49 protein-coding genes and 4 pseudogenes (2 of these 53 only partly in view) are annotated in these 57457 nt (G+C 71.2%); 20 read left to right on the top strand and 33 right to left on the bottom strand.

Features of this window, described 5'->3' with window-relative positions:
- Both ACQEWB_RS47390 and ACQEWB_RS47385 read left to right on the top strand, forming a co-directional pair.
- Window positions 1-777 carry the 3' portion of an APC family permease gene (locus ACQEWB_RS47390; protein WP_432842757.1) on the top strand. The gene continues 696 nt to the left of window position 1, outside the view, so the window shows 777 of its 1473 coding nt (coding positions 697-1473); its start codon lies off the left edge, out of view; the stop codon is at window positions 775-777.
- Between the two features lie 11 nt (window positions 778-788).
- Window positions 789-1748, top strand: a complete 960-nt coding sequence (locus ACQEWB_RS47385; protein ID WP_432842755.1) for a hypothetical protein — start codon at window positions 789-791, stop codon at window positions 1746-1748.
- 19 nt (window positions 1749-1767) lie between these two features.
- Here the strand turns inward: ACQEWB_RS47385 and prcB are convergent, their stop codons facing one another.
- From prcB to ACQEWB_RS47370, 3 genes are all read right to left on the bottom strand, one after another.
- Window positions 1768-2622 carry a proteasome subunit beta gene (prcB, locus tag ACQEWB_RS47380; protein WP_432842753.1) on the bottom strand — a complete coding sequence of 285 codons (855 nt, stop codon included), beginning with the start codon at window positions 2620-2622 and terminating at the stop codon, window positions 1768-1770.
- Between the two features lie 74 nt (window positions 2623-2696).
- Window positions 2697-3635 carry a lysylphosphatidylglycerol synthase domain-containing protein gene (locus ACQEWB_RS47375; RefSeq protein WP_432842751.1) on the bottom strand — a complete coding sequence of 313 codons (939 nt, stop codon included), beginning with the start codon at window positions 3633-3635 and terminating at the stop codon, window positions 2697-2699.
- Window positions 3636-3855: 220 nt separating this feature from the next.
- Window positions 3856-4251, bottom strand: coding sequence for a YybH family protein (locus ACQEWB_RS47370; protein WP_432842749.1), 396 nt, complete (start codon window positions 4249-4251; stop codon window positions 3856-3858).
- 96 nt (window positions 4252-4347) lie between these two features.
- Here ACQEWB_RS47370 and ACQEWB_RS47365 point away from each other — a divergent pair, with 96 nt between their 5' ends.
- Window positions 4348-5025: a nucleoside/nucleotide kinase family protein gene (locus ACQEWB_RS47365; protein WP_432842747.1), complete on the top strand. Its 678-nt coding sequence runs from the start codon at window positions 4348-4350 to the stop codon at window positions 5023-5025.
- Here the strand turns inward: ACQEWB_RS47365 and ACQEWB_RS47360 are convergent.
- The 6 genes from ACQEWB_RS47360 to ACQEWB_RS47335 form a co-directional block, all read right to left on the bottom strand.
- Window positions 5022-6845 (bottom strand): hypothetical protein, encoded by a 1824-nt coding sequence (locus ACQEWB_RS47360; protein WP_432842745.1) that lies wholly within the window; start codon window positions 6843-6845, stop codon window positions 5022-5024. The genes ACQEWB_RS47365 and ACQEWB_RS47360 overlap by 4 nt on opposite strands.
- Before the next feature lie 20 nt (window positions 6846-6865).
- Window positions 6866-8584 carry a hypothetical protein gene (locus ACQEWB_RS47355; RefSeq protein ID WP_432842743.1) on the bottom strand — a complete coding sequence of 573 codons (1719 nt, stop codon included), beginning with the start codon at window positions 8582-8584 and terminating at the stop codon, window positions 6866-6868.
- A gap of 2 nt (window positions 8585-8586) precedes the next feature.
- On the bottom strand, window positions 8587-9489 hold the full coding sequence (locus ACQEWB_RS47350; protein ID WP_432842741.1) for a carbohydrate ABC transporter permease: 903 nt from the start codon (window positions 9487-9489) through the stop codon (window positions 8587-8589).
- The gene (locus tag ACQEWB_RS47345; protein ID WP_432842739.1) at window positions 9486-10397 is read right to left on the bottom strand and encodes a carbohydrate ABC transporter permease; all 912 of its coding nucleotides are present in this window, start codon (window positions 10395-10397) and stop codon (window positions 9486-9488) included. The genes ACQEWB_RS47350 and ACQEWB_RS47345 overlap by 4 nt, the downstream gene beginning before the upstream one ends.
- Window positions 10398-10520: 123 nt before the next feature.
- Window positions 10521-11843: an ABC transporter substrate-binding protein gene (locus ACQEWB_RS47340; protein ID WP_432842737.1), complete on the bottom strand. Its 1323-nt coding sequence runs from the start codon at window positions 11841-11843 to the stop codon at window positions 10521-10523.
- A gap of 275 nt (window positions 11844-12118) precedes the next feature.
- Window positions 12119-13249, bottom strand: a complete 1131-nt coding sequence (locus tag ACQEWB_RS47335; RefSeq protein WP_432842735.1) for an ROK family protein — start codon at window positions 13247-13249, stop codon at window positions 12119-12121.
- A gap of 309 nt (window positions 13250-13558) precedes the next feature.
- On the opposite strand from ACQEWB_RS47335, the gene ACQEWB_RS47330 reads away from it, so the two are divergent.
- The 7 genes and pseudogenes from ACQEWB_RS47330 to ACQEWB_RS47300 form a co-directional block, all read left to right on the top strand.
- Window positions 13559-14458, top strand: coding sequence for a BadF/BadG/BcrA/BcrD ATPase family protein (locus tag ACQEWB_RS47330; RefSeq protein WP_432842733.1), 900 nt, complete (start codon window positions 13559-13561; stop codon window positions 14456-14458).
- 198 nt (window positions 14459-14656) lie between these two features.
- Window positions 14657-16585, top strand: a complete 1929-nt coding sequence (locus tag ACQEWB_RS47325) for a phosphatase PAP2 family protein (RefSeq protein WP_432842731.1) — start codon at window positions 14657-14659, stop codon at window positions 16583-16585.
- Between the two features lie 36 nt (window positions 16586-16621).
- Window positions 16622-18391 carry a phospholipid carrier-dependent glycosyltransferase gene (locus ACQEWB_RS47320; RefSeq protein ID WP_432842729.1) on the top strand — a complete coding sequence of 590 codons (1770 nt, stop codon included), beginning with the start codon at window positions 16622-16624 and terminating at the stop codon, window positions 18389-18391.
- A gap of 124 nt (window positions 18392-18515) precedes the next feature.
- A complete protein-coding gene (locus ACQEWB_RS47315) occupies window positions 18516-19439 on the top strand; it encodes a MurR/RpiR family transcriptional regulator (RefSeq protein ID WP_432842727.1) in 924 nt (307 codons plus the stop codon).
- Window positions 19440-19736: 297 nt separating this feature from the next.
- A complete protein-coding gene (locus ACQEWB_RS47310; RefSeq protein ID WP_432842725.1) occupies window positions 19737-20111 on the top strand; it encodes a hypothetical protein in 375 nt (124 codons plus the stop codon).
- Window positions 20112-20135: 24 nt separating this feature from the next.
- Window positions 20136-20453 (top strand): annotated as a pseudogene (locus tag ACQEWB_RS47305) (ANTAR domain-containing protein); the annotation flags it as partial.
- Window positions 20454-20546: 93 nt separating this feature from the next.
- Window positions 20547-21260 (top strand): annotated as a pseudogene (locus tag ACQEWB_RS47300) (PP2C family protein-serine/threonine phosphatase); the annotation flags it as partial.
- A gap of 25 nt (window positions 21261-21285) precedes the next feature.
- Here ACQEWB_RS47300 and ACQEWB_RS47295 read toward each other — a convergent pair.
- Both ACQEWB_RS47295 and ACQEWB_RS47290 read right to left on the bottom strand, forming a co-directional pair.
- Window positions 21286-21444 carry a hypothetical protein gene (locus ACQEWB_RS47295; RefSeq protein ID WP_432842723.1) on the bottom strand — a complete coding sequence of 53 codons (159 nt, stop codon included), beginning with the start codon at window positions 21442-21444 and terminating at the stop codon, window positions 21286-21288.
- 80 nt (window positions 21445-21524) lie between these two features.
- Window positions 21525-22184 (bottom strand): peptidoglycan-binding domain-containing protein, encoded by a 660-nt coding sequence (locus tag ACQEWB_RS47290; RefSeq protein ID WP_432842721.1) that lies wholly within the window; start codon window positions 22182-22184, stop codon window positions 21525-21527.
- Between the two features lie 167 nt (window positions 22185-22351).
- On the opposite strand from ACQEWB_RS47290, the gene ACQEWB_RS47285 reads away from it, so the two are divergent.
- Together ACQEWB_RS47285 and ACQEWB_RS47280 are read left to right on the top strand one after the other, a co-directional pair.
- Window positions 22352-24799, top strand: coding sequence for a polysaccharide lyase 8 family protein (locus ACQEWB_RS47285; RefSeq protein ID WP_432842719.1), 2448 nt, complete (start codon window positions 22352-22354; stop codon window positions 24797-24799).
- A 108-nt stretch (window positions 24800-24907) separates the two neighbouring features.
- Window positions 24908-25480 (top strand): MarR family winged helix-turn-helix transcriptional regulator, encoded by a 573-nt coding sequence (locus tag ACQEWB_RS47280; RefSeq protein ID WP_432842717.1) that lies wholly within the window; start codon window positions 24908-24910, stop codon window positions 25478-25480.
- A gap of 3 nt (window positions 25481-25483) precedes the next feature.
- On the opposite strand, the gene ACQEWB_RS47275 is transcribed toward ACQEWB_RS47280, so the two are convergent.
- The 10 genes and pseudogenes from ACQEWB_RS47275 to ACQEWB_RS47230 all read right to left on the bottom strand — a co-directional run bounded on the left by ACQEWB_RS47275 (window position 25484) and on the right by ACQEWB_RS47230 (window position 35482).
- Complete coding sequence (locus tag ACQEWB_RS47275; RefSeq protein WP_432842715.1) at window positions 25484-26179, bottom strand: gamma-glutamyl-gamma-aminobutyrate hydrolase family protein; 696 nt, start codon at window positions 26177-26179, stop codon at window positions 25484-25486.
- Window positions 26176-27666 carry an aldehyde dehydrogenase gene (locus tag ACQEWB_RS47270; protein ID WP_432842713.1) on the bottom strand — a complete coding sequence of 497 codons (1491 nt, stop codon included), beginning with the start codon at window positions 27664-27666 and terminating at the stop codon, window positions 26176-26178. Before ACQEWB_RS47270 ends, ACQEWB_RS47275 begins: the two co-directional genes overlap by 4 nt.
- A gap of 68 nt (window positions 27667-27734) precedes the next feature.
- Window positions 27735-29186 carry an APC family permease gene (locus ACQEWB_RS47265; RefSeq protein WP_432842711.1) on the bottom strand — a complete coding sequence of 484 codons (1452 nt, stop codon included), beginning with the start codon at window positions 29184-29186 and terminating at the stop codon, window positions 27735-27737.
- Between the two features lie 176 nt (window positions 29187-29362).
- Window positions 29363-29962 (bottom strand): TetR/AcrR family transcriptional regulator, encoded by a 600-nt coding sequence (locus tag ACQEWB_RS47260; RefSeq protein WP_432842709.1) that lies wholly within the window; start codon window positions 29960-29962, stop codon window positions 29363-29365.
- 28 nt (window positions 29963-29990) lie between these two features.
- Window positions 29991-30836 carry a fumarylacetoacetate hydrolase family protein gene (locus tag ACQEWB_RS47255; protein WP_432842707.1) on the bottom strand — a complete coding sequence of 282 codons (846 nt, stop codon included), beginning with the start codon at window positions 30834-30836 and terminating at the stop codon, window positions 29991-29993.
- 1 nt (window position 30837) lies between these two features.
- Complete coding sequence (locus tag ACQEWB_RS47250) at window positions 30838-31782, bottom strand: 3,4-dihydroxyphenylacetate 2,3-dioxygenase (RefSeq protein WP_432842705.1); 945 nt, start codon at window positions 31780-31782, stop codon at window positions 30838-30840.
- Window positions 31775-33108 (bottom strand): annotated as a pseudogene (locus ACQEWB_RS47245) (aldehyde dehydrogenase). The gene ACQEWB_RS47250 and the pseudogene ACQEWB_RS47245 overlap by 8 nt, the downstream one beginning before the upstream one ends.
- Window positions 33109-33268: 160 nt before the next feature.
- Complete coding sequence (locus ACQEWB_RS47240; protein WP_432842703.1) at window positions 33269-34075, bottom strand: acetoacetate decarboxylase family protein; 807 nt, start codon at window positions 34073-34075, stop codon at window positions 33269-33271.
- An 11-nt stretch (window positions 34076-34086) separates the two neighbouring features.
- Window positions 34087-35283, bottom strand: a complete 1197-nt coding sequence (locus ACQEWB_RS47235) for an NAD(P)/FAD-dependent oxidoreductase (RefSeq protein ID WP_432844375.1) — start codon at window positions 35281-35283, stop codon at window positions 34087-34089.
- A gap of 13 nt (window positions 35284-35296) precedes the next feature.
- Window positions 35297-35482 (bottom strand): ferredoxin, encoded by a 186-nt coding sequence (locus ACQEWB_RS47230; protein WP_432842701.1) that lies wholly within the window; start codon window positions 35480-35482, stop codon window positions 35297-35299.
- Between the two features lie 238 nt (window positions 35483-35720).
- Here ACQEWB_RS47230 and ACQEWB_RS47225 point away from each other — a divergent pair, with 238 nt between their 5' ends.
- Window positions 35721-37070 (top strand): glutamine synthetase family protein, encoded by a 1350-nt coding sequence (locus ACQEWB_RS47225; RefSeq protein WP_432842699.1) that lies wholly within the window; start codon window positions 35721-35723, stop codon window positions 37068-37070.
- A 49-nt stretch (window positions 37071-37119) separates the two neighbouring features.
- Entirely contained in the window at window positions 37120-38367 is a 1248-nt protein-coding gene (locus ACQEWB_RS47220) for a cytochrome P450 (protein WP_432844373.1), read from the top strand.
- Window positions 38368-38377: 10 nt separating this feature from the next.
- Here ACQEWB_RS47220 and ACQEWB_RS47215 read toward each other — a convergent pair.
- The 6 genes and pseudogenes from ACQEWB_RS47215 to ACQEWB_RS47190 all read right to left on the bottom strand — a co-directional run.
- A pseudogene (locus ACQEWB_RS47215) lies at window positions 38378-39235 on the bottom strand (alkaline phosphatase family protein); the annotation flags it as partial.
- 93 nt (window positions 39236-39328) lie between these two features.
- Window positions 39329-40384: a hydroxyacid dehydrogenase gene (locus ACQEWB_RS47210; RefSeq protein ID WP_432842697.1), complete on the bottom strand. Its 1056-nt coding sequence runs from the start codon at window positions 40382-40384 to the stop codon at window positions 39329-39331.
- Between the two features lie 2 nt (window positions 40385-40386).
- Window positions 40387-41157: a carbohydrate ABC transporter permease gene (locus ACQEWB_RS47205; RefSeq protein WP_432844371.1), complete on the bottom strand. Its 771-nt coding sequence runs from the start codon at window positions 41155-41157 to the stop codon at window positions 40387-40389.
- Window positions 41158-41219: 62 nt separating this feature from the next.
- A complete protein-coding gene (locus tag ACQEWB_RS47200; protein ID WP_432842695.1) occupies window positions 41220-42191 on the bottom strand; it encodes a carbohydrate ABC transporter permease in 972 nt (323 codons plus the stop codon).
- Window positions 42192-42285: 94 nt separating this feature from the next.
- On the bottom strand, window positions 42286-43593 hold the full coding sequence (locus ACQEWB_RS47195; RefSeq protein ID WP_432842693.1) for an ABC transporter substrate-binding protein: 1308 nt from the start codon (window positions 43591-43593) through the stop codon (window positions 42286-42288).
- Between the two features lie 117 nt (window positions 43594-43710).
- Window positions 43711-44814: a LacI family DNA-binding transcriptional regulator gene (locus ACQEWB_RS47190; RefSeq protein WP_432842691.1), complete on the bottom strand. Its 1104-nt coding sequence runs from the start codon at window positions 44812-44814 to the stop codon at window positions 43711-43713.
- 207 nt (window positions 44815-45021) lie between these two features.
- Here ACQEWB_RS47190 and ACQEWB_RS47185 point away from each other — a divergent pair, with 207 nt between their 5' ends.
- Window positions 45022-45690, top strand: coding sequence for a TetR family transcriptional regulator (locus ACQEWB_RS47185; RefSeq protein ID WP_432844369.1), 669 nt, complete (start codon window positions 45022-45024; stop codon window positions 45688-45690).
- Between the two features lie 138 nt (window positions 45691-45828).
- Window positions 45829-46242: a Zn-ribbon domain-containing OB-fold protein gene (locus ACQEWB_RS47180; protein ID WP_432842689.1), complete on the top strand. Its 414-nt coding sequence runs from the start codon at window positions 45829-45831 to the stop codon at window positions 46240-46242.
- Here the strand turns inward: ACQEWB_RS47180 and ACQEWB_RS47175 are convergent.
- Window positions 46224-47630: a Gfo/Idh/MocA family protein gene (locus ACQEWB_RS47175; RefSeq protein ID WP_432842687.1), complete on the bottom strand. Its 1407-nt coding sequence runs from the start codon at window positions 47628-47630 to the stop codon at window positions 46224-46226. The genes ACQEWB_RS47180 and ACQEWB_RS47175 overlap by 19 nt on opposite strands.
- Before the next feature lie 215 nt (window positions 47631-47845).
- On the opposite strand from ACQEWB_RS47175, the gene ACQEWB_RS47170 reads away from it, so the two are divergent.
- Window positions 47846-50629: an alpha/beta hydrolase family protein gene (locus tag ACQEWB_RS47170; protein ID WP_432842685.1), complete on the top strand. Its 2784-nt coding sequence runs from the start codon at window positions 47846-47848 to the stop codon at window positions 50627-50629.
- 64 nt (window positions 50630-50693) lie between these two features.
- Here the strand turns inward: ACQEWB_RS47170 and ACQEWB_RS47165 are convergent, their stop codons facing one another.
- The 3 genes from ACQEWB_RS47165 to ACQEWB_RS47155 are packed head-to-tail and all read right to left on the bottom strand — an operon-like array spanning window position 50694 to window position 53084.
- Window positions 50694-51080 carry a PPOX class F420-dependent oxidoreductase gene (locus ACQEWB_RS47165; RefSeq protein ID WP_432842683.1) on the bottom strand — a complete coding sequence of 129 codons (387 nt, stop codon included), beginning with the start codon at window positions 51078-51080 and terminating at the stop codon, window positions 50694-50696.
- A gap of 9 nt (window positions 51081-51089) precedes the next feature.
- Window positions 51090-51848, bottom strand: a complete 759-nt coding sequence (locus tag ACQEWB_RS47160) for a type 1 glutamine amidotransferase domain-containing protein (RefSeq protein ID WP_432842681.1) — start codon at window positions 51846-51848, stop codon at window positions 51090-51092.
- A 51-nt stretch (window positions 51849-51899) separates the two neighbouring features.
- Complete coding sequence (locus tag ACQEWB_RS47155; RefSeq protein ID WP_432842679.1) at window positions 51900-53084, bottom strand: MalY/PatB family protein; 1185 nt, start codon at window positions 53082-53084, stop codon at window positions 51900-51902.
- Between ACQEWB_RS47155 and ACQEWB_RS47150 the strand changes: the two genes are divergently transcribed.
- The 3 genes from ACQEWB_RS47150 (at window position 53083) to ACQEWB_RS47140 (ending at window position 56529) form a co-directional block, all read left to right on the top strand.
- Window positions 53083-54120, top strand: coding sequence for a hypothetical protein (locus ACQEWB_RS47150; protein WP_432842677.1), 1038 nt, complete (start codon window positions 53083-53085; stop codon window positions 54118-54120). The genes ACQEWB_RS47155 and ACQEWB_RS47150 overlap by 2 nt on opposite strands.
- 54 nt (window positions 54121-54174) lie before the next feature.
- Window positions 54175-55005: an SAM-dependent methyltransferase gene (locus ACQEWB_RS47145; RefSeq protein ID WP_432842675.1), complete on the top strand. Its 831-nt coding sequence runs from the start codon at window positions 54175-54177 to the stop codon at window positions 55003-55005.
- 141 nt (window positions 55006-55146) lie between these two features.
- Entirely contained in the window at window positions 55147-56529 is a 1383-nt protein-coding gene (locus ACQEWB_RS47140) for a S1 family peptidase (protein ID WP_432842673.1), read from the top strand.
- Window positions 56530-56778: 249 nt separating this feature from the next.
- Here the strand turns inward: ACQEWB_RS47140 and ACQEWB_RS47135 are convergent, their stop codons facing one another.
- Both ACQEWB_RS47135 and ACQEWB_RS47130 read right to left on the bottom strand, forming a co-directional pair.
- Window positions 56779-56964 (bottom strand): hypothetical protein, encoded by a 186-nt coding sequence (locus tag ACQEWB_RS47135; protein ID WP_242767312.1) that lies wholly within the window; start codon window positions 56962-56964, stop codon window positions 56779-56781.
- A gap of 143 nt (window positions 56965-57107) precedes the next feature.
- Window positions 57108-57457, bottom strand: partial view of an ROK family protein gene (locus ACQEWB_RS47130; RefSeq protein ID WP_432842671.1) — the 3' portion only. Its footprint extends 811 nt past the window's final position; 350 of the gene's 1161 nt are visible here — the last part of the coding sequence; its start codon lies beyond the right edge, outside the window — the gene reads right to left on this strand; the stop codon is at window positions 57108-57110.

Here is a 57457-nt window from a genome sequence, read left to right as displayed (position 1 = left end):
ACGACGGGCCTGGCGGGGCTCATCGGGGTGGGCATCGTCTTCCTGCTGTTCGAGGTGTTCACCATCGCGGTGAACGTGATCCTCTCCTCGAAGCAGATCGACGACAACGACGCCAACGTGCTGGGCGTGCTGGGCGAGGAGGTCTGGCCGGGAGTCGGCGGCAAGCTGCTCATCGTCGCGGTGATGCTGTCGACCATCGCCACCCTGGAGACCACGCTCATCCAGGTGACCCGGTCCCTGTTCGCGATGGGCCGCGACCGCACGATGCCGTCCGCGCTGGGCCGGGTGCACCGCACCTGGAACACGCCGTGGGTCGCGATCGCCGTGGTCGGCGGGGTGGCGCTGGCGATGTTCATCGCCTCCAACGCCCTGGGTTCGGTGGGCGACATCCTCTCCGACGCGATCTCTGCGATCGGCCTCCAGATCGCCGTGTACTACGGCCTCGCCGGGCTCGCGGTGGTCGTCGCGTACCGCAAGATGCTGCTGAAGTCGCCGGGCAACCTGCTGCTCGGCGGGGTGTGGCCGCTCTTCGGTGCCGTGTTCATGTTCTGGATCTTCTTCGAGTCGCTGGGCGAGCTGGACACCGCGGCGATCGCGATCGGCATCGGCGGGCTCGCCGTGGGCCTGGTCCCGATGCTCTGGTACTGGCGGCAGGGCAGCGACTACTACCGGCCCGCCCGGCTCGACGCCACCCGCACCGTCGAGGCCGAGTACGTCTTCGACGACCACCCGGCGCCCGACTCCCGTGCCCACGAAGGTCTCTCCACCGACTTCTGAGGGAGGCCCCGATGGCGCGAGACCGCTTCGCCCCCGACTTCGACCCCGACTGCGGGGACCGGACCCTCACCGACGCCTCGCACGACATCGTCATCGGCCGTTGGCAGGGTCTTCGGGACCTGCTGCGGGCCACCGGCCCCGAGTGGCTCGCCCGCGGCCACCGGGTCCGGATGCTCGCGCAGGCCTGCGCGAGCAGTTCGACGGCGGAGACCTGGCTGGCCGCCGAACCCCGCAGCGCCGACGCGATGGTGCTGCGGGCGGCGACCGAGACGGCCCGGGCGTTCAACGTGGCCATCGCCGCGGGCCGGGGCGCGCCGATCGACCAGCACCGCATCGACGCCGCGGTGACGGCCTGTCTTCAGGCGGCGGACGCGTACCTGGACGACCCGACGCCGTGGATCTCACTGATCTCGGTGGCCCGGCTGTACCCGCAGGGGGTGCGCAGGCAGGAACTGGCGCGCTGGTGGGACGAGTTGCACCAGCGCGACCCGTACAGCGTGGAGGGCCACCTACAGGTCCTGCACTCCTACTCGGCGCGCTGGCACGGCACGCACGGCCTGATGTACGACTTCGCGCGGGACGCGGCCGGTGTGGCACCGCAGGGCTGCGCGCTGCCGGTCCTGGTGCAGTACGCGCGGGTCGAGGAGTACCGGTACGCCCTGGACGCGGCGAAGGGCGCCCAGACCACCGTGGGGCTCGGGCAGCACTGGAACAACGACGGCGCGGTCAGCGACGTGCGCCGGACCTGGGAGCGCTGGATCACGGGCCGCCCGGAGAGCGCCGTCGCCCCGGGCGAGCTGCGGGACCTCAACTACCTCGCGCACGCGGCCTGCAACGCGGGCGCCAAGGACATCTCCACCGCCCTGATGCGGATGCTGGGCCCGCGGGCCACCCGGACTCCCTGGTCGTACACGGGGGATCCGGGGCAGCAGTTCATCAAGTGGCGCAAGGATCTGCGGCTGCGCGGCTGAACGGCCGACGGGCCCGGTGTCACGGGGTGGCGCCGGGACCGTCCGGGCGGCTGCGGCGCTGCTCGACCATCTCGCGGCTGAGTTCCTCCGTCTCCGCTTCGGGCAGCCGCTCGAAGCCGTCCTCGGTGATCACCGAGACGATCGGGAAGATACGGCGGTTGATGTCGGGCCCGCCGGTCGCGGAGTCGTCGTCCGCCGCGTCCCACAGCGCCTGGAGCGCGGCCAGGGCCGCCTCGCGCCGGTCCATGCCCGGGTGGAAGAGCTTCTTCAACGCGCCCCGGGCGTACGGAGATCCGGATCCGTCCGCGTGGAAGTCCGACTTCTCGTACAGCCCGCCGGCCACGTCGAAGCTGAAAATGCGCCCCCTGCGGCCTTCCTCCGCGGCGGGGTCGTAGCCCGCGAGCAGGGGTACGACGGCGAGGCCCTGCATGGCCTGGCCCAGGTTCTGCCGGATCATGCCGGCCAGGCGGTTGGCCTTCGCGCGGAGGGTCATCGGGATGCCCTCGATCTTCTCGAAGTGCGCGAGTTCGACCTGGTACAGCTTCACCATGTCCAGGGCGAGTCCGACGGTGCCGGCGAAGGCCACGGCGGTGTAGTCGTCCGCGGGGTGCACCTTCTCCAGGTCGCGTTGGGCGATGAGGTTGCCCATGGTGGCGCGGCGGTCGCCGGCGATCATCACGCCGTCGCGGTAGGCGAGGGCGAGCACCGTGGTGCCGTGCGGGAACCGGTCGGGTTCGGCCCGGACACCGTCGGGGAACGGGCGGCGGGTGGGCAGCAGTTCGGGGCGGTGCGCCGCCAGGAACTCGGTGAAGGACGCGGTGCCGGGAGTGAAGAACTCCTCCCCCACCTGGCCTTCGCTGTCGCTCGACGCCATGCCGATCCCCCTCCTCCACGAGCCGGTACTCGGACTCCTACCTGAACCGGGGGGACGGGAAACGCCCGAACCGCTCACAGCGCCTTGCGCCGGACGAGCACGCCGAGCACCAGCAGGCCCGGGAGCAGCGGCAGCCACACCGTCAGGAGCCGGTAGCCGAGGACCACGGAGGCGGCCGCGGCGGCCGGCGCTCCGGCCACGGTGAGCGCGAGGGCCAGGGCGGCGTCGAGGGAGCCGAGCCCGCCGGGGGTGGGCAGCAGGGCGGCCGCGCTGCTGGCGGCGAGGTAGAGCAGGGTCACCCGTGCCGGGGCCAGCGGCAGGGCGACGGCACGGGTGACGGCGATCAGCACCAGCGAGTGGAGCACGACGAAGGCCAGCGACCCACCCCACAGGGCGACTGCCCGGCCCCGGCGCACATGGACGGCCCTGATGTCGGCGAGCACGGCCACGAGGGCACGGCGGCACCGGGGCCACAGGACCAGGCCCGCCGCCGGCAGGGCGACCGCGGCGGCCGCGGCCACGACTCCCCCGGACAGCCGCGGCAGCCGTAGAAAACCGGGACAGGCCGCGGTGAGTACGGCGATCAGGGCCGCGCGGACCACGACACCGGCCGTGGCCTTGACCGCGAGGGCGGTGGCCGAGCGGGCGGGCGTGAGTCCGCACCGCATCAGGAAGCGGAGGTTGACGGCGCCCGCGCCGAGGCCGGCGGGCAGCATGTGGTTGGCGGCAGTGGCGGCGAACTGGGCGGCCAGCAGCCGCCCGGAGGGCAGCCGCCGGGTCACCGCGCCCTGCTGGGCGAGGGCCGCGCAGACCCAGGTCCCGCCCGCGGCCGCCGCGGCCAGCAGCAGCCACCCGTGGTCGGCGACGGCCAGCCGGACGGCGCCGGTGTGCAGCAGGGGCCAGTGCCGACGGGCGAGGTAGGCGGCGGCCAGCAGGACGGCGAGGGCCAGCGCGGCCTGGCAGTAGGCGCCGCGTCGGCGACCGGTCGCGAGGGCGACCTGGTCGGACGTCATACGGGGGTGCCCTCTCTCGGTACGAGGGTGCCCTCTCGCGCCGCCGGGGCGGGAGCGGCGTACACGACGTCGGCCATCGTCCACCTCTTGTCGACCGCACGGCCGGCTGACGGCGCGAGCCCTGGAGAACCATCACAAGCAGGGTCAAACTAACCCGGCTCGGTCGGGTGTGCCCTGCGGAGTTCGGCCAGGTGCCTGACGGCGGCGCGCACGCGGCTGGTCAGTCGTGCGGGAACGAATGGTGCTCGTGCGCGATCAGCCAGCGGTCCCGCTCCTTGCGCAGGCCGAAGGTCAGGCGCAGCCGGAGGGTGGGGCGTTCGGCCAGTTCCTCGGGGGTGCCGCAGCGCAGCAGCGCCTGCGCGTAGGCGACGTCGGTGCCGGCGGTGACGTCGAGGGTCTCGATGTCGAAACAGGCTCCCTGGGCCTGCCAATCGAAGAACGGCGGCCAGGTCGCGCGGTAGGCGGCGAGGCCGCGGATGCCCTCGTGCGGCGGCGGCACGTCGAACATCACGACGTCCTCGGTGTGGTCCGCGACGACACCGTCGAGGTCGCCCCGGTGGACGGCCTCGGCCCACCGTGTGATCAGTGCGCGGATCCGCGCTGCGTCGTCGGACACGGCACCGCTCCCTTCGCGTACGGAACTGCCGGTACGGAGACGACTCCCCGCCCGGCCGGAATTCATCGCCGCCGGCCGGGTGACACACTCTCCTCTGTGCCGCTGACATTCGCCGACCTCCTCGCCCGTGCCCGCACCCTCACCCGCGGCGGGCCGCGCGCGATCCTCGGTGTCGCGGGCAGCCCCGGCGCCGGAAAGACGACCCTTGCGGAGCACCTGGTGCGGGAGCTGAACGGCACCGGCGAGCCCTGGGTCGCGCATGTCCCCATGGACGGCTTCCACCTCGCCGACGTACAGCTGGAACGGCTCGGGCTCCGTGACCGCAAGGGCGCGCCGGAGACCTTCGACGCGGCCGGGTACGCGGCGCTGCTGGGCAGGCTGCGCGAGGACTCCCAGGACGTGGTGTACGCGCCCGGCTTCGAGCGGGTGCTGGAGCAGCCGATCGCCGGCGCGGTCGCCGTGGAGCCGACGGCCCGCCTCGTGGTGACCGAGGGCAACTACCTGCTGTTGGAGACGGAGCCGTGGCCCCGCGTCCGCCGCGAGCTCGACGAGGTGTGGTTCTGCGAGCTGGACGAGCAGGAACGGCTGCGCCGTCTGATCGCCCGGCACGAGGAGTTCGGCAAGGGGCACGAGGAGGCGGTGGCCTGGGTGATGCGCAGCGACCAGCCGAACGCCGAGCTGGTCGCCGCGAGCCGGGACAGGGCCGACCTCGTCGTGCCGATCGCGTCTGTGTCCTGGCCGTACGGGCCGTACGAACCGTCCGGGACGCCCTAGGCGCGCAGGGTCAGCCCCGGCTCCCCGTGCTCGTCCGCCGCGCCGAGCACCGCGGTGAAGGCAGCCGACCGTACGGTCAGCCCCTCCTCGCCGCGGGTGACCTCGACCGCGAACGGCTCCGCCGAGCCGTATTGCACGGCGAACACATGCAGGTCGTCCGGCGCGTCCGCGATCGGGCCCGCCTCCAGGGCCGTCGAGCCGACCAGGTGACGCCAGCCCTCGTCGGGGTTGCCGTAGCCGCGCGGGTCGGCGGCGAGCGCGAACGCGGCCTGTTCCTGGAGGAGTTCGGAGCGCGCGTCGAAGTACTCCGGGCCCTCCTCCTGCGGGTGGGTCAGCCGCAGCTCGCCCGCCGACGCCACCGCTCCCTCGGCCGTACGACGGACCCGGTCGCCGTCGTCGGCCGCGTACGGGAGACCGGCGAGGAGGTACGGGTCTCCGGGGAGACGTTCGACGGCGACCGTCGTCCAGAGGGTCGTGCCGTCGGTGACGTAGAGGGACCGCACGTGCCGCAGGACGTGGTCTCGGCCGACGACGGGCTTGGTGACCAGCTTCGCCGTCAGGCCGTCGGTGCGCAGGTCCCGTACCCGCACCTCGCCCATGGGACGGCAGTACACGAAGCCGTCGACCACCGGGCCGAAGCCGTGCTGGCGGTCGACGGCGGCGGGCAGGTAGTAGGTGCCGTCGGCCTCGATGACCGCGGGGGTCATACGGCTGTCGAAGGCCACCGAGACCGTTCCGGCGCGCAGTTGGTGCCGCGCGGATTCCTTCGACGGCTCGCGGTGCCATTGCGTCGCGTCCTGGATCTGCCAGACCAGCATCCAGGCGAAGTGGCCGTCGACCCCGCCGTCCGCCTTGGCCGCGTGCCGGGCCCAGCGGCTGTCGCCCCGGTAGCGGCCCAGGTCGGAGCCGATCCGGGCGCCGAAGTAACGCAGGCCGAGGACCGACTCGAAGGCGGAGTGCTGCTCGCTGTAGCGCGGTCCGCCGTTGTCGAAGCCGCCGTTGGTCAGGCGAGCGTCGATGTAGCGGGCGAGCGCGTCGCCGTCCTCGGCGAAGACCGCCTCGCCGCTGACGCGGTGGGCCTGGGCGAGGAAGGAGAGGGAGATCGGGCTGTAGTTGTTGTCGTAGGCGCCGCCGTGCTCAGGCGGGAGCAGCGCACCACGGTCACTCACTCGGTGGGCGCGGATCTCCTCGTGGTAGAGACTGAGCGCGCGCTCGCGGACAGCCTTCCCTTCGTCTCCGGGCAGTTGGCGGGCCAGCATCAGACCGCCGACCACACAGCCGAGCGCCTGGTTGCCCGCCTCCTGCGGGTTGAAGAAGGTCGCCTCGGTGAGCCAGCGCCAGTAACCGAGCGCCAACTCGCCCAGTTCATAACGGAGTTCGTCGTGGATGACCCGGTCACCCACTTCGACGACATTGACCAGTTGGAGCAGTGCCCACACCGTGCTCGGCCAGTCACCGATCGGATGCGCTCCCGGCTCCAGGACGTAACGGGCGTACGGGAGGCCGGAGTTATGCACCCTGAGGTTCGGGTAGCCGGGGTTATCCTCCGTGAACACCCGCTCACGGAGGTGGAAGCGCAGGCTGCGCAGGACCGCTTCCGGAAGGCGCGGGTCCTGGGTGCGCTGATTGGCCAGTGCCAGCAGGGACGTGATCCCCAGCGAGGTGTCGCCGATGTCGTCGACGCAGTCGGGGTGTTCGAGGTTGCCCTCCGGCGTGAGCCGGGCCAGGGCCTGCTCCACGACGTCCGCGAGGACGGCGTCGTACGCCTCGGGGGTGTCGGGCAGGTCGTGGAGCGGGCCGCGCTGGTGGATGAGGTGCACGTGGAATCAGCCCTTCGGGGTCATACGGCGGGTGCGGACCGGCGGGCGCGCAGCGCGACGGTCAGTGTGTGCGGGCCCTGGCCACCGATGTATACGCGGTTTCCGGTCGTCGCGTCGGTGCCGCCCACCACGGTGTGGTCCTGTCCCGGGTCGTAGCGCAGTACGTCGGTCCGGTCCGGGCCGGCGAGCGGCTCACCCGCCTCGACATGGGCCTCGACCCGGATCTCGTCGTCGCCGACCCGGTAGGTCATCGGCCCGGTCGTCAGGCACCAGCGGCCGTCGCCGAGCGGTACGGCGCCCTGCGGCTCGGCGCCCGGCCGGAAGGTCAGTTCGAGAGCCCAGGGCACCGGCGGGCCGCTGATGGCGATCCGCAGGTCGGCTCCGTCCTCCCGCAGGTCGGCCTCGACTCGGGTCGTGTGGGAGACCTCGTCCTGAGGGCGGTCCGGGAAGGCCATCGCCGCGGAGAAGCGACCCTCGTCCACCAGGCGGTAGGCGCCGTCGTCGCGCCTGTGGTCCTTCGGCAGCGGCTGGTAGTAGGCGGTCGTGAGGGTTTGGGTGAGCCGGTACCGGTGGTCGGCGAGCTGTTCCATGTCGGCGGCGCGGAACGGGCCCAGGTCGAAGAACACCCGCGAGAGGCGGACCGCGTCGAGGACGGCGTCCCCGGCGAACAGGCGCAGGAAGGTGGGGTTGCAGGCGAGGCCCGAGCGGATGCGCCGGTGCTCGGGCACGTCGGAGCCGCCGTACACCACGGTGTGCGCGGTGGCCGAGGCGTGTGCGGCGAGGCGTGCGGTGGGGAGGTACCGGTCGCGCGGGACCTTCTCCGCCTCCGGGGCCGGCAGGACGCGGCTCAGGTCCGGGGTGAGGAGGGTCTGGGCGAGCAGGTCGGGGTCTTCGATGCCGTCGGCGGCCGCCAGGCGGGCCACGCGGGCGAAGTCGCCGCGGCCGGTGCGGATCGAAAGCAGCCGGTAGTGCGGCAGGTAGGGCCACAGCGCGAACGAGAGCTTCTGGTCCTGGCGGCGCGAGTGGACGGTCTCCACCGTGCCGTCCGGCCTGATCAGGTCCAGCGTCGCGGCGAGGTTGCGTTCGACGGCGTCCAGCAGGTCGGTACGCCCGAGCACCTCGGCCAGCAACAGCAGCGACGGGTTGGTCACGATGGACGCGTAGACGGCGCTGCGTTCCGAGTACAGGCCGTCCGTGTCGATGTCGACGCCCTCGGCGAGCCACTCCTCCACGCGGTCGAGGAGCCGACCGTCGGGGAAGGACCGGTGCAGCCGGGCGAGGGCCGCGCTCAGCTCCCAGCGGTGGTTCGGGGTGTGCACCCCACCGGTCAGGAGCCTGGGCGAGGCGGCACCGGCGATCTCGGCGAGGGCCGCCGTGACGTCGTGCAGTTCCGGCCCCGCGCCCACGGCGAGGACGTGCGCGTCGCACACGTCGTTGACGGTGAACGCGGAGTCCGGCGGGGACTGCACGTTGTCGCCACCGGTGAAGAGGCCGGTGCCGGTCTGTACCGATCGCAGGGCGCGCAGGTGGGTCATGGCGGCGGCGACGGCCCGCTCGCTGCCGTGCAGGGCCGACTCCGGGGACCGGTACGCCGCGACCAGCGTCTTCACCCGTCGCGCCAGACCACGGTGCGGCACACCGGCGGGTTCACCGTCGGGGTCGGCCGCCAGCGGGACGGCCGACCGGTCGGCGGCGTGCGCCGCCGCGCGGACGAACTCGTGGTCGAGCGCGGAGGGCAAGGTCAGTCCTTCAGTCCGGCGTTGATGTCGGCGCCCATCACATAGCGCTGGAAGACCAGGAAGATCAGGATCAGCGGGATCATGGAGATGACCGAAGCGCCCAGCAGGACCGACCAGTTGATGTTCTGCGCGCCGACGATGCTCTGGATGCCGATCTGCACGGTGAACTTGTTCGGGTCGTTCAGCATCAGCAGCGGCCAGATGTAGTCGTTCCACCGCCACTGGAAGGACAGGATCGCGAGCGTCAGCATGATGGGCCGGGAGAGCGGCACCATGATCCGCAGGAAGATCGACAGCTCCTTGGCGCCGTCGATGCGTGCGGCTTCCACGAGTTCGTCGGGCACCGTCAGGAAGAACTGGCGGAACATGAAGCAGCCGGTCGCGGTGAGCACGGCCGGGAGGATGATGCCGGCGAACGAGTTGTAGAGGCCGAGGTTGCGGACCACCAGGAACTCGGGGGCGAGCATGACCTCGGACGGCAGCATGGTGGTGGCCAGGATGCAGAGGAAGAAGACCTTGAGCCACTTGTTGTCGTACTTCGCCAGCGCGTACCCGGTGCAGCAGCTGACGCCCACCGTGAGGATCGTCGTGATCACGCACACGATGGTGGTGTTGATGAAGTACTGGGAGAAGTTGGCGCTGTCCCACGCGGCCTTGAAACCCGACAGGGTGGGGTTGTGCGGAACCAGCGTCAGCGGATAGGAGAACAGGTCGCTGGCCGGCTTGAAGGAGCTGAGGACGAACCACAGCACCGGAAACCCGTACAGGCAGGCCATGATCCACAGCAGAGTCGTCGCGGACACCGCCTGCCGGAGCCCACCGCGGGCCGCCGTGCCGGGCCGCTTCTTGGAGACGGCCCGTCGGGGGCCTTTGTCGACCGGGCGCGAGATGTCTGTGGTTGTCATCGGTTCTCCACCCGCCGGTTGACGATCAGCTGGACGATCGCGACGGCCATCAGGATGAGCATGAGCACGAACGACGCGGCGCTCGCGTAGCCGATCTGGCCCCGTTTGAAGCCGGTGTCGTAGATGTACTGGACCATCAGGTTGTTCGACGTTCCGGGTCCGCCGTTGTTGAGGGCGACGAACACCGGGTACTCCTTCATCGCGTTGATCGTGTTGAGCAGGATCACGATGAACGAGGTGGGCGCGATGCTCGGCAGCGTGATGCTGAAGAACTGGCGCCAGGGACCGGCGCCGTCGAGCGAGGCGGCCTCGTAGTACGACACCGGCACGTTCTTGATCGCCGCGATGAACAGCAGCATCGAGAAGCCCGTCCAGGCCCAGGACGCCGCCATGACCACCACGATCAGCGACAGGTCCGCGTTGGACTGCCAGGGGACGGCGCTGCCGCCGAACTTCTCGATGACGTAGTTGACCAGCCCGAAGTTCTCGCCGAACATCCACCGCCACAGGACACCCACGACGATGGGCGACAACAGCCACGGGATGAAGAAGATGACGCGGGCGACCGACCCGCCCTTGGCGTGCTTGCTGACCACCAGGTTGGCCGCGATCAGCGAGACCGCGAAGTTCAGCGGTACGAACAGCACGGCGTACAGCAGCGTCCGGGACAGCGCGTCGTAGAAGGTCGAGTCCCCGAACAGGTTGTGGTAGTTGTCCAGTCCGATGAACTGGAACGCTCCCACGCCGGTGTAGTTCGTGAAGGAGTAGACGAGCCCGATCACCGCCGGCCAGACGAAGAAGAGCGCGAAGAGCACGACGTTGGCCGCGATGAGGACGAGCGGCGCAAGGGTGTACTTACTGCGTCTCCTGGGCGGCCTCACGGACACGTCCGCGGCGCTTTTTGTCATCTTCCTGACTTCCGTGCTGGTGGATGGATTGCTGTGGGCTCGTGCCGTGAGCCCGGCATCACGCCGGTGCCCAGGGCCGGGCGGCGGGGTCGAGACTCCGCCGCCCGGCCCGGTGGCCCGGGATCAGCCGCCGACCTGCTGGTTGTAGCCGGCCACGATGTTCTCCAGGGCCTTGTCGGCCGACTGCTGACCGTTGATCGCCTTGCCGAGCTCCGTCTTGGTCGGGTCCTCGGTGAGGCTCTTGCCCTTCAGCACCCAGTTGGTCTGCGCGCCGTTGAAGTAGCCGGAGATCGGCGCGTAGAGCGGGATCTCCTCGTTGTACAGCTTGAACGCCGCCTGCGCCGCCTCCGACTTGAAGGGGTACGTCGGGTTCAGACCGCTCTCGACCGGCAGGAAGCCGGACGCCTCGCACAGCGTCTTGTAGTGGGCCGGCTCGTACAGCCAGGACAGGAACTTCTTCGCGGCGGTGGCCCCGTCGCTGTTGTTGTTGAAGCCCACCGTCATGCCGCCGCTGTTGACGTCACTCGCCTGCACGGGCTGGGCGGGGGTCGGCACGCTCGCCCAGTCGAACTTCTTGATGCTGTCCGCGAAGGAGGCGACCTGCCACACGCCGGACCAGTAGGCGACCACGTCACCGCTCTGGAACATCGCGGACGGGTCGGCGCCGCTGGTCCACACCGACTTCGGCATGGTCTTGTCGTCGTTCCATCCGACGAAGGTGTTCACGGCCTTCCTGGTCGCCGCGTCCACCGAGAACTTGCCGGAGGAGTCCGCGTGGACGTACTTGCCGCCCATCTCGTACACCATGGCGCGCAGCCGCGACGGCGACTGGTCGAACGTCAGGGAGTACTTGGCGCCGGTCTTCTGGCGCACCTTGTTCGCCGCCGCGATGAACTCGTCCCAGGTCCAGGTCTTCGACGGCGAGGACGGGACGGAGACGCCGGCCTTCTCGAACAGCGACTTGTTGATGAACAGGCCGGACGCGGTGACGTCCGAGGGGATGGACAGCACCTTCCCGGACGAGTCCTTGGCGAGGAAGTTGGCGTTGATCTTGTTCGTCTTGTTGTTGGCGATGGAGCTGAGGTCGATCAGCTTGCTCGACCAGATCGGGTCCAGCGCCGGCACGGCCGCCACGTCGGGCAGGGAGTTCGCCTGCGCGGCGTTGTGCAGCTTCGTGGTGTAGCCGTCGTAGGGGATGTTGACGAGCTTGACCTTGACGCCGGTTTCCTTCTTGTACTGCGCCACCATCTTCTTCCAGCCCGCGTCCTGCCCCGGAACCGTGGAGATCCAGAACGTCAGCGACTTGGACGTACCGCCGGAGCTGCCGCCCGACCCGCAGGCGGAGAGCAGCACGGCACCTGCCGAAACCGCGGCAGCGAGGGGAACCAGGCGGCGCATACCGCCGCGGCCGAGTCGGCGGGAGCGCCGCACACCCACAGTGGTCATCTTCGATCCCATTTCGTGATAGGGGACGGAGCACGGCGCCGATCGAGGCGGCACGGGTGCAGTTTGCAGGAAAATTTGCTTTCCGAGGGCGCGGCCTCGCCCGGCCGCGTCATCCTGGCGGACGAGGGTCCCCGGCCGCTGTGGCCGTCTCCGCACGGGCACGCCCTCGTGCGGTTGCCGTACTTCGAGTACGGGCGGGACGCTCGCCCCAAGCCGGCGTCCCGGCCGACTTAGAAAGCGCTTGTCCGGACATTGGCAGACCGAGTCCGAAACCGTCAATCCTTAGTCCGCGCGCCCTCGGTCACGGTTTGGACTCCTCTGGCGACCGCCAGGCGGGCGGCGCCCACGACGGTGCCGAGATCACCGACCTGGCTGCTGACCACCTCCGTGGGCCAGCTGAGCCGCTCCAGCTCGGCCCGCACACCGGGCAGGAGCTGCGGATACGCGCCCGTACTGCCGCCCAGCACGAGCAGCCCCGGGTCCAGTACGGCGGTCACCGCGGCGGCCAGCCGGCCCACGTCCACGGCGTGCCGGTCGACGACCGCGCGGGCCGTGGCGCTGTCCTGTGCGGCGAGCGTGAAGAGCTGTTCGGCGGTGCGGGGGCAGGAACCGTCGGAATCCGGCCAGGCCTCGGCGGCCCGGCGCAGCAGCGAGCGGGCGCCGATGTACTCCTCCAGGGCCTCGTGGCGGGGCTCCAGGTCGTCGTCCCAGGGATAGGGCAGCCGGGCGAGCTCTCCGGCCGCGCCGTTGGCTCCGGCCAGCACATGACCTCCTACGACGATGCCGAGACCGATACCGACGCCGATCCGCAGATAGCCGAAGGTGTGGCGGCCGCGGGCCGCGCCCTCGTGCAGTTCGGCGAGGGCGGCGCAGTTGACGTTGTTCTCCAGGTGGACGGGGACTCCGGGCGGCAGGGCGACGGCCACCGCGTCGAAGACGGGGCCCGCCTTGGCGGTCGCCGGGCGCACGGTGCCCTCCTCGGCCCGTGCGGTGACGTCACCGACGGCCACGACGATGGTGCGCAGCGGGGCGTCGGCGGGCAGCGAGAAGAGCGCGTCGCGGACCACCTCGGCGGCGTCCTCCCGGGGGCCGGTGGCCTCGGCGAGCAGGGTGCCGTCCAGGGCGCAGCCACGGACCCGGGTGAGGGCCGGTCCGAGGTCGACGGCGAGCACGGCACCCGCGGCCGGGCCGAGGCGGTATACGGCGGCGCTGCGGCCCGTGCCGCTGGAGGCGGTGCCGGAGTGCGCGGCGAGGTGGACGCCCTCCAGTTCGGCGACGGCGGAGGAGACCGTCGGTTTGGACAGCCGCGCGAGGCTCGCGAGCTGCGGCCGGGTCGCGGTGCCGGCCTGGGCCAGCACCGCGAACACGGCGCTCGCGCTCTCGGTCAGACGGGGGGCTCTTGCCACGTCGTGTTCCACAGTTCCCCCAGGTGACGGGCCGCTCCCCCGGGCCGGTCGGCCCGACTGGAAGCGGCGGTGGGTTGCCCTGGCGCCATGCGTACCCGACCCGGAACCGAGGCCCGGAAAGCCGAGTGCGCGACGCCTATTGACACGCACTGTACTTCGTTAGTTAACTTCCTAACGAACGTCACGGTACTCGCCTGCCGTGGTCCGTCAGAAGCCCGTCCCGGGGCTTCCCTACTTCATCAACTGCCCTGCCTCCAGGCACGGTTCGCCCACCGTCGCAGCACACAGCGCACCGACGAAAGAGGTTCCGTGCAGGACACCGCAACCCTGGTGGTCGGCATCGACGTGGGCGGCACGAAGACCCAGCTCCGCGCGTTCGCGGGCGACACTCTCGTGGCCGATCACGTCCGTTCCAGCAGCGGCTGGCGGCCGCACGACCCCGTGGCCGCCGCCGGCTGGCTGGCCGCGCTGGCCGTCGACGCCCTGCCCGCGGGCATCCGCCCGTCGGCCGTGGCCGTGGGCGGACACGCCTGTGAGACCCCGCGCCAGTGCGCGCAGATCCGTACCGCCCTGCAACTGCACTTCGACGCGCCCGCGCTGGTCGTGGGCGACGCCGAACTGCTGGCCCCCGCCGCCGGATTGGACAAGGGGGTCGGTCTGGTGGCCGGCACCGGTTCGGTCGCGGTGGGCCGGCTCGCCGACGGGACTTCCGTCCAGGTGGGCGGCTGGGGCGCGGTCCTCGGCGACGAGGGCGGCGCGGCCGGTCTCGTGCGCGAGGCCGCGCGGGCCGTATGGGCCGCCCACGACCGCGGTGAGCGGCCGGACGAACTCGCCCTGGGGCTCATCGCCTCGTTCGACGTCTCCGAAGTGCCCGCGCTCGGGGCCGCGTTGGAGAGCGCCACGGACGTGTCCGCCGAGTGGGGCCGGCACGCGCCGGTCGTCTTCTCGGCCGCCGAGGCGGGCTCCGCGCTCGCCCTGGGCGTGATCGCCGACGCCGGACGGTCCCTGGCCGCGCTCGTGGCACGGCTCGCCGCGCGCGAAGTCGCCGTGGACGACGTGGTGGTGGCGGGCGGCACGATCCTCGCCCAGTCCGCGCTGTACGACGCGTTCGTGTCCTCGCTCGCCGAAACCGTGCCCGGCGCCCGCCCGCAACCGCTGCGCGTGCCGCCGGTCGAAGGCGCGGTGGCTCTGGCGCGTTCGATCCTGTGAACCCGTCGGGCCGCGTTCACGCAGCCGACACGTCCCGGTCGCCGGTCCCTCCCCGACGGGTCAGGACACGGCCGTAGATCTTCGCTCAAAGCTTCACGGGACGCACCGGAATCTCACATCTCACGCGTCCCATCCAGCACCTCCGATCGCACGATCTCCCCCGGCCGTACGGCCGAAGAACTCAAGAGAGGCACACGCATGCCGTCACCCGCCGGGCACCGCTCCTCCTCGTCGGCCGGCCGCACCGCCGTCGGCCGACGGGGTTTCCTCAAGACCTCCCTGGGCGCCTCCGCCGGGGTGATGGCGGCGCCCACCTTCGTCTCCTGGCTGGCCGCCGCCGACGCCAAGGCCGCCACGAGCCCCGCCGCGTTCGTCGACGACTACAAGACGAACGTCCTGACGAACCTCACGCCCGAGACCAACGCGGTCGTCCGGATCCTCGGCGGCTTCGCCCTGATCTGGAAGACGGGCGGTGCCTGGAACACCGGCACGCCGCTGATGCCGGAGATACTGCGCGCCAACATGAGCTACTGCGCCCGGATCACCGGGGCGCGCACGGACGCGCAGGCGAAGGAAGCGTTCATCTACGACCGCCAGCACCAGAGTTACGCGATGATCGCGGCCCTGGGGCCGCTGGCCGACCTGTACAAGTCGGGCGCCAAGGCGGTCACTTCGATCACCAGCGCTCCCGACTCCACGCCGGCGACCACGATCAGCGACGCGGTGCCCGCGGACGCCCCGGCCGGTTCCGCGCTGGGCGCCGGTTCGCACGACTCGGCGCTCGGCAAGGTGGCCGAGCTGGTCGACACGGTGCGCGGCCCCTACGCCTCGGGCAACCCGGGCAAGTACGCCTTCCAGTACCCGCGTCCGTGGCGGATGAACGAGGACAGCGTGGTCATCGACACGGGTGCGAAGGACGCCCTCGGCTTCCCGGTGTACGACTCGAAGGTGATCGTCGCGCCCCAGCTGCTGCGCCAGCGCGGCACCTCCCCCACGGACGACGGCGGCTTCCCCAGCGGCCACACCAACGCCTTCCACCTGGCCTGCCTGGCGTACGCGTACGCGGTGCCCGAGCGCTTCCAGGAGCTGGTGACGCGGGCCTTCGAGCTGAGCCACACCCGGATCATGGCGGGCATGCACAACACGGTCGACGTCCTCGGCGGCCGCATCATGGCCACCGCCCTCGCCGCCGCCACGCTGGCCGACACCGCGAACGCCGACCTCAAGGCGGCCGCCCGCGCCCAGGCCCTGGCCTACTTCACACAGCAGACCGGCACGACCGCCGACACCCTGTTCGCCTACGCCCACCAGGCCACCGGCGACGCCTACGCGGACCGGGACACCAACGCCCGCGCGGTCGAGCCCAAGCTGACGTACGTGCTGACCCGCCGCGGCCGCAGCGAGTCGCTGACCGTGCCCAAGGGCGCGGAGGTGCTCCTCGAGACGCGGCTGCCGTACCTGGACGCGGAGCAGCGCCGCGAGGTGCTGCGCACGACCGCGCTGCCTTCGGGGTACGTGCTGCTCGACGGCTTCGAGCAGTGGGGGCGGCTCAACCTGTTCGCCGCGGCGGACGGTTACGGCGCCTTCGACTGCGATGTCACGGTGACGCTGGACGCGGCGGCGGGCGGCTTCGGCGCGGCCGACAGCTGGCGCAACGACATCGACGGCGACGGCGGGCTGACCAAGAAGGGCACCGGCACGCTCACCCTGGCCGGGCACAACAAGTACACCGGCGGCACCGTGGTCGCGGGCGGCGTCCTGGCCACCACTTCCTCGCACGCGCTGGGCCACGGCGACGTGCGCGTGAAGGGCGGCACGCTGCGGCTGGGCACCCCGGTCCAGGTGCACGGCCAGTACTCCCAGGAGAACTCCACGCTGGACGTGACGCTCCGGTCGGGCCACGAGCCCGCCCTGGAGGTCACCCGGCGCGCCCTGCTGGGCGGCGGCAGCGTGCTGTCGCTGCGGCTCGACGCCGACAAGCCGCCGACGGCGGGCAGCACGGTGCGCGTCCTCGCCGCCGCGCAGCTGCGCGGCCAGTTCGACCGGGTGGAGCTGAACTCGGACCGCCTGCGGGCCGTACCCGTCTACACGACGGAAGGTCTGTCGGTACGACTCCTGAAGCGGTGACGCCCCCGGCGGCGGGACTGATGCGACAGTAGGCGCATGCGGCGCCTCGACGATCACTCCCGCCGCCCCGCGGCCGGTGACACCGCGGGGCGGAAGATGGCGCACGAACAGCACTCGGTCCTCGATCCCGAGACCACCGACGACCACCCGGCCCGCGACGGCGCGGAACACCCTCCGCCGTCGACGACACCCGCCCGGCCGTCCCCCCGCCCCGCGCGGCGCTGGCTGGTGCCGCTCCTCGTGGTGCTGCTGCTCGGCCAGATGGCCGCCGCCATGGTCACCTCCGCCGTGCAGGAGACACCGACGATCGACGAGCCGATCTACGTCGCCACGGCCGCCGACTACCTCCACGAGCACCGCGTCCGCCTCAACCCCGAGCACCCGCCGCTCGGCAAGCTGGTGATCGCCGTCGGGGTGGCGATCGCTCACCCGCACGTCGACACGGCGTACCGGGGCGACCAGAGCGAGTTCGGCCGGCATCTGCTGTACGAGTCGGGCAACGACCCCTGGCGGCTGATGTTCTGGGCCCGCCTCCCGATGATCGTGCTGACGCTCCTGTTCGGGCTCGTGGTCTTCGCCTTCGCTCGTGAACTGGCGGGCGCCGCCGCCGGGTTGGTGGCCCTGGCCCTGTACGCCTTCTCCCCCGACGTCATCGCGCAGGGCTCGCTGGCCGCCCTCGACGTGCCCGCGGCCGGGTTCGTGCTGACGTCGGCCTGGCTGCTGTGGCGGGCACGCCGACGGCCGAGGCTGTACGTCCCGCTCGCCGGGGCGGCGCTGGGGGCGGCGCTGGCCACCAAGATGAGCGTGCTGCCGGTGATTCCGGTGCTGTTGGGGCTGGCCGCCTGGTCGGTGTGGCGGGCGGGCCCCGCCGACCGGCGCAGGGCGCTGCTGCGGGCGGCCTCGGCGGCGGCCGTCGTCGCGGTGGTGGCCGTGGCCGTCGTATGGGCGTCGTATCTCGTGGTCGATCCGCGGCTGCGCTGGTCGCCGGAGCAGCAAGTACCCGCCGTGCACGGGATCAAGGGGCTGCTCGTGCGGTTGCTGCCTTTCCCGGAGTCCTACCGGGACGGGATGCGCATCCAGTTCGGCCTGGAGAACTACCCGTGGCAGGGCTTCCTGTTCGGGCATCTCTACACGGGGTCCCGCTGGTACTACCTGCCGGCCGCGCTGCTCGTGAAGACCCCGCTCGGCATGCTCGCGCTCTGGGCCGCCGGGGCCGTGGTGGTGGTGGCGGTACGGCGGCTGCGGCCCGCGGCGCCGTACGTGCTGCTCGCGCCCGGCGTGCTGCTGGCCTCGGCGATGACCGGGTCGCGGGACTTCGGGACGCGGTACGCCGTCTTCGTGCCGATGTTCCTGGCGGTGGCCGCCGGTTGCGCGCTCACCGTGCGGTGGCGGTGGGCGCCGCTCGTCACGGGGGCGCTGGTGGCGTTCGTCGCGGTGAGTTCGGTGCGGACGTTTCCCTACTATCTGCCGTACTCCAACGAGGCGTTCGGCGGTCCGGCCAAGACGCATCTGCGGCTGCACGACTCCAACGTGGACTGGGGCCAGGACCTGGGCCGGCTCGCGGACCGGCTGCGCGAGCGGTACCGGGGCGAGCGGATCTGGCTGGTCTACAAGGGCAGTGGTGTGCCGGCGTACTACGGCATCCACGCGGCCGACCCGCGCAAGGTGCCGCCGGGGCAGGTGCGGGGAGTCCTGGTCGTGTCGGACTCGTCGGTGGCCAAGGCGCAGGGGCGGCTGGCCGCGCTGATCGACAGCAGTCGTCCGATCGACGAGGTCGGGCACTCGATCACCATCTACCGGCGCTGACACAAGCCCGTGACGGGCAACCTGAGGATCCGTCGGGCGGGCCCCCGATGCCCCCGTACAAGCCCTGGTCACGACGGTGTGTGAGCTATGTTGAAGCACTGTGGGAGACAAAGGAGGCGCACCGGTGCCATCGCCGCAGCAGGCACGCGCACAGGCATCCGCCATCACATCGGGCAAGACCGCACCGGAAGTCGAGGCCGCCCCGGCCTCCCAGCTCAGAACCCTCTTCGACCGGCCCCGGCTCTCCCCGGGCCAGCGGCGCATCGCGCAGTACCTGATCGAACACATCACCGAGGCGGCGTTCCTGTCGATCACCGACCTCGCCGAGCGGGTGGGCGTGAGCCAGCCCTCGGTGACGCGGTTCGCCGCGGCGGTCGGCTTCAGCGGCTATCCCGCGCTGCGCGAGAAGCTCCAGTCGATCGCCCTCGGTACGTTGGCCGGGGGTCCGGGCGCAACCGAGGAGAACGGCAGCAACGAGCTCCAGGCGGCGGTCGACGCGGAGATCGAGAACCTGGAGAACCTACGGCGCGACTTCGCCGACCCGGACCAGCTGATCGACATCGGCCGCAAGCTGTCGGCGTCCACGCCGCTCACCGTCCTCGGGCTGCGCATCTCGGTCTCGCTCGCCGAGTACTTCGCCTACGCCGCGCGCCGTATCCACCCGGACGTGCGGCTGGTGACGCGAGGGGGCAGTGTCGCCTACGACGCGCTGTTGCAGTCACGTGAGGCGGGTGGGACGTGGGTGCTGGCGTTCTCGATGCCCCGGCACGCCCAGGAGACGCTCACGGCCGTACGGGTCGCGCGCAGCGCAGGGCTGAAGGTCGCCCTGGTCACCGACCTGGCGCTCGGCCCGGTGGCCGACGAGGCGGACGTCGTCTTCGCCACCGGCACCGGGTCCCGCCTGGTCTTCGACTCCTACGCGGCCCCGGGTGTGATCGCCGCCGCGCTGCTGCAGGCGATGACCGACGCCGATCCGGAGCGCACCCAGGCCCGGCTCGAGGACTACGAGCAGATCTCCGACCAGCACCAGTTCTTCCTGCGCGACTGACCGCCCCGTACCAGGGGGCGCCACCACCCCTTCCAGCTGCCGGTAATTACAAAGGGACCTTTCACAACATTTCGCGCATGAATGTTTTCATACGCCTTGCAAACCGGACGGTATATATAAATACTGCTCACGCGTCACCCGGACACCCGAAGCCGCCGTCTCCTACCCGCGTCGGCGCCGGGGGTGTCCGGTGGGGCCTCGCCTCGTGCGAGCGCCCTTGGCGGTCCCGGTCATCCCCTAGACCGGGACCGCCCGCCCTCGTCGACCACCCCCCACGACGCCGCACACCCGGAAGCGATGAGCATGCAACTGACGACCACGCGTCTGAGCCCGGACTGGCCGTGCCAGGTCAAGGCACCCGGCAGCTACGACTGGGAGCGCTCGGCGGCCAAGTGGCTGCGCGAGCTGGTGCCGGCCCGCTACGCGAGCTATCCGGTGCTGCTCCGCCATCCCGTGCTGCTCGCCCGCCATGCGCACATCCAGGTCCAGCAGGAGATCCGGGTCGCCCGCACCGCCCTGCAGACCGCGCGTGCCGACCTCCCCGCGCTCGGTCTGCCGGAGTCGGTCATCGAACACACCATCAAGCTGTACGCGGCGGAGGTGCTCCAGCTCCAGCACATCGCGCGCAGCGTGCGCGCCGTCAGCCAGGCGCTGGTCGAGTCCGGGCGCTGAGCACGCGAGCCGCAGCGGTCCCAGGTGGTCCCCGGCAGCGGCGGCTGTCCTCCTACGGGTGAAACCCGATCAGGCAAGGCCACGATCGAGGCAGTGCTCCTGTGCAATGCTCGACGCGTGACCAGCGAACCCGCCACACCGGCGGAATCCCGGACCGCGTCGGGCACCCTCGGACCGGCGAAGGTCGTCGCCGGGCAGCGCGCCGAGACGGAGCAGCTCCGGGCCCTGGCCTCTGCGTCGGCCGTCCTGGAGCGGGCCAAGGGTGCGGTGATGGCGCAGACCGGCTGCTCGGCGGACGTCGCGGCCGAGGTACTGCGGCAGCGCGCCGAGGCCGGGCGGCACACCCTGCTCGAGGAGTGCCGGAGCACTCTGCGCAGCCTGGCACCGCCGGCCGGCCCGGTCTCCGATCCGGAGCCCGCCGTCTCCCACGAGTCGCTGGCCGGCATGCTCCAGCACGCCCTGCTCCCGCTGCCCACCCGGCCGGTGCTCCTGGCCGGGCTGCGTGTCGAAGTCGCCTATCTGCCCGAGCAGTCGGGGGTCCACGTCGGCGGTGACTGGTTCAGCGCCATCGAACTGCCGGACGGGGAGGCCCTGTTCGTGGTCGGCGACGTCGCCGGTCACGGCATCAGCGCGGTGGCCACGATGGCGCAGCTGCGGTTCACCGCCAAGGGCATGGTCATCACGGGCTCCTCGCTGACCGGCGCTCTCGCCCGCCTCAACACGCTGTTGCTGCACTCCGGCGATCCGCACGGCACCGCGACCATGGTCCTCGCCCGGTACGACCCGGCCGGGCGCCGGCTGGTGTGGGCGCAGGCCGGTCATCCGCCGCCGCTGCTGCTGCGCGGCGGGCAGGTGCGCCCGCTCGACCGGCCGGGCGGGATGCTGCTCGGCGCGAGCGACGCACCGGTCTTCGAGGAGGCCGAGTGCCGTCTCGAACCCGGGGACCGCGTGATCCTGTACACCGACGGCCTGGTCGAGCGGCCCGGGGAGGGCCTGGACCGGGGGCTCAAGCGGCTCTCCGAGGCGCTCCTCGCCCATGCGACCGACGAGCCGGACACCCTGGCACCCCTGCTCGCCGAGATGCTGGAGGGTGAGCGGCGCGACGACGTGTGCGTCCTCGACATCAGGGTGTCGGCGGATCCGGAGTAACGGCACCGGGGTCGTGCGAGGATCGCTATTCGTCGCCGCGGTGCCGCCAGTACCAGCAGACGCCCGCGACGAGAGCCAGCAGGAAGACGGCGGGCAGGATCAGGCCCGGGATGCGGGAGCCGTTCATGAGCGGGGCCTTCGGGTCGAGCGGGCGGAACGCCGTGTACGTCGGCCCTGAGCCCATGGTGGCGTGCGAAGTCCCGGTCCGCGCCGTGACTTTTCCCATCCGTTGCCGGGCGTTCGAGCACCGGCGCCCGGCGGGGGTCAGCCCGTGCCGGTCCGGGACTCCAGTGCGACCCGGGTGTCGTTGCCGTAGACGCCGGTCTCGTCGCCCCTGATGCCGTACCAGAGCTGGAAGCGGGCCACGGCCTCCTTGAGCGTGGTGTCGTAGGTGCCGTTCGTGGAGCCGTCCTTGTAGACGTCGGGGATACGCAGGAGGCGTTGCTGGAGGTCGGTCACCGCGGCTCCGCTGTCGCCCTCGCGGAGGGTGCCGGCGCCGTCGGGGTCGGCCGGTCCGGTCGCCGTCGCGGTGGGGGTGGATTCGGCGGAGGCGGTCGGGCTGGGGGCCGGGGTGGCGGCCTCGCCGTCCCGGCCGGGCAGCAGCAGGGCGCAGCCGAAGCCGACGAGCGCGGCCGCGCCGACGCCGATCGTGACAGCGGCCCGGCGCAGTCCGGGACCGAACCCGAACCGGCCGCCGCGGGGCCGGGTTCTCCGGTCGTCGGTCCGTACCGGCGGGAGTTCCTCCGTCTCGCCCTCGTCCCAGGAGTGCGGGTCCGGGACGGCGACGGTTTCCAGGTCGCCCCTGCCCTGTTCCATCTCCTTGAACAGCTCCGCGAGGGCGTCGGTGCGGCGCGGCCGCAGTACGCGGATGGGCTCCAGCGGCGGGCGGTCCTGCGGTGACCCGGATCCGGGCGGTGTGGGCACAGTGCTCTCCTTCCGGTCCCGTGACGGGACTCTCCGCCTTCCCCGAGGAGAGATACGCGGCGGCGACCCCGGAGGTTCAGCGGTTCCCACCCCGACAAACGATCAATACGTTCAATTCAGTAGCATGTATTGAGCGTTTGAACGTTGCCGTGCTAGAAACCGCCGACATGACGACTCGTTGGTCACGTCGCGGCTTTCTCGCCGCAAGCACCGGCACCGCTGTCGCGCTTGGGCTCCCGCCCCGGTCGAGCGCCGCTCCGTCCGCCGCCGCTCAAGAGGCGGCAGCGGCGGACGAGTTCACCACCCTGCGGGCGAAGTGGCGCACGCTCGTCCTGGGCGAGGGGTTCAGTCCCACCGCGGAGCCGTTCAAGAGCCGGCTCGCCGAACTGGGTACCACGGCGGCTCAGTTGGAGTCCTCGATGGCGCCGGCGACGGGATCGCTCTGGCCCGACCTGGTGTACGCGGACCCCGATCCGGACACCGACCAGGAGTCCTACGGCTACTCGGGCAACCTTCAGACCAGCTACACCCGGCTCGGCACGCTCGCGCAGGCGTACTGCCAGCAGGGTACGGGACTGACCGGCGACACCGGCCTGCGGGACGCCGTCCTCACCGGGCTCGACCATCTCCACTCCGAGGTCTACAACGCCACCCAGGCCCGCTACGGCAACTGGTACAGCTGGCAGATCGGCGCCCCGCAGCAGCTCCTCGACGTCTGCGTGCTGATGTACGACGCGCTGTCGGCGACACAGATCGCGAACTACCTCGCCGCAGTGGACCACTTCGTGCCCGACTCGGCCGTCTCCACCTACTCCGGGACCAGCACCGGCGCCAACCGGGTCGACCTCTGCCGGGTGCTGGCCCTGCGCGGGGTGGTCGGCGCGAGTTCCGCGAAGATCGCGCTGGCACGGGACGCCCTCTCCCCCGTCTTCCCGTACGTCACCGGCGGCGACGGGCTCTACACCGACGGCTCCTTCATCCAGCACACCACCGTGCCGTACACGGGCTCGTACGGTTCGGTGATGCTGGGCGGGCTCGGGCTGCTGTTCGCGCTGCTGACCGGCTCGACCTGGGAGGTGACCGACACCAACCGGCAGATCGTGTTCGACGCGGTGGAGAACGCGTGGGCGCCCTTCCTCTACAACGGGCTGGTGATGGACGGCGTGGCGGGCCGCGCGATCAGCCGGGGCCTGTCCGCGTCCGACACGAAACAGATCCAGCAGGACGATCACCTGCGTGGTCATCCGATCCTCGCGGCGATCGTTCTGCTCGGTCAGGGCGCGAGCACGACGGAGAACGCTCGCTGGCGCGGGCTGGTGAAGGGCTGGATACAGCGCGACTACTACAGCCCGCCGCTGAGCGACCCGTCGATCAGCCTCACCGGCCTGGCCCGTCTGAAGTCGGTCGTGGACGACACCTCGGTCTCCGCGATCGCCGAGCCGACCGGGCACCGCCTGTTCACCAACATGTCCCGGGCCACCCACCGCAGACCCGGCTGGGCCGCCTCGGTCAGCATGGCCGACCGGCGGATCACCTACTACGAGACCGGCAACGGCGAGAACCTGCACGGCTGGCACACCGGCTCCGGAATGCTCTACTGGTGGGGCGACACCTACGCCAACGGCCAGTACAGCGACGCCTTCTGGCCCACCGTCGACCCGTACCGGCTGCCCGGCAGCACTGCCTCGCGCAAGGTGCTCGCGGACGCGGCGGGCGGCGACTGGGGCGCCTCGCTGCCGGACGTGAACTGGGTGGGCGGGGCCACGGACGGCACCCGGGCCGCGATCGGCCAGTACCTGAAGGGACTTCAGTCCACCCTGATGGCGAAGAAGTCGTGGTTCTGTCTGGACGACTCGATCGTCTGCCTCGGCGCGGGCATCAAGTGCACCGACGGCACGGCCGTGGAGTCCACGATCGAGAACCGCAACCTCGGCCCCACCGGAAGCCACTCCTTCACGGTCGACGGCACCGCCTACTCCGCCACCTATCCCTGGTCGCAGACCTTCACCGGCGCCGCCTGGGCGCACATCGGCGGCATGGGCGGCTACGTCTTCCCGGGCGGTGCCACGTTCAACGCGCTCAGGGACTCGCGTACGGGCACCTGGAGCGCCATCAACACGGGCGGCTCCACGACGGCCGTCACCCGCAAGTACCTGACCATGTACGTCGATCACGGCACCGATCCGACCGCCGGCACCTACTCCTACCTGCTGATGCCCGGCGCCACCGCGGCACAGACCCAGGCGCGGGCCGCCGCCACGGGCTGGCTGAGCGTGCTCGCCAACACCGACAACCAGCAGGGCGTCGCCGTGCCCTCGCTCGGCTTCACCGGCGTCAACTTCTGGTTCGGCGGAACGGTCGGAACGCTCACGGCGAGCAATCCGTGCTGCGTGCTGATCACCGAGAGGAGCGACGGGACCGCCGTGATCTGTGTGAGCGATCCGATGCGGATGCAGACGAGCCTGACGCTCACCTGGAACCGGGCGGTGTCCGCGGTGACGTCCAAGCCGTCCACCGTGACCTCGGCGACGACCGGTTCGGCGCTGACGCTCACCTTCGGCGACCTGAGCGGCACGGCGGGCGTCACCCAGAAGACCACCGTCGAGCTGGGCTGAGGCGGCGCACGGCAGCACCTCGACGAAGGGTCCGTACAATTTGAGGTCGAACGACCGCGTCGCCTTCGGAACGGGTGCGGTCCTGTCGGAACGACCGAAGGAGCCGCTGTGCCCGGCCATCGATCCATCACCGAAGCCGAGAAGCTCGCCGCGGCGAAGCTGGGCGGCTTCCCGCTCCGCCGGGACCAGATGGCGGCCGTCGCGAACATCTACCGGGCGGCCTCCGCGGTCCGGCAGCACCTGGAGAACTCCGTGCTGCGCGGTTCGGACCTGACCTGGACGGCGTTCGTGGTGCTGTGGGTGGTGTGGGTGTGGGGCGAGTCGGAGACCCGGCACGTCGCCGAGGAGGCGGGGATCTCCAAGGGCACGCTCACCGGCGTGGCCCGCACCCTGGAGTCACGGGGTCTGCTGCGCCGGGCGGGCCATCCGACGGACGGACGGCTGGTGCTGCTGAGCCTCACCGAGAAGGGCGAGGAACTGATGCAGCGCGTGTTCCCGGCCTTCAACGAGGAGGAGTCCTTCGTCACCGAGCGCCTCAGCGACGCCGAGTGCCGCAGCCTCGCGGAGGGGCTGCGGGAGGTCGTGCTCCAGGTCGAGGAGCACGGCGAGGAGCGCCGCCGCACGCTGCTGGGCGGCGCGGAGCCCGCCCCGCGGCGCAGCGGACGCCGGCCGAAGGCCTGAGCGTCAGCCGCGGGCCGCACGCACCAGGGCGTCGAACAGGCCCTGCTGGGCCGGGTCTTCGTGTGCGGTGTCCTCGGGGTGCCACTGTACGGCGGTGAACCAGCCGCGGGCGGTGGGGAGTTCGAGTCCCTCGACGGTGCCGTCGGCCGCGCCGGCGGTGACCGCGAGCCCCTCGCCCCGGCGGCCGACGCGCTGGTGGTGGTAGCAGGACGCGTCGGTCTTCTCCGCCCCGGCGGCAAGGGCAACGGTCGATCCCGGCTCCAGGGTGACCGGGTGCACGACGTGCCGGTGGTCGCGGCCGGGGCCGCCCATGTCCTGGTCCAGGGTGCCCCCGAGGGCGACGTTGACGACCTGGAGGCCTCGGCAGATCGCCAGCAGCGGGATACCCGACTCCAGGGCCTGACGGGCGACTTCGAGGTCGAAGGCGTCCTGGACTTCGTCGACGTCGTAGACGCTGTCGTGGGTGTCGTCGACGCTGTAGCGGTGCGGGGCGAGGTCGCCGCCGCCGGGAAGCAGGACGCCGTCGAAGCGGGCGAGACGTTCGGCCACGCCGCCGGGAGCGGGGTGGATGCTCGCCGGTTCGCCGCCCGCCCGCCACACCGCCTCGATCAGCGCGCGGGCGTTGACCTCTGCGGCGTACCGCAGTGCGGAGGTGGTGGCGGAGAAGCGGGCCGGGATCGCGATGAGGGGCCGGGTCACAGCTGGATCCAGGTGGTCTTGAGCTCGGTGTACTTCTCGATGGCGTGTACGGACTTGTCGCGCCCGTTGCCCGACTGCTTCACCCCGCCGAAGGGGACGGTCAGGTCGCCCTCCTCGTAGCAGTTGACCCAGACCGTGCCGGCCTTCAGTTGCCGCGCGACCCGGTGCGCGGTGCTCAGGTCGGAGGTCCACAGGCCGGCGGCGAGGCCGTACTCGGTGGCGTTGGCGAGCCGTACCGCCTCGTCGAGGTCGTCGAAGGGGAGCACGGACAGGACGGGGCCGAAGATCTCCTCGCGGGCCAGCCGCATCGCCGGGTCGACGCGGTCGAAGACGGTGGGTTCGAGATACGACCCTCCCGTGTCCGCGCGGATGCGGTCGCCGCCGGTACGCAGCCGGGCGCCCTCGGTGCGGCCGGTGCCGATGTGGTCGAGGACGCGGGCGAGGTGGCTCTCGCCGACCAGGGCGCCCATCTCGGTGGCCGGGTCGAGGGGGTCGCCGACGCGCAGTTCGCGGGCCCGGCGGACGACGGCCTCGGTGACCTGCTCGGCGATCGAGGAGTGGACGAGGAGACGGGAGGGTGCGGTGCACATCTCGCCCTGGTTGAAGAAGATGCCCCAGGCGGCGGTGGCTGCGGCCTTCTCCAGGTCGGGGGCGTCCGGGAGGACGATGTTGGGCGACTTGCCGCCGAGTTCGAGCCAGACGCGCTTGAGGTTGGAGTCGGCCGCGTAGTGCAGGAAGTGGCGGCCGACGGCGGTGGAGCCGGTGAAGGCGAGCACGTCTACGTCGGGGTGGAGGCCCAGGGCCCGCCCTGCCACGGGCCCGTTGCCGCCCACGACGTTGAGCACGCCTGGCGGGAGTCCGGCCTGGGTGGCCAGGCGGGCGAGCAGGAGCGCGGAGAGCGGGGAGTTCTCAGACGGTTTCAGTACGACCGTGCAGCCGGCGGCCAGCGCCGGGGCGACCTTCCAACCGGCCAGCGTCAGCGGGAAGTTCCACGGCACGACCGCGCCGACGACGCCGGCGGGTTCGCGGGTGACGAGGGCGAGGGCGTCGGGGGCGGTGTGCGGGGACTCGTCGGTGAGCTTGTCGGCGAGCTGGCCGTACCAGCGGAAGGTACTGATGGCGGCGCGCAGTTCGATGTCGTGGGCGTCGGTGATGGGTTTGCCCATCTCCAGGCTCACGGTGAGGGCCAGCAACTCCCGTTGTTCTTCGAGGAGTTCGGCGAGGCGGACGAGGACGCGGCCGCGTTCGGCGGGCGCCAGCCGGGGCCACGGCCCGGTGTCGAAGGCGCGGCGGGCGGCCGCCACGGCGGCGTCGATCTCGGCCGGGCCGGCGTCGGCGACCTGGGCGATCACCTGGCCGTCCCGGGGCGAGACGACCGCGAAGGTGCCGCCGCCACCCGGCTCGTCGGTTCCGTCGATGTGGTGGGCGCCGTTGACCTCCAGCGCCTTGGCCCGGCGGAGCCACTCGTCGTGGGTGACGGCAGGCATGGGTTTCCTCCAGTAGGGGTGAAGTGACCGACGACGCGGGTCCGTGGCCGGTTCGGCGTCGCGGGGCGCTACGCGGCCGCGTCCTTGCGCGTCAGGCGCGCTGCCACCAGGCCCACGAGCATGACCGCCGGCACCGAGGCCACGAGCCAGGCTGCCGTACTGCTCTCGCCGCCGATGAGGGTGGTGAAGTTGGCGAGGATGAGCCAGATGGCACCGGCGATGCCGATCGCGCCGAGGGCGGGGGCGATCAGGGTGTTCCAGGGCCGGGTGTCGAGGCGCTCGCGGCGGAAGAAGACGGTCACGGAGACCGAGGTCAGGAAGTAGAGCAGCATGATCCCGAGTACCGCGACGCCGCTGAACCAGGAGAACAGGGTCAGCACCGGGTCCTTGCCGGCGATCGCGAACGGCACCACGAGCAGCACGGCGATGGCGGTCTGCACGGCGCCGGCCACCGAGGGACAGTGCCGGCGGTTGATGGAGGACAGCTTGCGGGGCAGCAGACCGTCGCGGCTCAGCGAGAAGAGATAGCGGTTCGCGGAGTTGTGGAAGGCAAGGATGCCGGCGAAGAGGGAGGTGGCGAGGAGGATCGGCAGGACGTCGTTGACCCAGGCGCCGAACTGGTCGGCGATCGGCGCGAAGACGAACGTCGTCGAGTCGGTCGTCAGCGCCTTGCCGGCCGCCTCCTGGGCCTTCGAGGCGCCGTAGGCGGAGACCAGCATCCAGGAGGTGAAGGCGAAGAAGCCGGTGACGACGGCGACGGCCAGGTAGGTGGCCCGGGGCACCGTTTTCCGGGGCTCGCGCGCCTCCTCGCCGTAGATCGCGGTGGCCTCGAAGCCGATCATCGACGCGACGGCGAACATGAGCGCCACGCCCGGCGCGCCCTTCAGGGCCGCGCCCGGGGAGAAGGACTGGGTGAAGCCCAGGCCCTCCGGTCCGCCGCCCTTGAAGAGGGTGACGAGGGCGAAGGCGCTCAGGATGCTGAACTCGGCCAGTACGAAGACCGCGAGCACCTTGGCGCCCATCTCGATGCCCGAGGCGCCGAGGATCTGGACGATCGCCATGGTGACCAGGACACAGACCCACCAGGGCACGTCATGGCCGGTGTAGTGGTTCAGGAGACCGCTCACGGTCGCCCCGTACAGACCGTACATCGCAGCCTGGACCGCGCAGTACGCGAAGAGCGCGACCCCGGCACTGCCGGTGCCGACATGCCGGCCCAGGCCCTTGCCGATGTAGGTGTAGAAGGCACCGGCGTTCACCACGTGCCGGCCCATGGCCACGAAGCCGACGGAGAACAGCAGGGTGATCAGGCCGGCGGCCACATAGGCGGCCGGGGCACCGGGACCGTTGCCGGCCCCTACGGAGATGGGAAGTGCGCCGGCGATGCCGGTGAGCGGGGCCTGTGCGGACAGGACGAAGAAGAGGATGCCCAGGACGCCGAGGGCGTTGGGTTTGAGCGTGCCTGCGGTGGGTGCGTCGTCCTGCACGGTGTGCGCCGTGGCGACCGTACGACTGTCCACTCGGATCACCTGCCAGAGAGAGGGGAGAGGGATCGTTTCAGGCCAAACGAGTTGCCTAATCGTGGGGCGGAACTATCCGTTTGGCAAGGGGGTGCGGCGGAGAATCCGGATCCGACGCGGACTTCTTACGGGGCCGTGATCAGGGACGTCCGCAGCGGGCGTGGGGAAGGGCGCTCTCAGCGCCCGTCGCGCTCCCGGGCGAGCAGGCGCAGCACGCCGCGCAGCTCTTCGAGGGCGTCCTCGATGATCTCCCGCTCGCCGAAGACGAGCTGGTGCAGGACGAGGCCCTCCAGGGTGGCGAACACCATCCGGGAGAGGCCCTCGTCAACCGGGCCGGGCAGCATCTGGGTGAGTTCGCGCCGGGTGGCCTCGAAGTACTCCTCGTACAGGGCCCGCAGGTGGGTGAGGAGCTCGGGCCGGCGGCGCGCCTCGATGAGGAGTTCGTACTGGAAGGACTGGAGGTCCGGTCCGGACTCGACCATCTCGGTCAGCCCGACGGAGAAGTCCTCGGTCTTTCCGGTGCCGGGTTCCAGCGCGCTGTTGCTGAGCGAGGTGCGGATGGCGTGGGTGAGCGCCTCCTCGATCAGCGCGTCCCTCGAACCGAAGTGGTGCACGACGAGCCCGTGGGTGACGCCCGCCTCCTCGGCGACCGCACGGTAGGTGAGCCTGCGCAGGCCGCCCCGCGCCACGACGCGGACCGCGGCGCCCAGCAGGGCCTCGCGGCCCGCGCCGTAGTTCACACGCTTGCGGGGGCGGCGCTCGGCGGGCTCGGTCATGAAAGCGACCCTACCTGCGGCGACGCCCTCAGCGACGCGGCGGCCGGATGCCACGGAACTCCCAGTCGCCGCCGAGGGCGGTGGAGAGCACTTCCTCCGACTCGGTGGGCTGTGCGCCGACGTCGGAGCGGACGGGGGTGGGGCCGGTGACGACGTGGTTGGTGAGCCGGCCCAGGCCCTCCACCTCGACCTCGACGACGTCGCCGGGCTGCACGGGGCGGGAGTTGGCGGGCGTACCCGACAGCAGCACGTCACCCGGGTAGAGGGTGATGGTGCGGGCGATGTCGGCGACGAGGTAGTGCATGTCCCACTTCATCTCGTCGGTCGAACCGTCCTGGACGACCTCGCCGTTGACGTAGGTGCGCAGCCGCTTGCCGTGGAAGTCCCAGTCGGTGACCAGCCCGGGCCCGAGCGGGCACAGCGTGTCGGAGCCCTTCACCCGGAGCATGGAACCGGCGTCGGTGTCCCGGAAGTCGTGCAGCCCGTAGTCGTTGGCGACGGTGTATCCGGCGATGTACTCCCCCGCCTGTTCGGGTGAGATGTTCCGCGCGGTCTTCCCGATGACGATGGCGACCTCGCCCTCGTAGTTGAGCCACTTGCAGCCCTCGGGCCGGACGATCGCGCCCTGGTGGGAGTTGAGGGAGGAGGTCGGCTTGTGGAAGTAGGTGGGGGTGTCCGGCAGTTCGATCCGGAACTCGTCGACGCGGCTGCGGTGGTTGAGGTGGACGGCGATCACCTTGGACGGGACGACCGGGGGCAGGTGCTGCGCCTCCTCGATCTTGACGCGGCGGCCGTCGCCGGCGACGAGTTCGTCCCCGTCGACGGTGACCTGGACGGCGGCGCCGTCGAGGAGGATGCGGCGGTATTCGGGCATGTCAGCCTTCCTGGAAGCGGCGGTGCGGGTGGTGGGGTACGGCGGTCACGGACGCTTCCGCGCCGGTCCAACCGTCGGCCGGGCGGTCGAACCAGAGGTGGACCTGGCCGGTGCCGACGGAGTTCTCGTACTCGCCGTACTGGCGGGCCTTGGCGGTGCAGGCCTGTTCGCCGAGGGCACCGGCCATCATCAGGTAGTGGAAGAACTTCGCCTCGGGCTTGAACTTCCAGAACTCGTCCATGGTGTCGAGGACCTTGTCGTGCCGGCCCTCCTTGAACCAGCCGATGCGCTCGTAGTCCGCCTCGCGGGCCTGCGGGGTGCGGATATGCACGGGGTCGCTGGCCTCGTGGTCCCGGATCTCGCGCAGCGGCCAGAAGGTGTGCGACAGCGCGCCGGACGCGATGAGCAGCACCCGCCGCCCCGGCGTGGCGGCGATGCCGTCGGCCAGCGCCCGCCCGAGCCGCAGATGGTCCTCCATGTCCCCGGTCTGGCACACCCCGATGGTCAGCCACCGCTTGTCGGGCAGCCCCTCCCCCAGGAACTTCCAGAGGTTGATGGTGGCGTAGTAGATGGGGAGGTAGTCGTCCTCGATCGCGGTGATCCAGGTGCCGTGCTTGTCCGCGAACCTCTCGACGTTGCGGGCGAGTTCGGGGTCGCCCGGGAAGTCGTACGGCATCCGGCACATCCCCCGCGGCAGTTCCTCGGAGGTGAACAGCCCGGCCCTGCGCTGCTGCGCGGTGACCACGAACTCGACGGTGGTCGCCCAGTGCGAGTCGAGGACGACGACGGTGTCATAGTCGTCCCGCTCGAAGACGTCCCGGCGGAGTTCGTGGAGACCGGTGACGAGGGTGATCTCCTTGCCCTCGTTGAGCTCCAGCCGGTCGGCCTCGGGCAGCACGATGGTGGGGACGTGGGCGAGCAGGCCCGCCCCGACGATCTCACCCATGGTTCCTCCAGCCGCTCGGTGCGGTGACGGTGTTCTTCAGGTCGCAGTAGAAGTCGAAGCTCCAGGTCCCGCCCTCGCGCCCGACACCGGACAGCCGCGAGCCGCCGAAGGGGGCCTGCAGATCGCGTACGAAGAAGCAGTTGACCCACACCGTGCCCGCCACCAACTGCGCGGTGACGCGTTCGGCTCGCTCGCGGTCGCCGGTGGCGACGGTGGCGGCCAGTCCGAACCGGGTGTCGTTGGCGAGGTGGACGGCCTCCTCCTCGGTGGCGAAGGTCTGGAGCGTGAGGACCGGACCGAAGACCTCCTCCTGCACGATCTCCGAGTCCTGGGCCACGTCCGTGAGCAGGGTCGGCGCGTAGTACTGGCCGTCCCCCGGTGGCCGCCGATGACCGCACGGGCCCCGGCCGCGATCGCCCGCTGTACGAACCCGTCGATCTTCTCCAGCTGGCGGGGATGGATGTTGGGCCCGATGTCGGTGCCCTCGTGCCGGGGATCGCCCTGCTTCAGGGCCCCGGCCTTCTCCACGAACCGCCGGGTGAACTCCTCGACCACCGACTCCTCGACGAGGAACCGGGTGGCCGCGAGGCAGACCTGCCCGGCGTTGTCGTACTGCTCCACCGCGAGATCCACGGCGAGGTCCAGGTCGGCGTCGGCGAACACCAACAGCGGTGACTTCCCGCCGAGTTCGAGGCTGAGCGGCGTGAGGTTCGGCGCGGCGGAAGCGGCGATCCGGGTGGCCGTCGGCACCGACCCGGTGAAGCTGATCCGGCGCACGTCCGGGTTCGAGGTGAGGGCATCGCCGATCTCGGAGCCGTAGCCCTGGACGACGTTCAACACCCCGGCCGGCAGCCCGGCCTCCGCCGCGATGTCGGCGAGCAGCGAGGCGGTCAGCGGCGTCCACTCGGCCGGTTTCAGCACCACGGTGTTGCCGGCCGCTAGGGCGGGGGCGACCTTCCAGGTGGACAGCATCAGAGGCGCGTTCCACGGCGTGATCAGCACACTGGGTCCGGCCGGATCCCAGCTGACATGGTTGCCGTGCCCACGAGTCTCGAAGTCCTCGTGCTCCAGCTTGAGCAACCAGTCGGCGAAGAACCGGAAGTTGTGCGCGACCCGGGGCATGACACCGCGACGGTGCGACCGCAGCAGCGCCCCGTTGTCGGTGGTCTCGACGATCGCGAGTTCTTCGATCCGCTTCTCGACGCCGTCGGCGATCGCGTGCAGGAGGCGGGCGCGCTCGGCACGGGAGGTGGCCGCCCAGGCGGGAAAGGCGGCCTTCGCGGCGGCGACGGCCGCCCCGGCCTCGGCGGCGGTGCCGCGGGAGATCTCGCCGAGGACGCTCCCGTCGATCGGCGAGACGTCGGTGAAGGTGCCGGCGGAGGCGACACGTTCGCCGCCGATCCAGTGCCGGGTGTCGACGGCGACCCCGGCCACGGTGAGGGTGTGCTCGGTCATGTCCGCTCTCCAGGTCCTGTGTGTACGGGGGTCACTCGGCGGCCGAGGTGTTGGACTCCAGCAGCCGGCCGCCGTCCCACACCACCCCGACCTGCCGGTAGTACGCGGCGATCGGCTCGCGGATCTCCAGCCGGGCCAGCTCCTCGGTGGGCGCCTCGAACAGCTCCAACTCGGCGTCACCGACCCAGGGTTGACCGCCCTCGAACGAGGCCGCGCCCGACTCGATCAGCTCGTCCAGCGCGAGCCCCTTGCCCTTCTCGATCGAGGGCAGCCAGCGATGGTGGGCCATGGGGTGGCCGTTGACGAACCCGTTCGTCCCCGAGGGCTCCCGCAACGTCACCACGGTCTGGGCGAGCCGCCGGTCGGCGGCGGCGAGGGTGGCGCCGAAGCGCGCTCCGGCCTCGATCCGCGGAGCGGGCCCATAGGGATGCGGCCGCGTCTGATGAATCGACCCGAGCTTCTTCGGATACCCCTGGTGCAGTCCGCGCGCGATCGCGAAGTCCTTGTCGACCCAGATGTACACGCACCGGGTGTAGGTCTGGCCGCGGTACTTGCAGCGGACGACCGCGAAGGCCTCCTTGTACTGGGCGAGCACCGGATCGAGCAGCTCGTCGCCGGAGGCGGAGCAGGACTGCCAGTCGGCCCAGATCAGCGCGACCGCGCCCGGGTCCTCGTCGGCCAACTCCAGTGGCTCGGGCAGCAGTTCCCGCACCCGCGAGGGATCCGTACGGTACTCGACGGTGAGCAGATCACCCGAGTACCGCCACGGCGGCGAGGGAATCAGCGACGACGCACCGGTCGCCGTCTTCGGATGGAAGTAACCACGAACACCGGACATGACGATCTTCCTTACACAGTGAGAGCAGGCTGCTTGAGCAACTGGGCGCGATAGCGGGCCGCACCCATCGCGGCCGACTGGCCGCCGAGCGCCACGACACCGACGAGTCGGCCGCCGGCGTGGTACCCGACCAGGACGTCACCTTCCGCTTCCCCGTCGAGGACCCGGACGTCACCGAGCCCCAGCACGGGCGCCCCGAAGGACTGCAACCGGAAGTCGTGCTGGTCGCTCCAGAAGGTGGGCAACGGGGCGAAGGGCGCCAACTCTCCCTCGCTCCCCGCCAGATGGGCGACCAGAACCTTCGCCGCATGCTTCGCACTGTCCGTCGGAATGGACCAGTGCTCGACCCGCCGCGGCACACCGTCGTAGCGGGCGTTCGGGAAACGCGCGACGTCCCCGACCGCGACGACCTCGGGCCGCCCGCCCACCCGCAGCTGCCCGTCGGTCAGCACACCGTCCGCGAGATCGAGCCCGTTCCCGTCCAGCCACTCGACGTTGGCGATGGACCCCACGGACTCGACGACGACATCCGCCTCCACCGTGCGACCGTCCGCGAGCACCACCCCCGTCACCCGGTCCTCACCGGCGAAGCCCGCGACCCCGGTGCCGAGCGCGAAGCGCACCCCGCGTTCCTCGTGCCGCCCCAGCAGCAGTCCGGCCAGCAGTTCGCCCAGCGGCCCCACCATGGGCAGCGGCAGCGGATCGACCACGGTCACCTCGGCCGCGCCGAGCCCCACCGCGGTCGCGGCGACCTCGCAGCCGATGAAGCCCGCGCCGACCACGACCACCCGGACACCGGGCCTGCTCAGCTCGTCCCTGAGCCCCTGTGCGTCGGCGATGGTGCGGACCGTGTGGCGCCCGGCGACCGGCCCGGGGCAGCGCAGCCGGCGGGGCCGCATCCCGGTGGCGACGACCAGTCCGTCGTACGAGACCGTCGTACCGTCGTCGAGTTCCACGGTCCGCTCGTCGAGCCGGGCGGCGACGATCCGGGTGCCCAGGCGCCATTCCACGTCGGCGGTCGACGCCTTCGGGGTGAAGGCCAGTGATTCGAAGCCGGCGCGGCCCGCGAGGACCTCCTTGGACAGCGGGGGTCGGTTGTAGGGCATGTGCGGTTCGTCGCCGACGACCGTGATCGTCCCGGTCCAGCCGGCCGCGCGCAGTTGTTCGGCGGCGCGCAGGCCGCCCATCGAGGCGCCGGCGACGAGGATGCTGCCGCTCACGTCAGTCCTCGATCCGGATCGCCTGGAGCGGACACACGTCCGCGGCCTCCTCGACTTCGTCGCGCAGCGCGTCGTCCGGGTCGGGGACGTAGGCGAGGTGCCCGTCGTCGAGCCGGAAGACGTCGGGGGCCGCGAAGACGCACTGGCCGTGGTCCTGGCACTTGTTCATGTCGACGACGACCTTCATGGCCGGTCCTCCTGAGGGGGAAAGAGGGCCCGCCCGCCGGACGGGCGGGCCCCTGCCAAAGGGGTGCGGATTTCCGCACCCCCAACTCGTTTGGCTTCAAACAAGGTAGGCAGACCGCCACCCCTGGTCAATACCTATCCGCCTGGATAAATTCTTTGCCCGGACCCCTTGCGGCCGGCCCCACCCGTTCCTACCGTTTGGCATCAAACAACTTCGGACGTCCCCCGAGGAGACAACGGTGAGCGCTCAAGACACTCCGGACCTCCGCCGCCATCTGGAGCGGCTCGCCGCCGACGGCATCGACGTGGTCCGGGTGACCTATCCCGACCTGATCGGCACCGACCGGGCGCGCGACGTGCTCGTCGAGGAGCTGCCCAGGGCCCTGGAGCACGGCCTCGCGTTCTGCCGCGCCGTCTACCACACCAGCCCGCAGGGCGATGTGGTGCCGGTCAGCGGCGGCCTGGACGCCGGTCTGCCCGACATCGCCGTACGACCTGATCTCGACACGCTCGCGCCGCTGCCCTGGGAGCCGGGCGTGGCCTCCTGTCTCGGTGACGTGCAGGATCCCGCCACCGGTCGGCCGGCGCCCGAGTCGCCGCGCGATCTGCTGCGCTCGGTGCTCGCGCGCTGCGCGGAGCACGGGTTGCGGCCGGTCGTCGGGCCCGAACTGGAGTACTACCTGTGCGAGGCGGACCCGGCGGGCGGCTGGCGTCGGTACTCGCGGGACGCCGGTGTCGTCTACACCGCCGGGCTTCGCGCCGACCCCGACAACCACCTGCTGCGCACGCTGCGCCAGGTCCGGGACCTGGAACTGGGCGTGATCAGCGGGAACCACGAGTTCGACGGCGGACAGTTCGAGATCAACCTGCTGCACTCGGAGGCGATGTCCGCCGCCGACCGCGCCTTCCGTTTCAAGGCGGCGATCAAGGAGCTGGCGCGCCGGGAGGGGCGGCTCGCCACCTTCATGGCCAAGCCGTTCAACGACTCGGGCGGCTCCGGCTTCCACCTCCACCTCTCCTGCGAGGACGAGGAAGGGCGCAACATCTTCGACGACCCTTCGGGCGGTTACGGCCTGTCGGCCACCGCCCGTCATGCGGTGGCCGGAATCCTCGCCCACGCGCCCGCGCTCGCCGCCCTCGCCAACCCGACCGTGAACTCGTACAAACGCTTCGGCCCCGACACCCTCGCCCCCTGGCTGATCGACTGGGGGCTCGACAACCGCAGCGCCATGGTCCGCATCCCGCCGGAGCGCGGGTCCGGGGCGCGGCTGGAGCTGCGGCTGGGTGACGCGAGCGCCAATCCTTATCTGCTGATCGCGGGCACGGTCGCCGCCGCGCTGCTCGGTGTGCTGACGGGCGACGAGCCGCCGGCCCCGCTGGAGGGGTACGGCTACGACACGGCCCGTTCGGCGCTGCTGCCGACCACTCTCACCGACGCCCTGGACGCGCTGGAGGCGGACACCGCCCTGGCCGAGATCCTGGGCAAGGACTTCACCGCCTCGTTCCTGGCCTACAAGCGCAACGAGGTCGATCGCTTCCAACGGCACGTCACCGACTGGGAGTTCACCGAGTACGCCTACCACCTGTGACGACTGGAGCCATCACGTGACCACTGTTGTTCCGGCTGCCGCCGAGCCCATGCCGCTGGCGGACGTCGACCTCGCCGACCTCGACAACTTCACCGACGGGGTCACCCCCTGGCGGATGTTCCACACCCTGCGCCACGAGGACCCGGTGCACTGGCAGCCGGAGGAGGCGCCCAACTCCGGTTTCTGGGCGGTGACCCGGCACGCCGACATCGCCCGCGTCGACCGGGACGCCGAGACCTTCACCTCGACCAGATTCGTGAACCTGGAGGAGGTGGACGAGGACCAGATCAGGAAACGCGCGTCCATCCTGGAGCTGGACGGCGTCCGCCACCGTGCCCTGCGCAGCGTGATCCAGCGGCAGTTCGGGGCCGGTGTCATCAACAGCTACACCGGCTTCCTGCGCGGCCTGACCGCGAAGACCCTCGACGCGGCGCTCGCCAAGGGCTCCTTCGACTTCGTCAAGGAGGTCTCCGCGGACTTCCCGATCAACGTCCTGGCCCGGCTCCTGGACGTGCCGCCGGAGGACAACCAGCAGCTCATCGACTGGGGCAACCGGATCATCGGCAACACCGACCCGGACTACGCGGACGTGCTGCTGCACAGCGCGGAGAGCGAGAAGTACCGCGACCTGCCGTTCCGTTCGCCCGCCTCGCTCGAAGTCTTCGAGTACGGACGGGAGTTGGCGCGGCAGCGGCGCGGCGGCGACGGCACGGACCTCGTCTCCAAGCTCGTCAACACCACCCCGCGCGACGGAGTCCCGCTGTCCGCGCAGGACTTCGACAACTACTTCCTGCTCCTGGTGGTGGCCGGCAACGAGACCACCCGGCACACCATCACCCATTCGATGCTGGCCCTCCTCCAACACCCGGAGCAGCTGGCCAGGTTGAAGGACGACCCGTCCCTGATCCCGGGCGCGGTCGAGGAGTTCCTGCGCTGGGCCTCCCCCGTCTACCACTTCCGCCGCACCGCGACCCGGGACGTCGAACTCGGCGGCAAGCAGGTCAGGGAGGGCGACAAGGTCGTCATGTGGTACGCCTCCGGCAATCGCGACGAGGAGGTCTTCGGCAACCCGTACGACTTCGACGTCGCCCGGACCGACAACGACCACGTCACCTTCGGCAAGGGCAGCCCGCACCTGTGCCTGGGCAACCTGCTCGCCCGCACCGAGATCCGCATCATGTTCGAGGAGCTGATCCCGCGCCTCGCCGACATCCGCCTGACCGGCGAAGTCCCGCGCGTGCGCTCGAACTTCGTCAACGGCATCAAGAAGCTGCCGGTGGAGGTCACCCTGGCCTGACGGCCTCCGTCACGGTCCGCGCCACGGCCGCGACGGGGCGGCCGTCCAGGGTCCAGTGCCGGTCCGGAAGCAGACCGAGCGCGGCGAAGACCTGGGCGGCCACGTCTGCGTGGCGGACGTGGGGCGGCGCCGCGCCGATGCCCGGGCCGGCCGCGGCCAGCCAGGCGGTTCGCTCCTCGGGTGTACGGCCGCCATGACCGCCCGCGTCGACGTGGCCGTGGTCGGTGACGACGAGGAAGGTCCACCGCTCGTCGGCGTAGGAGGGCCGGGAGCGGACGGCGGCCAGCAGTCGGCCGAGGCGGGCGTCGGCCTGCCGTATCGACGCCTCGTACGCATCGCCGCAGCCCAGGGCGTGGGCGGTCTCGTCGGGTGCGCCCAGGTAGACGAAGGAGGCCTCGACGTCGTCCTCGGCGAGCACCCGCGCGGCCGCCTCGGTGATCTGCCCGTCGCAGTGCTCCCAGGCCGCGGGGGTGTCGGCGGTCGGGGCGATGTACGCGGTCCGGGACGGGGCGCGGAAGAGCGGACCGCCGTCGCGCGGCTGGAGGAGGGGCTGCCAGCCGGCGGCGACGAAGGTGCGGCGGCCGTACTGGGCGGCGAGGCGGGTCGCGAAGTCGGGGAAGACGTCGAGGCGGTGGCCGGTGAGGTCGTTGCTCCACACGCCGTGCTTGGCCACCGTCACGCCCGTGACGACGGTCGCCCAGCACGGTCCGGACATGGTCGGCGTCTCCGGGTCCACCTCGACGGGGGTGAGGAAGCCGTCGGCGGCCAGTGCGTCGAGGTGCGGGGTGGGCAGGCGGCGCAGGACGTCGAGGCGTACGCCGTCGATGCCGACGACCAGGGCGTGGCCGCGGTGGGAGGCGTCGGGCACGGGGCTCCTTTCGGATCGAGGGTGCTGTGCGTGTCGCCCGGAGTCGGGCTCAGGCCGAACTGAGCGTTTCGTTCGTCTCGCTCGGTGATCCGCTCACGCCGAGCGGGTCAGCTCGTCCGGCTCGACCTCGTGCGCGAACGGCAGGCCCTGCGCATAGCGGGAGACCTCTTCTGTCGCCCAGTCGCTCATACGGGTCAGCTCGTTGCCGAGGGAGCCGGCGATGTGCGGGGTGAGCAGCACGTTGGGCAGCGTGTAGAGGGGCGAGTCGGCGGGTGGTACGTCGGGTTCGGTGACGTCGAGTACGGCGTGGACGCGGCCGGTGACGAGGTGCGCGGTGAGGGCGTCCGTGTCGACGAGGGAGCCGCGGGCCGTGTTGATCAGGGTGGCGCCGTCCTGGAGGAGGGTGAGTCGGCGGGCGTCGAACATGTGCCGGGTCTCGGGGAGTTGGGGTGCGTGGATGGACACCACGTGGCTGCGCCGGACGAGTTCGTCCAGGCCTACGGGGTCTGCGCCCAGGGTGCGGGCCTGGTGGGCGTCGAGGTAGGGGTCGTGGAGGAGGACGTCGAGGTCGAGCGGGCGCAGCAGTTCCATGACGCGGCGGCCGATCCGGGAGGCTCCGACGATGCCGACGATGCGGTGGTAGTTGCCGTGGCCGCCGTAGTACGCCAGGAGGTTCGTCCGCTCCCGTGTCCGGGCGTAGGCGTGGGCGGCGTCGAGGACGCGTTTGTTCGCGAACAGGATGGCGGCGAGGGTGAATTCGGCGACCGGCAGGGCGTTGGCGGCGGCCGCGGAGGAGACCCGGATGCCGCGTGACCACACGGCGTCGGTGACATGGTGCTTGACCGAGCCGGCCGCGTGGACCACCGCCCGCAGCCGGGGCATTCGGCGCAGCGCGTCCTCGGTGAGCCTCGGTGCTCCCCAGTGGGTGAACAGGACTTCGGCGCGGGCGAGTTCGGCGGGGTCGGCCAGGGCCGGGTCGGTGACGGTGGTCCTGGTGTCGACGTGGGCGACGGCGGTGAGCCGGTCGAGGGCGCCCTCGGCGAGGAGGCGGCCGTGGATGTCGGTGCCCATGGCGAGGAGGGTGTGCGGGCGGGACGGGGTGGGCAGTCGGGGCGTGCCGTTCAGGAGGGTGCCTTCCGGTGCGGGCATCGTCACTTCACCGCGCCGGCGGTCAGACCCGAGCGCCAGAAGCGCTGGAGGCAGACGAACGCGACGATCAGCGGGACGACGGCGACGAGGGAGCCCGTGATGACGAGCGAGTAGTACTCGGGCTGCTGCTGGGTGACGCTGTTCCACATGAACAGGCCCAGGTTGACCGGGTAGAGCCGGTCGTCGTTGAGCATGACGAGGGCGCCGAAGAAGTTGTTCCAGCTGGCGGTGAACGAGAACAGGAAGATGGTCATGAAGCCGGGCGCCAGCATCGGCAGGGAGATGCGGGAGAACAGGCGCAGTTCGCTCGCTCCGTCGACGCGGGCGGCCTCCAGGACCTCGTTCGGTACGTAGCCCTCGGAGAAGACGCGGGCGAGGTAGACGCCGAACGGGTTGACCAGGGCGGGCAGCAGCAGCGCCCAGTAGGTGTTGACGATCCCGGCCTTGGTGGCCAGCAGGTACATCGGCAGCTGGATGACGGTGCCGGGGACCAGGACACCGCCGAGGACCAGACCGAACAGCTTCTCCCGGCCCCTGAACTCGTACTTGTCGAAGGCGTAGCCGGTGGCCACGCAGATGAGGGTCGAGGCGGCGGAGCCGATGACGGAGTAGAGGATGCTGTTGCCGAACCAGCGCAGGTAGATGCCGTCGTTGAAGGTGAAGACGTCCCGCAGGTTGGTCAGCAGGTTGAAGTCGCCGAAGGCGAAGCCGGAGGTGGCGAAGAGGTCGCGGTGGTTCTTGGTGGCCGCGAACAGGAGCCAGCTGACCGGCATGAGCGTGTAGCAGGCGGCGATGGTCAGGAGGCCGTTGACGGCGCCCTTGGAGAGCAGGGTTCTCACGCGGCTGCCGCCTTCCACCGGTTGCCGATCCTGGTGACCAGGTAGGAGAGGAGGACGCCGAGCGCTGCAAGGAGCAGGGAGCCGGCGGCGGCCAGGCCGTAGTCGTGCTGCACGAAGCCCGCCTTCCAGATGAACAGGGTGGGCGACCACTCGGTGTCGATCGAGGGCGCACCCCGCTGGTTGAGGAGCTTCGGCTCGGTGAAGATCTGGATCGCTCCGACGCAGGTGAACAGAACGGTCATGACGACCGCCGAAGCGATCATCGGCACCTTGATCCGCAGCGCGGTGCGCAGGGCACCGGCGCCGTCCACCACGGCGGCTTCGAGCACTTCGCGCGGCACGGCCTGGAGGGCGGCGTAGAAGATGACCATGTTGTAGCCGATCCACTGCCAGGCGGTCAGGTTGACCATCGACGTGAGCACATGGTCGTTGCGGTAGAAGTCCCAGGTGCCGCCGAGCGCTCCGATCCAGTCGAGCACCGGGCTCAGGCCCGGGGTGTAGAGGTAGATCCAGACGATCGAGGCGATCAGTCCGGGGATCGCGTGCGGTACGAAGAGCGCGAGTTGGAAGAAGCGCTTGGCGCGGGCGAGCGTGGAGTCGAGCAGGAGCGCCAGGGTGAGCGAGGCGCCGATCATCACCGGGATGTACAGGGCGCAGTAGACGGCGATGTGCGCGAAGGAGTCCCGGAATCCGGCGTCGGACAGCGCCTTGGTGTAGTTGTCGAGCCCGCTGAACACCCGCTCGCTGCCGCCGAACCCGAGCCCCGAGGAACGCTCCTGGAACAGGCTCATCCACGCCGCGTAGCCGATGGGGGCCGCCATGACCACGGCGAACAGGACGAAGAACGGGGTGATGAACAGGATGGCGGTACGACGCTGGGTGCGGCGCGGCCCGGCTGTCCGCGGTGGCGCGGCCGGCGGGCGGGGTTGTGCCGGGCGGCGTACGGGAGGGGCGGTGGGGACTGCCACGGCGGCTCCTTGACGGGGGCGGATGGGCGGGCGGGGTCGGGAAGGGCAGCGGTCGGGGCGTGTTCCGGGCGCCCCGACCGCTGCGGCTCTCGGCTCAGTCGGCGAGCTTCAGCCCGCGTTCCGTGATGCCCGACTCGGCCTTCTGCTGGCCGGCCTCGACGCCGGCGGTGAAGCCGGACTTGGCGGTGGCGTCCTGGATGGCGGTGTAGACGTCCATCTGGTCCGGGCCCCAGGTCCAGCCGGGGACGATGGTGTCGACCTGCTCGGAGGCCAGCTTGTAGAGGTCCTGGCCGTTCAGGTACGAGGTGTCGAACTCGGCGGCGGCCACCTCCCGCATCTCCGGGTTGGCGGGCAGCGCGCTGCTGGGCGACTCGAGGTCGGCGAGGCGGGCCTCGACGCCGGCCTTGTCCGTGGTGAGCCAGGTGATGAACTCGGCCGCGGCCTCGGCGTGTTCGCTGCCCTTGAGGACGCCGTAGGAGCTGCCGCCGTAGTTGCCGCCGGCCGCGGTCCCCCAGTTGGGCAGGGGCGCGGCGGCCCACTTGCCCGTGAGGTCGGGCATGGAGGTCTGCATGCCGCCGGCGGACCAGGAGGCGCCGAGGAAGGAGAGGGTCTTGCCGGAGGTGCGGGCCTTGGTCTCCTCGGGGCTGTAGCCGGCGTAGGACTGCACGAGGTCGTCCTTGATCAGGCCGTCCCAGTAGGAGGTGACCTTCTTGGTCGCGGTGTCGTCGACGCCGGCCTTCCAGGCGTCGCCCTCGGTGGCGAACCACTTGCCGCCCGCCTGCCAGGAGAGCGCGGCCAGCAGCGCCGGGTCGTTCTTCGGCATGGAGGCCAGGCGGACGCTCTTGTCCTGCTTCTTGACCTTCGCGGCGGCCGTCCTGAACTCGTCCCAGGTCTTGGGGACTTCGATGCCGTACTTCTTGAACAGGTCGGTGCGGTAGTAGTACAGCTGCGGGGCGGCGTCGTAGGGCACGGTCCAGGTCTTGCCGCCGAAGGTGACGAGGCTCTGGATGGACTTCGGGAACTTCGTCTTGACCGTTTCACCGGCGTACTTGGTCAGATCGATCAGATTGCCCTGGCTGGCGAACTCCGGGACCATCTGGTACTCGATGGTGGCCACGTCGGGCGCGTTGCCCGCCTTCACGGCGTTGGCGAGCTTGCTGTAACCCTCCGTGCCGCCCGGTATCTCGGTGAAGTTGACCTTGATGTCCTTGTGCGTCTTGTTGAACGCCTCGACCGTCGACTTGGCCCCGAGCGTCCAGGTCCAGTAGGTGAGGGTGACCGGTCTGCCGCCTGCGGCGGATCCGGTCGAGTCGCCGTCGCCGCCGCAGGCGGTGGTGAGCAGGCCGAGGGCTGCGACGGCGGCGAAGGCTGCGGTACGGAACGAACGTGAAGTGCGCGTCATGCACTGCTCCTACGAGACCTCGTAAGGGAAGAGGCGGTCGCAGGACATCTTTTGCGCGCACACGATCGGAGTCAAGAGCGTTCGCGCAAGACAATCAAAACGATCGTCCAACGCTCACTAATCGATCGCTTCGGCGATCGGCCGCCCGCCGCAGGACGCGCGGATCCTCAACTCCGGAAGAAGTTCGATGTGCTGACGCGGCCCAGGACGCTGCCCGCCCCTGCGCTCCGCGAGCCGCTGGAGCAGCAGCTTCGCAGCAAGCTCGCCGACGGCATGGGTCGGCGGCGCGACCGTGGTGAGCGGTACGTCGGCGAGGCCGGCGACGCCGTCGTCGTACGCGATGAGCGCCAGGTCCTCCGGCACCCGGATGCCGCGGGCCTGGAGCCGGGGCAGGAGCACGATCGCGTCCTCGTCGCTGTGCACGAGCGCCGCGGTGAGGCCGCGCTTCTGCACCGCCTCGGCCAGGTAGTCGACGCTGGCCTCGTAGTCCCCGTGTTCACGCACGGTCGGTGCGCCCGGGTCGGCCTTCAGGCCGAGCGCCCGCACGGCCGCCTCGAAGCCGGCGGTGATCTGGACGGCGTGCGGGCCCTCCTGGAGTACGGCGGCGATCCGGCGGTGGCCGAGGGCGGCGAAGTGGCCCACGGCCACCGCGGCCCCGTGCGCGCGGTCGGTGCCGACGCGGTCGAGGGCGGCCGCCGGGTTTCCGGGCGGGGCCGAACGCTCGACGAGGACCGTGGGCACCCCGTGGTCCCGCAGCCACTTCTCCTGGCCGTCCTCGGGGACGCCACCGAACCAGCTGGGCGCCACCAGCAGGCCCTCCGCCCCACCCGAGACGAGGTGCCCGGCCTGCACGGAGTCCTCGGCGTCGACATATCCGCTCACCCCGAGCAGGAGCCGTCCGCCCTGGGCCGCGACCGCCTCCTGGGCGCCCCGGACGATGTCCGCGAAGATGATCTTCGTGGTCGGCACGATCATTCCGATCACCGCGCCCTCGGCACCCTCGGATCGCCCCCGCTCCTCGGCGGCGGTTTCCTCACCGGGCCAGACCACCGCGCCGTGCAGCCGGTGCACCCGCCCCTGCGCGGCCAGCGCCTCCACGTCCCGCCGCAAGGTGACCGCGGAGACGCCGAGTTCGGCCGCGAGGTCGGCGACGCGCAGGCTCCCCCGCTCCCGGACGAGTTCGAGCACCTTCTCGTGGCGCTGGTCGACGTGCAGTCGCATGGGCTCCCCCTGGAGCGAGGCCGGACGGACGGTCTACGGAACGATCAACTCTAGGCCCACCATCGTATCGATCGCTTGTGATCAATACGATCGACCTGCACGCGGGGAGCACTGAGTTCCCTCACACATGTGCACTGAGTGCCATCAGAGGCGCCCGGATGCTACGTTCCGTGCATGAAGACGGAGGCGGCGGCCGGGAAGCCACCGATGCGGGACGCCCTGGTGGCGGCGGCGTTCCAGCTGTTCCTGGAGCGGGGCTACGAGCAGACGACCGTCGACGACATCGTGGCCCTGGCCGGCGTGGGACGGCGCTCGTTCTTCCGCTACTTCCCGTCCAAGGAGGACGTGGTCTTCCCGGACCACGAGCGCTGCCTGGCCGACATGACGGCCTACCTCGCCGACAGCGCGGGCGACGACGAGCCCGTGCAGCGGGTGTGCGACGCGGCCCGGCTGGTGCTGCGGATGTACGCCGAGAACCCGACCTTCTCCGTGCAGCGCTACCGGCTCACCAAGAAGGTGCCCGGGCTGCGCGCCTACGAGCTGTCGGTGGTGTGGCGCTACGAGCGCGCCCTCGCCGAGTACCTGCGCGCGCGTTTCGCCGGCCGGCGCGACGGGACGCTCCAGGCGGACGTGATCGCGGCGGCCGTGGTGGCCGCGCACAACAACGCGCTGCGGTCCTGGCTGCGTTCGGACGGACAGGGCGACGCGAGCGCGACGGTGGACCACGCGCTGGGGTACGTGCAGTCCGCGTTCGGCACGTCACCCGCTCCGCTGCCCGACGAGCAGCCCGAGGACGTGGTCGTGATCGTCTCCCGGCGCGACGCCCCGCTGTGGCGCGTGGTCCAGGAGATCGAGTCGGCGCTCGGCCGCGGCTGACCCGCGGCAAACACCCGCCAAATTCAGGGTACGCAGTGCCTTTACGGTTGGCACTCAGTGCCATACATTGGGGCTGTGCACGGTGGCACAGCGAACCGCGCACGTGGGATTCCGCGCGAGCGCAGGGAGTTGACCAGCGTGTACCACCACTCAGGAAGCGTTGCTCGTCAGGCCGTCGGCTCCGGGGCCGGTCTGCTCGATCCCATGGCGTCGGACTCGGAGACGATCGTCTTCCAGCGCTGCAACTGGTGCGGTACGTCGATGTACCACCGGCTGCTCTGCCCGGTCTGCCAGGGCAGCGACCTGCGGACCGAGCGCAGCGAGGGCGTCGGCACCGTCCGCCATGCCACGATCGTGCACCGCAACACCCCCGCCGCCCGCAATGTCTCGCTCGTCGAGCTGGCCGAGGGCTTCGTGGTGCGGGGCAGGGTGATGGGCCCGCTGATCGGCATCCACAGCGGTGACCGGGTCCGCCTGTCCACCGCCAAGGACCCGGTGCGCGGCGAGCCGGTCTTCCAGCTGGTCGACGAGCCCTACCGCGCCTGGACCTGACCGGCCGGTCCCACCCCCGGGATCAGGTCCCGGACGGCGACGGGCCGTCCCGTCTCGAAGCACCGGTTGGCCGCGAGGCCCACGGCCAGCGCGAGGGCGCCGTCGCGTTCGGTGGCGGTGGGGTGCCGCGCACCTTCCGGGTCCTGAGCGCCTCCCTGATCCGCCGGACCCCCACCGAACGTGTGCACGTCCCGTCCGGCGTCGACCGGCCCGAACAGCGCGTCCAGCATGCGCGGGTCTCCCCCGCCGTGCTCCTCGTGGGCGGCATCGAGAGGGATGTCGACCGGCGGCCGCCACAGCGGGCGCAGCGTGAGCCGAGCGCCGCCCGCGTGCTCGGCGGCCGTGTCTCCGTGCAGAGCGCCGCTGCCGGAGGTCACCCGCGTGACCGGCGCCTGCCAGCGGCTCTCCTCGACCTCCAGCTCCAGCCGGCCCGCGCTGCCGTTGAACATCACCCGGTAGCCCTCCCACGGCGAGTACGCGGTGAGGTGGTACGTCATCGTCGCCCCACGCGTGTAGCGGACCAGGACCGACATGTCGTCCTCGATGGTGACCGGGCCGCCGAAGACATTGCGGTCGCGGAGATATCCGTCGTCCTGCTCGGCGTCGAGGTAGAGGGCGCGCAGGGTGTCGTTGGCCGCCAGGTCGAGGGCGAACGGGTCGTCGGCGGCGGCCTCGGCACCGTGGGCGCGGTCGTACTCCCGGCGCAGCCCGTGCCGTTCGCCCGCCGCACGGCCGTAGAAGCCGAGCCTTCCGTAGCCGAAGACCTCCTGCGGCTCGTCGGCGAGCCACCAGTTGACCAGGTCGTAGTGGTGGCTCGACTTGTGGACCATCAGGCCGCCGCTGTTGTGCTTCTCGCGGTGCCAGCGGCGGAAGTAGTCGGCGCCGTGCCGGGTGTCGAGGAGCCACTCGAAGTGGACGGAGAGGATCTCGCCGATCGCCCCCTCCGCGAGCAGGGCGCGGACCTTCTCGTGGACCGGGTTGAAGCGGTAGTTGAAGGCGACGGTGAGTGAGTTGCCGGTGGTCCTGACCGTGTCGAGGATGCGTGCGCAGCGGGCCGCGTCGACGGTCATCGGCTTCTCGGTGACGACGCGGCAGCCCGCGCGCAGCGCCGGGACGATGTAGCGGTCGTGCTCGGCGTCGACGGTGGTGACGACGACCTCGTCGATGTCCTCCTTGACGAGCATGTCGGTGAAGCGGTCGGGTTCCCAGGTGGTGGCGGTGGGTTCGCCCTCCGCGGTGAGCAGCCTGTTGTGGAAGGCCATCCGGGTCGGGTTCGGGTCGCACAGGGCGGCCACGCGGTGGCCGGGGCGGGCGGCGAGGCCCCGGGTGAAGGTCTGGGCGCGGTGGCCGGTGCCGACGACGGCGGCGCGCAAGGGGGTTCGGCTCATGGGGTTCGGCTCATGGGGGTGCCCTATCCCGGAGGCCGGCCGAGCATGCCTGCCCGGCCCGGTTGGCGCGAACGAGTCGTCGGACGTCGATCACATCCTCGTACACAGACAACCCACAGCCTCCGTCTTACGTCCTCCGGTACGCGAGGGGCCTCCGCCGACCAACGGGGTGCCTGAGCTCGCGACTTGAGGATCTGAACCTGAGGAGGGGCATCTTGATCCGTGCCCGGCGAATATGGGTGACCGCTGTTGCGGTGCTCGCGGTGGCGGGGGGATCGCCAGGGTTGGCACAGGCGGCGCAGCCGTCGGATGCCGGACCGTCGGCGGCGGTGGCCGACAACGGCGGCGGCCTGCCGCCCGGTTGGAAGGTCACCGGTGAGGGAGCCGGCCGGCAGCTGGTGTGGCGTTCGAGCGCACCGGTCGCGATGGGGGACGCGCACGTTGACTTCTACGCGGGCGAGCGGCTGCTCGGCCATCCGGAACCGGGGAGGGACGGGCGCACGTTCCGTCTGGACCTCGCGGACACCGGCGCGGCGTCGAGCCCGCTGAAGAATCTTGAAGTGCGCGCGGGTGGGCGGGAGTTGGACGCCGCCGGCCGTTCCGAGGCTCCGCGCGGGCGGAGTTCGGCGGCAGCGGCCCGGCCGCCCGCGCAGCTTCCGGCGAACTCCGTCGACCCGGGCAAGCCGGGTTCTTACGGCACCACCACCGGCGAGTACGACCTCGACCCGGTGAAGCTGCCCGACTTCCCCGAACCGGTCGAGATGAAAGCCGTGGTGGTCGCGCCCAAGGGCGTCACCGGCAAGCGGCCCCTCGCACTGTTCCTGCACGGCCGCCACTCCACCTGTTACAAGGGCGAGGACGTGACCGGCGACTGGCCCTGCCCGCCAGGCACCAAGCCGATCCCGAGCTACCGCGGCTATCTGCGCGACCAGCAACTTCTCGCCTCGCAGGGCTATGTGACCGTGTCGATCTCGGCCAACGGCATCAACGGCCAGGACTACGCGGCCGAGGACGGCGGCGCGCAGGCCCGCTCCTCGCTGGTCCGGCAGCATCTGGCCCGCTGGGCCGACTGGGCGGCGAACCCGGCCTCGGCGCCCGCCGTCGTCCGTGCCGCGCCGAAGGCCGACCTCTCCCGCGTGCTGCTCGTCGGGCACTCGCGCGGCGGCGAGGGCGTCAACCGTGCGGCCCTCGACAGCCTCTATCCGCCGCCCGCCGCGCAGGACGGCTACCACGGTCCGGTGCGCTGGCACATCCGCGGCAACGTGCTGATCGGTCCGACGATCTTCGGCCAGAACCCGGTCGCGGACGTGCCGTCGGCCACGATCCTGCCGGGCTGCGACGGCGATGTCTCCGACCTCCAGGGCGAGGTGTTCGTCGACGGCACCCGCGGGATCAGCGCGGGCAAGGCGCTGCACAGCGCCGTGTACGTGGTCGGCGCGAACCACAACTTCTTCAACACGGAGTGGACTCCGGGGCAGGCCCAGGCCCCCTCGGACGACGACTTCTACAACGACCCCGAGCAGCGGGACCCGGTGTGCTCGCCCGGCACCGCGACCCGGCTGACGGCGAACCAGCAGCACAAGGCCGGCAGCACCTACATCGCGGCCGCGGCCCGGCTGTTCCTCGCAGGCGACGACAAGGTACGGCCGCTGCTCGACGGTTCCGGCAGGCGGGCACCCTCGGCGGACCCGGCGCGCGTGCTCACCCACGCGGTCGGCGCGAACCGCGTCGGCGGATTCCTGCCGGACGGCAGGATGTCGGTGACCGGCGGGCGCCTCTGCTCGGCCGTGGACCCGGCCACCGACGTGGCCTGCCTCGGCCCCGGCACCAAGGGCTCCTCACCGCACTTCGCACAGTGGGAGACCGAACGCGAGGTCGGCCGCCGCGCCGTCGAACTGCACTGGACGCGGGCCGGATCGGCCGTGCAGGTGCGCCCGGACGCACCGGTGAAGCTCGCCGGTGGCAAGGACCTGGCCATCCGCGTGATCGTCCCGCCCAACTCCAGGGGCACGAAGCTCGACGTGTCCCTCACCGACACCCACGGCAATCGGGCCGGGCTCGGCCGCGTCACCGTGGACGGGCTGCCGGGCACCGAGCGCACCGCCTCCTACTGGGCCCGCGAGATCCGCGTCCCGCTCACCGCGGCGACCCGGGCCGGCCTCGACCTGAAGCACGTCAAGTCCCTTGAACTGACGCCTCGTTCGACCAAGGGACAGGCCTGGCTGATGGACGCCTGGGGCTGGCGCCCCGGCACCCCGGCGGTACGGGAGGCCGCACTGCCGCGCGTCGACATCGGCCGTACGACCGTCAAGGAGGGCGACTCCGGCACCCGCACCTACTCCGTGCCGGTGCAGGTCTCCGGGCAGGGCAGCGGCCAGGTGCGCGTCTACGTCGTCGACCCGGTCACCGGCGCGGCCGAGCAGCACCTGGTGACGGTGCGGCCGGGCGGCCATGACATCGACGTACCGGTGACGGTGAAGGGCAACACGCGCTTCTCGTACGACGTCGACGACACCGTGCTGGTGAAGGCCGTCCGGGGTGCCGTGATCGGCTCCTACCGGGGTGGGATCACCGTGCAGAACGACGATCCGATGCCCGCGGTGAGCGTGACGCCGGTCGCGGACCGGGTCACCGAGGGACAGCCCCTGAAGTGGAAGGTGTCGCTGTCCGAGGCGGCGGACGTGGACCTCGGCGGGTATTTCGCCGTCGCTCCCGTCACCGCGGGACCGGAGCTGTCCACGAAGGACGTGGATCCGGCGTGGCTGGAGAACGCCTCCGGCGAGAAGCCGGATCCGGAGCGCCCGCTGTCGTCGATCAAGTACCTGTTCCTTGGCGCGGACATCCCGGCCGGGAAGCTCAGCGGCGAGGTGGACCTGCCCACGATCAAGGACCAGGTCGCCGAGCCCGCCGAATCGGTCCTCTTCCAGTCGACCGACGAGAACGGCGACCCGACGCCCGCGGGTCCGGAGCTGAAGGGCACGGTGCTGGACGCGTCGTAGGCCCGCACCGGTGGTGATGGCGGCCGTGCGGTTACCGGAAGGGGGCCGCACGGCCGCACGCGTGTCAGGGGGCGAGCGTGACGCGGATGCCGACGGTCCCCTTCAGGCCGCGCCGCACGCGGCTGCCGAGCAGGGTGAGGCGGCCCGCGATGCCGTACTTGCGGGCGATCAGCCGCCGATAGTGGGCGACGGTCGCCTCATCGGTGAGCTCGGCGGTGGCCGGGAGCTGGGCGCCGGTCGGGTTGCCGCGCAGGTCGCACGGGCCGACGAGGATGTCGCCGCGGGCCCTGATCCGCTTCACCTTCCAGGAATCGGCGACCGTCCACACACCGAGCGTGTCGCCGTCGCGCACCACCCACACCGGGGTGGCGACCGGGGTGCCGTTCTTGCGGAAGCTGGTGACCAGCAGGTACTTGCCCGCGGCGAGCCGCTCCAGCGGCGTGTCGTCCATGCGGGAAGTCTAGGCACCCTTCGTGGCGTGGAGGAGTTCCAGGTAGCGGCGGGCGAAGAGGTACGCGTCCCCCGGCCAGCGCGCCGACAGGTAATGGCCGTCCTGGACGACGAAGGCGGGCGAGTCGTCGGTGGCCGTGCCGCGCCGGGTGAGCACGCGCGGACCGCGTTCGAACTGGGCATCCGCGTCGGCGAGGGCGGCGCGAACCTCGTCCTCCACATAGGCCGGGTAGGTGCGGTAGTAGCGGCCGAGGCGCCAGGCGGTGGTCAGGTAGGCGGTGCGCTCCATGTACTTCGGCAGGCAGGTCGTACGGCGGTCCGCGAGGACGCTGCGGCCGGTGGCCGGGTCCTCGGCGCGGGCCAGGACCAGCACCCCGTGGCAGATCGCGCCGACCGGCCGGCCCAGCGCCCAGAACCGGGCGACCTGCCGTTGGAGCGCGGTGGAGCCCAGGTACTGCCGCATGCCGGGTGCGTGTCCGCCGGGCAGCAGCAGTCCGTCGTACGCCGTCACGTCCACGTCGGCCCAGGCGACGGGCGCGGTGAACTCCGGGGCGGCGGTGAGCTGCTCGTAGAACCGTTTGGGTTCGTCCTCCGCTCCGAGCTGCCCGAAGAGCACGCCGGTCAGCAGTCGCGGGTCGGCCGCGGGCCGGGTGCCGGCGCGTTCGGTGGCGAGGACGACCTGGTGTCCGGCGTCGGTGAGCAGCCGCCAGGGGACGACGACCTCGGTGACGTCGAAATCGTGGTCGGGGACGGGCATGAGCACGCGCATGGACCCATCATGCAGGGCTGCCACGTGTCCATGACACCCCGACCGCCCACGTCAGCTCCCGTCGAGCGCCGCCACCATCCGCCGTACCCCCTCCGCGAGCACCTCCGGCGAGGTCGCCAGGTTCAGGCGTGCGTATCCCTCTCCCCCGGTGCCGAAGGGGATCCCGGAGTTCAGGGCCACCCGGCCGCGCTCCAGGAACACCGCTGCCGGATCGTCGCCGAGACCGAGCGGGCGGCAGTCGAGCCAGGCGAAGTAGGTGCCCTCGGCCGGATGGCAGATGATCTCGGGGAGGTGCTCGGCGAGCAGGTCGGCGAAGAGGAGGCGGTTCTCGTCGATGCCGGCGAGCAGTGCGTCCAGCCAGGCCGTGCCGTCGGTCAGGGCGGCGGTGTGGGCGATGATGCCGACGTGGCTCGGGCCGTGGCTGACCTCCTCGGGCAGCCGGGCGAGGTCGGCCGCAGCGTCGGAGCCGGCGATCGCGAGGGCGGCCTTCAGGCCCGCGAGGTTCCACGCCTTCGAGGCGGACATGAGCGACAGGCCGCTGTCCGCGCCGCACACGCTCAGGTAGGGCACGAAGTCGACGCCGCTCGCGACCAGCGGGGCGTGGATCTCGTCGGCGACCACGCGGACGCCGTAGCGGTCGGCGAGGGCGGCGACGGCGGCGAGTTCCCCGGCGGTGTGCACCGTGCCGGTCGGGTTGTGCGGGCTGCACAGCAGATAGGCGGCCCGGCGCCCGCCCGCGACGGCGTGCCGGAAGGTCTCCTCCAGCGCGCCGAAGTCGATGCGCTGATCGACGCCGAGCGGGGCCTGCAGCACCAGCCGGTCCATGTGCTCGACGAAGTGGAAGAACGGCGGATACACGGGCGAGTTGACGACGACCGGATCGCCGGGTCCGGTGACCAGTTTGATCATTTCGACCACACCGAGCATCACGTCGGGCACGATCGCCGTACGCTCCGCCGCGAGCCCGTCCCACCCCCACCGCTTCTCGGCGAAGCCGGCGAGCGCCTCGGCGTATGCGGTCCCTGCGGGGTAGCCGGTGTCGCCGAGCGTGAGGGCGTCGGTGACCGCGCGGACGACGGGTTCGGCGAGGGGGACGTCCATCTCGGCCACCCACAGCGGCAGCACGTCGGCCGGGTAGGTGCGCCATTTCATGCTCGTACGGGCGCGCAGGTGGTCGAGGGAGAGTGCGCGGAGGGGATTCGGTTCACCGGCCGGGTCGTGCGGGATCCTGGTCATGAGGCACAAGATAGGGGGCCGTGGGGTGACCTGGAACGAGCTGGAAGTGGCCTGCGACGAGTCGGGGTCGGACGGCGAGAATCTCACCGGCGGGAACACCGATGTCTTCGCGCACGCCAGTGTGCGGCTGCCGGTCGATTCCGCGGCCGGGTTCGTGCAGGAGATCCGGAACCGGATTCGCTCGCCCGCGGAGGAGTACAAGGCGAACCATCTGCTGCGGGAGAAGCATCGGGCGGTGCTGGAATGGCTGCTGGCGCCCGGCGGTCCGATTCACGGGACGGCCCATGTGCATCTGACGGAGAAGGCCTTCTTCGTCGTCGACCGGACCGCCGACCTGCTGCTCGACGACGGCACCGAGGGCCTCGCACTGTTCCGGGACGGCCCGCGGGCCTTCGGGGAGGAAGGCTGGCGGGAATTCCTGGAGGCCGCCAACCAATTGCTGCGCGTACGCAATGACGGAGAGCCGGCCGAGCCCGTCGACACCTTCTTCCGTGCGGTGGACGATCTGCGGCGCACGCATTCCCGTACGGCTCTCGCACTCACCCTGGAACGGCTCGCGGCGGCCCGCCCCCGGGCGGATTCCTATCGTGCCGCCATCCTCGACAGGCCGGTCCTGGTTCCGGTCCTCAATCCGCTGCTGCCGGCCATCGTGCGGACGGCCGCCCACTGGAGTGCGGGCGGGCGCCGGGTCCGGCTCGTGCACGACCGGCAGAACATGCTGACGCCGGAGCGGATCGCGTGGATCGAGGAGACCGCCCGGCGCGCCGGGATCGGGCTCGACGGGGTGCGGCTCGTGGTCGCGCGCGAGGACCCGCGGGTGCAGCTCGCGGACTTCCTCGCCGGGATCGCCCGCAAGATCGCCTCCGACGTGCTGCACGGACGGGCGGACCCCGTGCTCACGGCGTTGCTGCGCCCGTATGTCGACCCGGCGTCGGTGTGGGGCGACCCGGCCGGACGGGCCCTGTTCGGGGAGGAAAACGGCGTGGGAGAAAACAACCGCTCCGTACCCTCTGCGGATTTCAACTCGGCCGTCTAGATTTCCCATTGACAACCTTGACGCCCCCCACCCGGCACCGCAGGAGCTGAACCCGTGACCGAGAACCACGCAGCCACGGAAGATCCCGCCGCTACGCTGCGCAGACGCATCAACACCCTGCGCCCGCACACGGCCCGGATCTGGAACTACTGGCTGGGCGGCGGGGACTACTACGAGGTGGACCGCGTGGCCGGCGACCGGATCCGCGAACTGCATCCGGAGATCGGTGAACTCGCCCGCGCCGACCGCCTCTTCCTGGGCCGGGCCGTGCATCACCTGGTCGCCGACGTCGGGATCCGGCAGTTCCTCGACATAGGCACCGGCCTGCCGACCGCCGACAACACGCACGAGGTCGCCCAGCGGCTCGCACCCGACGCGCGGGTCGTCTACGTCGACAACGACCCGCTGGTCCTGGCGCACGCCCGCGCGCTGCTGACCAGCCACCCCGACGGCCGTACGGACCATCTCGACGAGGACCTGCGCAACGTGGACGCGATCCTGGAACGCGCCGCGCACACCCTGGACTTCAGCCAACCCGTCGCCCTGATGCTGCTGGGCGTGGTCATCTTCATCGGCGAGGACGAGAACCCGTACGGGATCGTGGGGCAGCTCATGGACGCCCTGCCGTCCGGCAGCCACCTGGTCATCTCCCACACCATCACCAGCCCGGCGATGCCCGGGGTGGACGCGGCGGTCCATTTCTGGAACGAGCACGGCACGCCGACGCTGACCCAGCGCACTCCGGAGGCCGTCGCCCGGTTCTTCGACGGCCTGGAGGTCCTGGAGCCGGGCATCGTCTCCTGCTCCCAGTGGCGGCCCGAACCCGACGAGGACGGCGGGCCGCAGGCCGTGGGGATCTACGGCGGGGTGGGCCGCAAAAGGTGATCGGTGGGGCGGGCGGCATGAGGTGAGTTGATCGTCCACCCACTGAACACTCCTGTCCCGGGCGACGTATGGAGTAGGGGCGCTCAACGACCGGAGGGCCCCGCGGTGTCACCACCGCGCGTTCGGGTTCGGGAGCCATGCATGAGGCACGCACGACGACGGATCGTCCGGCGAGTGACGCGACTGGCGGCCGTCGGCGGACTCCTCCTCGGAGGAGCCATGGTCACGCAGGCCGCGATGGCCAGTGAGACTCCCGGCACCTCGGCCGTCCCGTTCAGCTCCACGGACGGCACCCCGGGTACGGGCGCCTCGCTCGTCTCCGAGCTCGGCACCGCGCGCACGGCGGGCACCTGGATCGGTGCCGACGGGAAGACGGTCGTCGCGGTCACCGACCAGAAGGCGGCCGCCCAGGTCGAACAGGCGGGCGCCGAGGCCAAGATGGTCGGGCACAGCATGAACGAGCTCAAGAAGGCGACGGCGACCCTGCGTTCGGCTCCCCGGGTGGCGGGGACCGCCTGGGTCATGGACTACCGGACGAACCAGGTGGTGGTGCAGGCGGACAGCACCGTCTCCGCCTCGGACTGGTCGGACATGACCAAGGTGGCGTCCGGCATCGGCAGTTACGTCCGCATGCAGCGCACCGAGGGCACCTTCACCACCCGCGTCAACGGGGCGGTGCCGATCCTGTCGACCGGCGGGCGCTGCTCGGCGGGCTTCAACGTGACCAACGGGCAGAGCGACTTCATCCTCACCGCCGGGCACTGCGGGCCGACCGGCTCGGTCTGGTTCGCCGACAACCGCGGCTCCCAGCAGCTCGGCAAGACGGTCCAGCAGAACTTCCCTGGCAGCGACTTCTCCCTGGTCCAGTACGACAGCGGTACGGCCGGGCAGGGCGCCGACATCGTGGCGATCGGCAACGGCAACGGGGTGCGGATCACCGGCGTCGGCGATCCGGCCGTCGGGGAACGGGTGTTCCGCAGCGGCAGCACCAGCGGACTGCACGACGGCGAGGTGAAGGGCCTCGACGCCACGGTCAACTACCCGGAGGGCACGGTGACCGGGCTGATCGAGACGAACGTGTGCGCCGAACCCGGCGACAGCGGCGGCCCGTTGTTCTCCGAGGGCATCGCGCTCGGGGTGACCTCGGGCGGCAGCGGCGACTGCACGTCGGGCGGCACGACGTTCTTCCAGCCGGTGACGAAGGCGATGCAGGCGCTCGGTGTCCAGCTGATCGTGTCGAAGCAGGCCGCCGCCGGCCAGAACGCCTCGCAGAGCCCCGCGCCGTCCGCGTCGGCCACGCACAGCGCGATCGCCCCGAACACCACCACGCCCGGTTCCACGGCCCCGACGACGGGCCTGGCAAGCGGCTCGACCCTGCTGGCCCGCCTCACCGACCCCCGCAACATCGGCCCCGGCATGCTGGTCATCGGCGGCAGCCTGCTGGCCCTGGTGGCCACCCGCTACATCCGCGCGGAACAGGACCGCAAGGAGTACCGGCGCTACTACTCGGCCACTTGGGGCTGACGGCACCCACCGTCTGCCTCCGGGCGACTCGCGAGTGCAGGAGAGTCAGGCCGCGACAGCCGGACAGGGCTCCCCAGAGCAGATCGACGGGGTGGACGGAGCCGACAGGCGCCCGGCGGGACAGCATACGGGCGGTGAAGTCGACGATGCCGTGGCAGACCGTCGAGGCCAGTGCGAGGAGAGGGCCCGTCCCCTCAGGGGTGCCCAGGTCCGGCGCCGGAGTGCGCCGCGGGCTTCGGAGGGCGGTGGTCAGGCGGCCCGCGCGGGCTGCGGGGCCGCGGCGGCCCACTCGAGGACGAGCCGCTGGTACTCCTCGCGCTGCTCGCCGCTCAGTGTCCCGCCCGACCGGCGCCACAGGGCGCGGATCTCCTCGTTGACCTCGTCAGCCGAGCGATCGGTAGCGGGTTCAACAGTGGTGGACATGGTGTGAAGCATACGGCTCCGGGGGTGAAGGCGATGTGAGTAATCACTAAGGAAACAGACATATCGGACCGTGTTACTGATCACGTCGATCTGTCGAACCAGGGCGGGAAGTTCGCAACATCCTTCGGGGAGTTGGCGGGATTGCCTGCGAATCCTCACCCGTCGGCCGCCCCGAGCACCAGCACCTGAATCGCCAGGACGGCGGCACCGCGGGCCCAGTCGTGAAAGTCGGACACCTTGGTCTCCAGCGCGACCGGGGCGGCCCGCGGATGCCGCTGAGCGGCGATCGCCGCCCGCACCGAGTCCCCCGCCACGTCCATCAGGCCGACCCCCTCTCCGGCAAGCAGGATCTTCTGCGGCATCACGAAGTTGGAGATCTGCGCGACCAGGATGCCGAGCGCGCGGGCGGCCTCGGCGACGACCCGGGCGGGCATCGACTCGCGGGCCGCGGCCAGGGCGAGGATCTCCTCGTAGGTGTGGTCGCGGCCGGTGGCGGCCCGGACCT

Source organism: Streptomyces sp. CA-249302, from assembly GCF_050936785.1.
Classification (GTDB): Bacteria; Actinomycetota; Actinomycetes; order Streptomycetales; family Streptomycetaceae; genus Streptomyces.
The sequence above is the reverse complement of the archived record's forward strand: the minus strand, read 5'-3'. Positions and strand labels throughout refer to the sequence as shown.

Coding starts and splice junctions, on each gene's coding strand:
- ACQEWB_RS47385 (WP_432842755.1), top strand. CDS start 789: ATGGCGCGAGACCGCTTCGCCCCCGACTTCGACCCCGACTGCGGGGAC.
- ACQEWB_RS47270 (WP_432842713.1), bottom strand. CDS start 27,666: ATGCCTGCCGTCACCCACGACGAGTGGCTCCGCCGGGCCAAGGCGCTG.
- ACQEWB_RS47340 (WP_432842737.1), bottom strand. CDS start 11,843: ATGACCACTGTGGGTGTGCGGCGCTCCCGCCGACTCGGCCGCGGCGGT.
- ACQEWB_RS47155 (WP_432842679.1), bottom strand. CDS start 53,084: ATGACCAGGATCCCGCACGACCCGGCCGGTGAACCGAATCCCCTCCGC.
- ACQEWB_RS47190 (WP_432842691.1), bottom strand. CDS start 44,814: ATGCGACTGCACGTCGACCAGCGCCACGAGAAGGTGCTCGAACTCGTC.
- ACQEWB_RS47295 (WP_432842723.1), bottom strand. CDS start 21,444: ATGGGCTCAGGGCCGACGTACACGGCGTTCCGCCCGCTCGACCCGAAG.
- ACQEWB_RS47375 (WP_432842751.1), bottom strand. CDS start 3,635: ATGACGTCCGACCAGGTCGCCCTCGCGACCGGTCGCCGACGCGGCGCC.
- ACQEWB_RS47220 (WP_432844373.1), top strand. CDS start 37,120: ATGCCGCTGGCGGACGTCGACCTCGCCGACCTCGACAACTTCACCGAC.
- ACQEWB_RS47135 (WP_242767312.1), bottom strand. CDS start 56,964: ATGCTTCACACCATGTCCACCACTGTTGAACCCGCTACCGATCGCTCG.
- ACQEWB_RS47165 (WP_432842683.1), bottom strand. CDS start 51,080: ATGGACGACACGCCGCTGGAGCGGCTCGCCGCGGGCAAGTACCTGCTG.
- ACQEWB_RS47285 (WP_432842719.1), top strand. CDS start 22,352: ATGACGACTCGTTGGTCACGTCGCGGCTTTCTCGCCGCAAGCACCGGC.
- ACQEWB_RS47210 (WP_432842697.1), bottom strand. CDS start 40,384: ATGCCCGCACCGGAAGGCACCCTCCTGAACGGCACGCCCCGACTGCCC.
- ACQEWB_RS47260 (WP_432842709.1), bottom strand. CDS start 29,962: ATGACCGAGCCCGCCGAGCGCCGCCCCCGCAAGCGTGTGAACTACGGC.
- ACQEWB_RS47255 (WP_432842707.1), bottom strand. CDS start 30,836: ATGCCCGAATACCGCCGCATCCTCCTCGACGGCGCCGCCGTCCAGGTC.
- ACQEWB_RS47175 (WP_432842687.1), bottom strand. CDS start 47,630: ATGAGCCGAACCCCCTTGCGCGCCGCCGTCGTCGGCACCGGCCACCGC.
- ACQEWB_RS47240 (WP_432842703.1), bottom strand. CDS start 34,075: ATGTCCGGTGTTCGTGGTTACTTCCATCCGAAGACGGCGACCGGTGCG.
- ACQEWB_RS47345 (WP_432842739.1), bottom strand. CDS start 10,397: ATGACAAAAAGCGCCGCGGACGTGTCCGTGAGGCCGCCCAGGAGACGC.
- ACQEWB_RS47195 (WP_432842693.1), bottom strand. CDS start 43,593: ATGACGCGCACTTCACGTTCGTTCCGTACCGCAGCCTTCGCCGCCGTC.
- prcB (WP_432842753.1), bottom strand. CDS start 2,622: ATGGCGTCGAGCGACAGCGAAGGCCAGGTGGGGGAGGAGTTCTTCACT.
- ACQEWB_RS47205 (WP_432844371.1), bottom strand. CDS start 41,157: ATGCCGGTCAGCTGGCTCCTGTTCGCGGCCACCAAGAACCACCGCGAC.
- ACQEWB_RS47230 (WP_432842701.1), bottom strand. CDS start 35,482: ATGAAGGTCGTCGTCGACATGAACAAGTGCCAGGACCACGGCCAGTGC.
- ACQEWB_RS47250 (WP_432842705.1), bottom strand. CDS start 31,782: ATGGGTGAGATCGTCGGGGCGGGCCTGCTCGCCCACGTCCCCACCATC.
- ACQEWB_RS47185 (WP_432844369.1), top strand. CDS start 45,022: ATGCGGGACGCCCTGGTGGCGGCGGCGTTCCAGCTGTTCCTGGAGCGG.
- ACQEWB_RS47350 (WP_432842741.1), bottom strand. CDS start 9,489: ATGACAACCACAGACATCTCGCGCCCGGTCGACAAAGGCCCCCGACGG.
- ACQEWB_RS47140 (WP_432842673.1), top strand. CDS start 55,147: ATGAGGCACGCACGACGACGGATCGTCCGGCGAGTGACGCGACTGGCG.
- ACQEWB_RS47320 (WP_432842729.1), top strand. CDS start 16,622: ATGCGGCGCCTCGACGATCACTCCCGCCGCCCCGCGGCCGGTGACACC.
- ACQEWB_RS47150 (WP_432842677.1), top strand. CDS start 53,083: ATGAGGCACAAGATAGGGGGCCGTGGGGTGACCTGGAACGAGCTGGAA.
- ACQEWB_RS47325 (WP_432842731.1), top strand. CDS start 14,657: ATGCCGTCACCCGCCGGGCACCGCTCCTCCTCGTCGGCCGGCCGCACC.
- ACQEWB_RS47160 (WP_432842681.1), bottom strand. CDS start 51,848: ATGCGCGTGCTCATGCCCGTCCCCGACCACGATTTCGACGTCACCGAG.
- ACQEWB_RS47310 (WP_432842725.1), top strand. CDS start 19,737: ATGAGCATGCAACTGACGACCACGCGTCTGAGCCCGGACTGGCCGTGC.